General features: G+C 66.5%; 49 protein-coding genes (1 of these 49 cut by a window edge). 32 read left to right on the forward strand and 17 right to left on the reverse strand.

Features of this window, described 5'->3' with window-relative positions; translation table 11 throughout:
* The 12 genes from AACH06_RS18780 to AACH06_RS18835 all read left to right on the forward strand — a co-directional run.
* Positions 1-2,318 carry the 3' portion of a TIM-barrel domain-containing protein gene (locus tag AACH06_RS18780; RefSeq protein WP_341427284.1) on the forward strand. Its footprint begins 910 nt before the window's first position, so 2,318 of the gene's 3,228 nt are visible here — the last part of the coding sequence; the start codon falls outside the window, past its left edge; the stop codon is at positions 2,316-2,318.
* A 247-nt stretch (positions 2,319-2,565) separates the two neighbouring features.
* Complete coding sequence (locus tag AACH06_RS18785) at positions 2,566-3,036, forward strand: DUF6985 domain-containing protein (RefSeq protein WP_341427285.1); 471 nt, start codon at positions 2,566-2,568, stop codon at positions 3,034-3,036.
* A 130-nt stretch (positions 3,037-3,166) separates the two neighbouring features.
* Complete coding sequence (locus AACH06_RS18790; RefSeq protein ID WP_341427286.1) at positions 3,167-3,706, forward strand: hypothetical protein; 540 nt, start codon at positions 3,167-3,169, stop codon at positions 3,704-3,706.
* Between the two features lie 177 nt (positions 3,707-3,883).
* Positions 3,884-4,246, forward strand: a complete 363-nt coding sequence (locus tag AACH06_RS18795) for a hypothetical protein (RefSeq protein ID WP_341427287.1) — start codon at positions 3,884-3,886, stop codon at positions 4,244-4,246.
* Positions 4,247-4,322: 76 nt separating this feature from the next.
* The gene (locus AACH06_RS18800) at positions 4,323-4,694 is read left to right on the forward strand and encodes an HflX-like GTP-binding protein (protein ID WP_341427288.1); all 372 of its coding nucleotides are present in this window, start codon (positions 4,323-4,325) and stop codon (positions 4,692-4,694) included.
* A 37-nt stretch (positions 4,695-4,731) separates the two neighbouring features.
* The gene (locus AACH06_RS18805) at positions 4,732-5,223 is read left to right on the forward strand and encodes a hypothetical protein (protein WP_341427289.1); all 492 of its coding nucleotides are present in this window, start codon (positions 4,732-4,734) and stop codon (positions 5,221-5,223) included.
* A gap of 58 nt (positions 5,224-5,281) precedes the next feature.
* On the forward strand, positions 5,282-5,677 hold the full coding sequence (locus tag AACH06_RS18810) for a hypothetical protein (protein WP_341427290.1): 396 nt from the start codon (positions 5,282-5,284) through the stop codon (positions 5,675-5,677).
* 434 nt (positions 5,678-6,111) lie between these two features.
* Entirely contained in the window at positions 6,112-6,504 is a 393-nt protein-coding gene (locus tag AACH06_RS18815) for a VOC family protein (protein WP_341427291.1), read from the forward strand.
* An 82-nt stretch (positions 6,505-6,586) separates the two neighbouring features.
* The gene (locus AACH06_RS18820) at positions 6,587-7,069 is read left to right on the forward strand and encodes a DUF4188 domain-containing protein (RefSeq protein ID WP_341427292.1); all 483 of its coding nucleotides are present in this window, start codon (positions 6,587-6,589) and stop codon (positions 7,067-7,069) included.
* Positions 7,059-7,640, forward strand: a complete 582-nt coding sequence (locus tag AACH06_RS18825) for a GNAT family N-acetyltransferase (RefSeq protein ID WP_341427293.1) — start codon at positions 7,059-7,061, stop codon at positions 7,638-7,640. Before AACH06_RS18820 ends, AACH06_RS18825 begins: the two co-directional genes overlap by 11 nt.
* A gap of 88 nt (positions 7,641-7,728) precedes the next feature.
* The gene (locus AACH06_RS18830; RefSeq protein ID WP_341427294.1) at positions 7,729-8,097 is read left to right on the forward strand and encodes a VOC family protein; all 369 of its coding nucleotides are present in this window, start codon (positions 7,729-7,731) and stop codon (positions 8,095-8,097) included.
* A gap of 19 nt (positions 8,098-8,116) precedes the next feature.
* Entirely contained in the window at positions 8,117-8,647 is a 531-nt protein-coding gene (locus AACH06_RS18835) for a GNAT family N-acetyltransferase (RefSeq protein WP_341427295.1), read from the forward strand.
* A gap of 122 nt (positions 8,648-8,769) precedes the next feature.
* Here the strand turns inward: AACH06_RS18835 and AACH06_RS18840 are convergent, their stop codons facing one another.
* The gene (locus tag AACH06_RS18840; RefSeq protein ID WP_341427296.1) at positions 8,770-10,785 is read right to left on the reverse strand and encodes a glycoside hydrolase family 76 protein; all 2,016 of its coding nucleotides are present in this window, start codon (positions 10,783-10,785) and stop codon (positions 8,770-8,772) included.
* A gap of 308 nt (positions 10,786-11,093) precedes the next feature.
* On the opposite strand from AACH06_RS18840, the gene AACH06_RS18845 reads away from it, so the two are divergent.
* The 4 genes from AACH06_RS18845 to AACH06_RS18860 all read left to right on the forward strand — a co-directional run bounded on the left by AACH06_RS18845 (position 11,094) and on the right by AACH06_RS18860 (position 15,622).
* Positions 11,094-11,870, forward strand: coding sequence for a hypothetical protein (locus AACH06_RS18845; RefSeq protein ID WP_341427297.1), 777 nt, complete (start codon positions 11,094-11,096; stop codon positions 11,868-11,870).
* Entirely contained in the window at positions 11,834-14,296 is a 2,463-nt protein-coding gene (locus tag AACH06_RS18850) for a hypothetical protein (RefSeq protein ID WP_341427298.1), read from the forward strand. Before AACH06_RS18845 ends, AACH06_RS18850 begins: the two co-directional genes overlap by 37 nt.
* A gap of 142 nt (positions 14,297-14,438) precedes the next feature.
* Positions 14,439-14,999: a hypothetical protein gene (locus AACH06_RS18855; RefSeq protein WP_341427299.1), complete on the forward strand. Its 561-nt coding sequence runs from the start codon at positions 14,439-14,441 to the stop codon at positions 14,997-14,999.
* Positions 15,000-15,202: 203 nt separating this feature from the next.
* Complete coding sequence (locus AACH06_RS18860) at positions 15,203-15,622, forward strand: hypothetical protein (RefSeq protein ID WP_341427300.1); 420 nt, start codon at positions 15,203-15,205, stop codon at positions 15,620-15,622.
* A gap of 32 nt (positions 15,623-15,654) precedes the next feature.
* Here the strand turns inward: AACH06_RS18860 and AACH06_RS18865 are convergent, their stop codons facing one another.
* The 7 genes from AACH06_RS18865 to AACH06_RS18895 form a co-directional block, all read right to left on the reverse strand.
* Positions 15,655-17,304 (reverse strand): ATP-binding protein, encoded by a 1,650-nt coding sequence (locus AACH06_RS18865; protein ID WP_341427301.1) that lies wholly within the window; start codon positions 17,302-17,304, stop codon positions 15,655-15,657.
* On the reverse strand, positions 17,304-18,224 hold the full coding sequence (locus AACH06_RS18870; protein ID WP_341427302.1) for a transporter substrate-binding domain-containing protein: 921 nt from the start codon (positions 18,222-18,224) through the stop codon (positions 17,304-17,306). The genes AACH06_RS18865 and AACH06_RS18870 overlap by 1 nt, the downstream gene beginning before the upstream one ends.
* Positions 18,221-18,610 (reverse strand): response regulator, encoded by a 390-nt coding sequence (locus AACH06_RS18875; RefSeq protein WP_341427303.1) that lies wholly within the window; start codon positions 18,608-18,610, stop codon positions 18,221-18,223. The genes AACH06_RS18870 and AACH06_RS18875 overlap by 4 nt, the downstream gene beginning before the upstream one ends.
* A gap of 160 nt (positions 18,611-18,770) precedes the next feature.
* On the reverse strand, positions 18,771-19,445 hold the full coding sequence (locus AACH06_RS18880; protein ID WP_341427304.1) for a hypothetical protein: 675 nt from the start codon (positions 19,443-19,445) through the stop codon (positions 18,771-18,773).
* Entirely contained in the window at positions 19,442-21,034 is a 1,593-nt protein-coding gene (locus tag AACH06_RS18885; protein WP_341427305.1) for a vWA domain-containing protein, read from the reverse strand. The genes AACH06_RS18880 and AACH06_RS18885 overlap by 4 nt, the downstream gene beginning before the upstream one ends.
* A complete protein-coding gene (locus AACH06_RS18890; RefSeq protein WP_341427306.1) occupies positions 21,031-22,278 on the reverse strand; it encodes a toxic anion resistance protein in 1,248 nt (415 codons plus the stop codon). The genes AACH06_RS18885 and AACH06_RS18890 overlap by 4 nt, the downstream gene beginning before the upstream one ends.
* Before the next feature lie 37 nt (positions 22,279-22,315).
* Complete coding sequence (locus AACH06_RS18895; RefSeq protein ID WP_341427307.1) at positions 22,316-23,440, reverse strand: hypothetical protein; 1,125 nt, start codon at positions 23,438-23,440, stop codon at positions 22,316-22,318.
* A gap of 339 nt (positions 23,441-23,779) precedes the next feature.
* Here AACH06_RS18895 and AACH06_RS18900 point away from each other — a divergent pair, with 339 nt between their 5' ends.
* The 3 genes from AACH06_RS18900 (at position 23,780) to map (ending at position 26,523) form a co-directional block, all read left to right on the forward strand.
* The gene (locus AACH06_RS18900; RefSeq protein ID WP_341427308.1) at positions 23,780-25,327 is read left to right on the forward strand and encodes a methyl-accepting chemotaxis protein; all 1,548 of its coding nucleotides are present in this window, start codon (positions 23,780-23,782) and stop codon (positions 25,325-25,327) included.
* Between the two features lie 95 nt (positions 25,328-25,422).
* Complete coding sequence (locus AACH06_RS18905; protein ID WP_341427309.1) at positions 25,423-25,677, forward strand: ParD-like family protein; 255 nt, start codon at positions 25,423-25,425, stop codon at positions 25,675-25,677.
* 51 nt (positions 25,678-25,728) lie between these two features.
* Positions 25,729-26,523, forward strand: a complete 795-nt coding sequence (gene map, locus AACH06_RS18910) for a type I methionyl aminopeptidase (protein WP_341427310.1) — start codon at positions 25,729-25,731, stop codon at positions 26,521-26,523.
* 8 nt (positions 26,524-26,531) lie between these two features.
* On the opposite strand, the gene mdeB is transcribed toward map, so the two are convergent.
* The gene (gene mdeB, locus AACH06_RS18915) at positions 26,532-29,249 is read right to left on the reverse strand and encodes an alpha-ketoglutarate dehydrogenase (protein ID WP_341427311.1); all 2,718 of its coding nucleotides are present in this window, start codon (positions 29,247-29,249) and stop codon (positions 26,532-26,534) included.
* Between the two features lie 130 nt (positions 29,250-29,379).
* Between mdeB and AACH06_RS18920 the strand changes: the two genes are divergently transcribed.
* Entirely contained in the window at positions 29,380-29,841 is a 462-nt protein-coding gene (locus AACH06_RS18920; protein WP_341427312.1) for an Lrp/AsnC family transcriptional regulator, read from the forward strand.
* A gap of 16 nt (positions 29,842-29,857) precedes the next feature.
* Here the strand turns inward: AACH06_RS18920 and AACH06_RS18925 are convergent, their stop codons facing one another.
* The 3 genes from AACH06_RS18925 to AACH06_RS18935 form a co-directional block, all read right to left on the reverse strand.
* The gene (locus AACH06_RS18925; RefSeq protein WP_341427313.1) at positions 29,858-30,847 is read right to left on the reverse strand and encodes a ribonuclease Z; all 990 of its coding nucleotides are present in this window, start codon (positions 30,845-30,847) and stop codon (positions 29,858-29,860) included.
* Between the two features lie 84 nt (positions 30,848-30,931).
* Positions 30,932-32,455: a Tle-like phospholipase domain-containing protein gene (locus AACH06_RS18930; RefSeq protein WP_341427314.1), complete on the reverse strand. Its 1,524-nt coding sequence runs from the start codon at positions 32,453-32,455 to the stop codon at positions 30,932-30,934.
* A gap of 132 nt (positions 32,456-32,587) precedes the next feature.
* Positions 32,588-33,064, reverse strand: coding sequence for a hypothetical protein (locus AACH06_RS18935; protein WP_341427315.1), 477 nt, complete (start codon positions 33,062-33,064; stop codon positions 32,588-32,590).
* A gap of 139 nt (positions 33,065-33,203) precedes the next feature.
* Between AACH06_RS18935 and AACH06_RS18940 the strand changes: the two genes are divergently transcribed.
* The 8 genes from AACH06_RS18940 to AACH06_RS18975 all read left to right on the forward strand — a co-directional run bounded on the left by AACH06_RS18940 (position 33,204) and on the right by AACH06_RS18975 (position 42,520).
* Positions 33,204-34,001: a DUF3472 domain-containing protein gene (locus tag AACH06_RS18940; RefSeq protein ID WP_341427316.1), complete on the forward strand. Its 798-nt coding sequence runs from the start codon at positions 33,204-33,206 to the stop codon at positions 33,999-34,001.
* A gap of 103 nt (positions 34,002-34,104) precedes the next feature.
* Positions 34,105-35,796: a hypothetical protein gene (locus AACH06_RS18945; RefSeq protein ID WP_341427317.1), complete on the forward strand. Its 1,692-nt coding sequence runs from the start codon at positions 34,105-34,107 to the stop codon at positions 35,794-35,796.
* 16 nt (positions 35,797-35,812) lie between these two features.
* The gene (locus AACH06_RS18950) at positions 35,813-38,272 is read left to right on the forward strand and encodes a serine/threonine protein kinase (protein WP_341427318.1); all 2,460 of its coding nucleotides are present in this window, start codon (positions 35,813-35,815) and stop codon (positions 38,270-38,272) included.
* A 23-nt stretch (positions 38,273-38,295) separates the two neighbouring features.
* On the forward strand, positions 38,296-38,679 hold the full coding sequence (locus AACH06_RS18955) for a DUF2946 domain-containing protein (protein ID WP_341427319.1): 384 nt from the start codon (positions 38,296-38,298) through the stop codon (positions 38,677-38,679).
* An 89-nt stretch (positions 38,680-38,768) separates the two neighbouring features.
* Complete coding sequence (locus AACH06_RS18960) at positions 38,769-38,972, forward strand: hypothetical protein (protein WP_341427320.1); 204 nt, start codon at positions 38,769-38,771, stop codon at positions 38,970-38,972.
* Between the two features lie 122 nt (positions 38,973-39,094).
* A complete protein-coding gene (locus AACH06_RS18965; RefSeq protein WP_341427321.1) occupies positions 39,095-40,075 on the forward strand; it encodes an MbnP family copper-binding protein in 981 nt (326 codons plus the stop codon).
* The gene (locus AACH06_RS18970) at positions 40,072-41,262 is read left to right on the forward strand and encodes an MbnH family di-heme enzyme (protein WP_341427322.1); all 1,191 of its coding nucleotides are present in this window, start codon (positions 40,072-40,074) and stop codon (positions 41,260-41,262) included. The genes AACH06_RS18965 and AACH06_RS18970 overlap by 4 nt, the downstream gene beginning before the upstream one ends.
* 31 nt (positions 41,263-41,293) lie before the next feature.
* On the forward strand, positions 41,294-42,520 hold the full coding sequence (locus AACH06_RS18975) for a hypothetical protein (protein WP_341427323.1): 1,227 nt from the start codon (positions 41,294-41,296) through the stop codon (positions 42,518-42,520).
* 13 nt (positions 42,521-42,533) lie between these two features.
* Here AACH06_RS18975 and AACH06_RS18980 read toward each other — a convergent pair whose 3' ends face one another.
* Together AACH06_RS18980 and AACH06_RS18985 are read right to left on the reverse strand one after the other, a co-directional pair.
* Entirely contained in the window at positions 42,534-42,716 is a 183-nt protein-coding gene (locus AACH06_RS18980) for a hypothetical protein (RefSeq protein ID WP_341427324.1), read from the reverse strand.
* A gap of 328 nt (positions 42,717-43,044) precedes the next feature.
* Positions 43,045-43,938 carry a DMT family transporter gene (locus AACH06_RS18985; protein ID WP_341427325.1) on the reverse strand — a complete coding sequence of 298 codons (894 nt, stop codon included), beginning with the start codon at positions 43,936-43,938 and terminating at the stop codon, positions 43,045-43,047.
* Between the two features lie 153 nt (positions 43,939-44,091).
* Between AACH06_RS18985 and AACH06_RS18990 the strand changes: the two genes are divergently transcribed.
* The 3 genes from AACH06_RS18990 (at position 44,092) to AACH06_RS19000 (ending at position 47,004) form a co-directional block, all read left to right on the forward strand.
* Positions 44,092-44,301 (forward strand): hypothetical protein, encoded by a 210-nt coding sequence (locus tag AACH06_RS18990; RefSeq protein WP_341427326.1) that lies wholly within the window; start codon positions 44,092-44,094, stop codon positions 44,299-44,301.
* A gap of 254 nt (positions 44,302-44,555) precedes the next feature.
* Positions 44,556-45,872, forward strand: a complete 1,317-nt coding sequence (locus AACH06_RS18995) for a D-Ala-D-Ala carboxypeptidase family metallohydrolase (protein ID WP_341427327.1) — start codon at positions 44,556-44,558, stop codon at positions 45,870-45,872.
* Positions 45,873-46,074: 202 nt separating this feature from the next.
* On the forward strand, positions 46,075-47,004 hold the full coding sequence (locus tag AACH06_RS19000) for a polysaccharide lyase family 7 protein (RefSeq protein WP_341427328.1): 930 nt from the start codon (positions 46,075-46,077) through the stop codon (positions 47,002-47,004).
* Between the two features lie 76 nt (positions 47,005-47,080).
* Here AACH06_RS19000 and AACH06_RS19005 read toward each other — a convergent pair whose 3' ends face one another.
* Positions 47,081-47,737 carry a pyridoxamine 5'-phosphate oxidase family protein gene (locus AACH06_RS19005; protein ID WP_341427329.1) on the reverse strand — a complete coding sequence of 219 codons (657 nt, stop codon included), beginning with the start codon at positions 47,735-47,737 and terminating at the stop codon, positions 47,081-47,083.
* 105 nt (positions 47,738-47,842) lie between these two features.
* On the opposite strand from AACH06_RS19005, the gene AACH06_RS19010 reads away from it, so the two are divergent.
* Positions 47,843-48,625, forward strand: a complete 783-nt coding sequence (locus tag AACH06_RS19010) for an AraC family transcriptional regulator (protein ID WP_341427330.1) — start codon at positions 47,843-47,845, stop codon at positions 48,623-48,625.
* Positions 48,626-48,999: 374 nt separating this feature from the next.
* Here the strand turns inward: AACH06_RS19010 and AACH06_RS19015 are convergent, their stop codons facing one another.
* Together AACH06_RS19015 and AACH06_RS19020 are read right to left on the reverse strand one after the other, a co-directional pair.
* Positions 49,000-49,521 (reverse strand): GFA family protein, encoded by a 522-nt coding sequence (locus AACH06_RS19015; protein ID WP_341427331.1) that lies wholly within the window; start codon positions 49,519-49,521, stop codon positions 49,000-49,002.
* Positions 49,522-49,569: 48 nt separating this feature from the next.
* Complete coding sequence (locus tag AACH06_RS19020) at positions 49,570-49,773, reverse strand: hypothetical protein (protein WP_341427332.1); 204 nt, start codon at positions 49,771-49,773, stop codon at positions 49,570-49,572.
* Positions 49,774-50,329 lie beyond the last annotated feature (556 nt).

The raw sequence follows: 50,329 nt of genomic DNA on the forward strand, positions 1-50,329 counted from the left end.
GCACGGCGGTGGTCATGAAAGACCACGCAGGCTATGCGGGTGGCGGCTTCGTGGCCGAGTTGAACCAAGGCTCCAGCATCGCCACGAAAATCATCAGCGTGCCGACCGACGGCACCTATTCGCTGCAACTGCGCTATGCCAACAGCACCGGTAGCGATGGCCAGAACCAGACGCGGTCCATGCGCGTCAGCGTCAATGGCGCTCAAACCAACCTGAGTCTGCCTTCCACCGGCAGTTGGGACACTTGGCGAACCGCCACGGTGGACGTGGTGCTCCGTGCCGGCGACAACGACCTGACGCTGAGTTGCCCGGACGCGTCGAGTTGTCACGTCAACGCCGACACGATGGCGCTGACCACGCCGGGCGCTGCCACGCTGACTCCGCACTTTCCGCTTGGCGGCTACCGCCGCAGCCTGGACGGCATTCGCGGGGGGATTCCCCCAACGACGCCTGGCTTGCTGTACCGCGACGGCTGGTACCTGCTGGATGACACCCAGACGGCGCTCTACGACAGCAAGACCGACGTGCTGTCCGCGCGTCCCACCCATGGGGGCGAGCCCTACCAGGATGGCTACGTCTTTGCCTATGGCAAGAACTACAAGAAGGCACTCGGTGACCTGGCGAAGCTGACGGGGCCGGCGCTGCTGTTGCCGCGTTGGGCCTATGGCGTGTGGTTCTCCGAGTACTACGACCGCACCGCCGCCGACTTTCAGAACAACATCGTGCCGCGCTTCCGTTCCGAGGGGGTGCCTTTGGACGTCCTGGTGGTGGACACCGACTTCAAGGCGCTCGATACCTGGTCTGGCTGGGCGATCGATCCGGTGAAGTTTCCGAATCCCAAAGGCTTTCTTGATTGGGTGCATGGCCAAGGCCTTTTCGCACCCTTCAACATCCACCCGTCGATCGTCGGCAACGACCCTCAATTCGCCCAGGCGCAGGCCACCGCCAAGAACAAGCTGACCCGAACCTACTGTGGCGGCAGTGCCGGCTCCAACCCCTTCGGGTGCTACGGCTTCGATTGGGCCGACCCCGATCAACTGGCCGCGTACTTCAATCTGCACCAGCAGATGGAAGACCAGGGCGTCGACGTCTGGTGGCTGGATTGGTGCTGCGACGGATCGCAGGCCTCGCGCCGCGATGTGACCTCCGACGCCTTCATCAACCAGAAGTACGCCGCACGGGTGAGCAAGAAGGTTGGCCGGGGCTTTGCCTTCTCGCGCGCCTACGGCTCTGGGCCCGCCAACAATCTGCCGAACGAGCCGATGGGGCCGTGGGCTGACAAGCGCAGCACGCTGCACTTCACCGGCGACACCTATTCGACCTGGGAGATGCTGGCCGCCGCAGGCGGCTACACCGCGGCCGAATCGGCAGCCACGGGCATTTCCTCGGTGAGCCACGATATCGGCGGCCACAACAACCCAGGCGATCAGGCGCCTGGTGCCGAGCCCGGCACCACGCGGATGTCCGACGACATGTATGCCCGCTGGGTGCAACTGGGCACCTTCCAGCCCATCTTGCGACTGCACAGCAACCACGGCGACCGGCTGCCCTGGCAATACGGGGCGGCGGGCCAGGCTTCGGCAACGAAGTTCCTCCGCCTGCGCGAGCAACTCGTGCCGACCACCTATTCGCTGGCCTGGAAGGCCAACCAGACGGGCGTGCCGCTGGTTCGTGCGATGTACCTCGAGTACCCGAAGGAGGAGGCGGCCTACACCACCGCCTGGTCGCAGTACTTCTACGGCCCGGATCTTCTCGTGGCCCCCGCGGCCAGCCCGGGCACGTCGACGACCACCTCGGTGTGGTTCCCAGCTGGCGCGTGGACCGACTACTTCTCTGGCGCCACCTACAGCGGAAACACCACGCGCAGCATCACCACTGATCTGAATGCGATGCCGGTCTTCCTGCGGGCCGGTGGCATGGTGGTCACCCGCAGCGACAACGCGCCCAACGACGTGCAGAACCCGATGAAGAGCTTGACAGTGACGCTGGCTACCGGCGACCGTGGGAAGTTCACGCTGTACGAAGACGATGGCCGCAACCCGGATCTGGATCAAAGCGCGACCACGACCCTCACCTACGACGAAGCGGCCGGCGACCACACCTTGACCATCCAGGCGGCCAAGGGCAGCTTTGCGGGGCAGGTGACGAAGCGCTCGTGGTCAGTGGTCTTCATGAACGCGACGCCGCCTACGCAGGTCATGCTGGACGGCGCCCCGGCCTCGCCCTCTGCCTGGAGCTACGACAACGCCAGCCGAAAGTTGACCGTGAACGTGGACAGCCGCTCCGTGTCGAAGAAGACAACGGTGGCATTTCGTTGATTGAGCAGTCAGCGGCACGTACCCTCGGGTGCGTGCCGCTCTGCCTCGCGCACATGCTCAGGTCTTGCCTGATCTCCGCGTTTCGGTGACATTGAGCCGTCTCTGAGCCGGCAACTTGCTCCGTGGTGACAGGTGTAAGGTAGAGGCATTGGCGCCCGCCACGCTTGCGCATCCGTCCCTCTGGATGTCTGGGGCCGCACGCGGCGTGGCGCATTGACGTTTTGGACCACGTGAGGCGCTGAACAACATGCAAGAGCTCGTCAAAGAGGTCACCACGGAAGGTAATTGGCCTCTTCAGGGTCAAGTCTTCCTCTCTCTCTTCGATCGGTACATTCCCTTTGCGGTTGAAGATGAGGCCAGCATCGAGTACGTCATCCAGTGCGCGGAGTACATGAACTCATGGAGCGAAGAGACCATCGAGTCGCTGTGCCAAGCCTGTATCCGGTACTGCAACGACTTTCGGGAGATGATCGGCGAGGACACCATCGAGTTCTCGTCTCCTCGTGAAGTTCTCGAGCTGGTTCATCCCACCTCGCTCATCGTTCCCAACCCGGATTTCCCTGAACCCGTGGCCCATCTGGAGCTGAACTGCGATTGGGAAGAGGAACACGGAATGGAGTGGATCGTCCGCGGAGCGAAAGTCCTCTACGTCGGGGGCTTCAACGGTCAGAGCCCCTGGGAGAGCTTTGTGCCGAAGAAGAGCTGGAACTATGCGTGACCTGTCTGTCAGCGAGTCGTTCTGCGCGCCACAAGGTGCAGTTGGGGCATCCGTTCCTGTCGATTCAGAATCGGTAAACCCTTCACTCCGTCAAGGCGCGCTGCCCGCGGTTCGCCATTCATATTGAACGTTGGGCACTGAGTTCATGCAACGTCGCCTCGCCCTGGCTGCCACGGCCGCCGTTGTATCGGCGCCGGCACGCGCTCTCTACGATCCGAAACCCAGTCCCTTGCTGGCGCTCGCGCCGGGCGGATGGGCGGGAACGCTCACCTATCGCGATTGGAGCAACCCCGAGAAGCTGGTCACCCTTCCATGCCAGCTGAAGGTCGCGCTGTCGTCGCCAGAGGAGTTGACCCTCTTCTACGTTTTCGACGACGGACCGGGCAAGGTGGTCTATTCGTACGAGCGCATGAGCTTCGACTTCTCAGCCAAGACCTTGACGTGGCTCTCCGGCGTCTCAAAGCCCAGCACCGAGCAGTACACCATCACGAGCTCGACTGCGAGTGCCGAGGAGACGCAGCTCGATTTCGAACACACGGCCGACGGCCGCACGGACAAGTACGCCTTCACGCTCACCAGGAAGTCCTGGTCGATGACCAAGGTCGAACACGACACTTCGGGGCGGCAAACCTTCAGGAACAAGTATGAGTTCCAGCGCAGTGAAGGTTGATCTTGACGCGGGGTGTTCCCGTTGATTCAGCGACAAGCTTTGCGGCAAAGCAAGTCGTCTCCGTCATGAATGAATTCAGGCCGTTGGCTCGATCGCTCTCCGCGATATCGGTGAACGGTGTCGGGAGCCGATGACAGGTTCCGCAGGGCAGTGCCTCACTCGGATGTCGATGCAGGGATGTGGTCAATGAAGGCGTGCTCGCGATGGGTGGTCTCCTTATTGACGGCGGCGCCAGTTCTGCTGATTCTCGGAGTTGTGGTGTGGCAAGAATGGCGCGACCACAAGTTGCTGGCGTTCTGTAGGGAAGTACGTCCTGGGATGCGCGTTTCTGTTCTCATTGACCTTGAGCGGCATCACCGGATAGACGGCTCCTACATCGTCCAAGCGACCTTCGTTGAAGAGCTTGATCAATCTTCCATCTACGATCTTGAGTTCAGAAGCCAGTTTCTTGACCCTGACTTTGCGTGCGCCATTAACCACGACGGAGAGACTGTCAAGAGTGTTCAGTTGCTGACACTGGAGGGATACATTCCGGACTAGCTTGTGCGCGAGTTGCCGTCGCGCCGCTTCAGCAGATGGGGCGATTGAGCGGAGTCCACGCGAACTCAGAGTACTGATGAAAAACCGTGAGCACCAGAATGGAAAGCGGGCGATCATCGCCGCCTTGGTGAGTTCCAAGGCGACGGACACCGAATCGCGCATCCAAGAACTGCAAGGCGTTCTCGCCGAGAAGGGCATTGACGTCGTTGCGCACCTTGTTCAGCGCCGCGGTGTGTCTCGATCCAAACAAAACGGAGCGAAGCGACTCGACTCTCCTCTGACCTCGGCAACGATCTTTGGAAGGGGGAAAGTAGAGGAGCTTGCTTGGCTTGTCAAAGAGAAATCAGTGAGCGTGGTTTACGTCTTGAATCTCCTGTCTTCCACTCAAATCCAGCGGCTGTCAGACCTTACTGGCTGCGAAGTTCTTTCGCATGTGGGTGCGAGCTGATCGGTGGCTGGCTGCCGCAGAGCGTAGGGGCATTCACGTGGAAACTGTCAGCGTCACCTTCGATCGCATATTTGACGTGGTTCAGATGAACCGGAATCGGGCTCTCTCCACTCAGTTTGGCTTCGAGGCCGGCCCGTTGAAGAAGTACGCCGTTGCAGTGCCGGGCAAGCCCGAGCTGGAGGTGGGCATGACGGTCACAGTGGTGCTCAAGAGGCCGGGCGACTGGCAGTCAGTGCTGGGGTGGGTCAACCATCGAACCGGTGAGATTGCTTGCTGGCCCACTGCCGCCGCGGGCGGCTACTTCATGGCATCCTTCATGGGCATGCTTTGGGCTGCGGACCTATGGAACGACCATCCCGCATGGAGCGCTCTGATCATCGTCGTTGCAGCCTGTTTTCTGATGAACGGCATCGACGACGTCAGAGATGCGGAAAGGGCGCACCGCGTATTGATGGCCAAGCGCGACGAGTGGACGGTGAAGCAGGTGCCTGATGTCGCTTCGCCGAGTGCTGGCCAGCCTGAACGGTAGGAAACTTATCCCGCTCCCGTTGGCCATCGTCATTTGGCCTCCCCGACATTCGATAGCCGTGCATTCCAACCGCTACACACTGGAGTTCGAAGGCTCCGAGATTGCTTCGGTCGCCGAGTGCGACGGCGACTTGGTCGTGCGCTTCTCGGCCGCCGCAGCGACAGACGATTCATCTCGGACCGAGGGGCACCTTCAGTCCGTCGAGCTGATCGTGCATCAGGCGTCTTGGCGCGGCCACCTGGGCTTGTGCTTTGGCCGGCTGTCGTCGGGCAGCCTAGCCGCGGAGGGCGCCACCAGCACCGGTGCATCGCGCTTGCCCGTTCCGCACCAATCGCACCTGCCGGTTCGGCTGGAACTGCTGTTCAGGAATGGGGAAGCGCTCGCTGTGGGCGGCGCCTCGGTTACGCTGCGCACCAACGGCCCCACTGCCTTCTTCGAATCGTATGCGTGCTAGCCACCCGAGGATGCAGAGCTGACGTTTCAACATGCCGATTCCCAAGCTGAAGTCAGGCCGGTTCTCAGTGCTCTTTGTCGAGAAGGCGACCGGAGTCGTTTTGGCGCTCAATGGCGAACGCCTTCTGAACAGACGGGGCCGGTGTTTCAGGGTTTTCGAATCTGATAGGGCTGAAGAAGCTTTCGCGATCGCCCATGTGCGATCGAACCCCGCCGTCGAGTGCTCGATCTTCGACTGCAATGGCCAGTTCCTGAGATCAGTAGATATGGATTCGTAGGCATTCTCTGTCCATGCCGACCGGGTGCGGCGAATGGGTCTACCTTGTACCGATGATCTGGCTTGTCTCGAGCCACCGTGTGTGCGGGCTGCGATACTGATCCGCTCGGGCATGGGCCGCCGCCGGGCGGCGCGGGCCAACACAAACAGGAGAAACCATGTTCAGTCACGTGATGGTCGGCACCAACGACATCGAGCGCTCGCGCCGCTTCTACAACGCCCTTCTCGGCGTTCTGGGTGTGCCGGAGCCTGTTCAGAACGAAAACAAGACGGGGCAGGTGCGCCTGTTCTATCGGCACGACGGGGGCACGTTTTGCGTGAGCCAGCCGATCAACGGCGAGCCCGCCACGCATGCCAACGGTGCGACCATTGGCTTCAGGTGCCATTCACCAGAGCAGGTGAGCCAGTTTCATGACGTGGCGGTGGCGCATGGCGGCACCTCCATCGAAGAGCCACCGGGTCTTCGCGAAGGGAAACTGGGTTCGATGTACCTGGCCTATGTGCGCGATCCGGACGGCAACAAGCTCTGCGCGCTTTTCCGCCCGAAGTAGTTACGGTTCAGGGGCATCCGCGAGCGCGCATTGATCGAGCGTGTCTGGGCCGACCATCTCGCCAACCAAACGAAGGCTACCCATGCTGCTGAACTCTCGCATGACCGCGCGCCCTGAGGGCAGCTTCGTTGTCTTCCTGATCGGCATGCGGATCAACAAGCCACTCCGCGTTCACAAGTGGTGGCCGGTGGCCTCGGCCATGCCTCGCATGCTCACCGAGTTGTACCGCCAGCCTGAGCTGGGATTGCTCTGCCATGAGATGTGGTTCTCTCGCACCATCATCTTGCTGCAGTACTGGCGCAGCATGGATCAGTTGCTGGCTTACGCCAAAGACAGGAGTGCCGCACACTTGCCCGCTTGGCAGAGCTTCAATCGGGCCATCGGCACCGATGGCACGGTGGGCATCTGGCACGAGACCTATCAGGCGCAACCGGGCAGCTTCGAGAACGTGTACGTGAACATGCCCCCGTTCGGCCTGGGCAAGGTCGGCCCGCTGGTCGAGGCAAGGGGTGGCCTGCAGTCCGCTGCGGGTCGAATGCAGGGGGAGGGGCGCGGTGAGGGTTGAGCCATCGTCTTTCCCCACCCTCCAAACGCCGCGCCTCATCCTGCGCGAGATCGTTGCCGATGACGCGGATGCGCTGTTCTCGATCCACGGCGATGCAGACCGCATGAAGTGGTTCGGCACCGACCCGCTGCCAGACCGAGACACCGCGTTGAGGCTGGTCGACACCTTTGCGGGCTGGAGGCAGATGGCCAACCCTGGCACGCGTTGGGGCATCGAGGTGAAGGGCCGGCCGGGCCTGGGCGGCAGCTGTGGGCTGTTCGCCTGGAACCGCAGCTGGCGCAAGTGCGCGCTGGGCTACGAACTGGCGCGAGAACTGGAGGGGCAGGGCTACATGAGCGAGGCCCTTCGCAGGGTGATTGAGTGGGGCTGGGCAGAGATGGCGCTCAATCGCATTGAAGCCCAGGTCCATCCGGACAACGCGGGCTCGATGGCGGTTCTCGTTCGGCTTGGCTTCGTGCAGGAGGGCCGGCTGCGGCAGGTGGGCTACTGGGGCGGCCGCTTCCACGACATGTACCAGTACGGGCTGCTGAGAGAAGATTGGGCGCCTCCGCCCGCGCAGGGCCTCGCCTGAGCCTGCAACGCGCGGCTCGCGCGGGCCGGTGATGTCTTGCGTCTCGCTACCATCGAACGTCAAAACCTCTTCGTCGCAACCATCAGCCATGGCAAATCTACGCGTCACTGAGATCAAGGCCTTTGTCCCGTCGAGGGACTTCGAGGTTTCGAAGAAGTTCTATCAAGACCTGGGCTTCACCATGGCCTCGGATGGCGACGGCATTGCCTACTTCCACTTCGGCCACGTGAGCTTTCTGCTGCAAGATTTTTGTGCAGAGGGCCTGGCTGAGAACTTCATGATGCACATCCTGGTCGAGGATGTGGAAGCCTGGTGGAACCATGTTCAAGCCAGCGGTGTGGTCGCGCGTTACGGCGTGTCGTGCTCAGACATGCAGGCCCAGCCGTGGCGCATGAAAGACTTCTGCCTGACGGACCCTTCCGGGGTTCTCTGGCGGATCGGCCAGAACACAGATTGATCCGGTCACTTTGAAATCGATGAGTGCAACACGTGAGTTTCTGATCCGCAGCGGCGAAGCGGGCGATGCCCACCGGCTGGCGGTGCTGGCCACCCAGGTCTGGTTGCACACCTATGCGGTCGACGGCATCAGCGATCTCACGGCGCACTACATCCTGAGCGAGATCACGCCAGAGAAGTACGCGCAGGCCCTGGCAGAGCCTTCGGTCCACTTCTTGGTAGCCGAGCGCGAGGGGTGCCTGATCGGGTTTGCCAAGGTCCGCTTGACGACGCCTTGCCCCAGCGACGGTGTGGCTACCTCGGCCGAGTTGCAGACGCTTTATGTGCAAGAGCACTACATCGGCCGCGGGCTCGGCAGGCGCCTGCTTCAGGCGGCAGAGGCGCTCGCCCGCGAGCACTCAGAGCCTCGTCTGTGGCTCACGGTGAACGCCAAGAACCAACGAGCGCTGCGTTTCTACGCTCGTGTCGGCTACGCGAAAGTCGGCACGGCGTATTTCGTGCTGGGAGACGAGCGACACGAGAACCATGTGCTCGTCGGTGGTGCCGCATAGGCGATTCGTGCCGCCGCGGGCACGTGGCCAGGTGCCATGCACGGGCCGGGCGGCGGCAGAGCGCGGCTGATTCATAGGTGTCGGGCGGCCCCTGCGCTGGCGGGGCCGCCTGAATCACTGCGTCACTTGCCCCACAACTCGATCTCGGCCAACTGCAGCAGCGTGCCGCTGTGGTTGGTCAGGGTCAGGCGGTAGTGGGTGTAGGCCTTGGTGTTGTCGATCTTGAACCGGCGGGTCTCGAAGCGGCCGGCGAAATCCTGGCCCTTGCGCTTGTCGAGCGTGGTCCAGGTGGCGCCGTCGTTCGAGGCCTGCAGCTTCCAGCTGGCCGGGTCGCGCTCGGGGAAGTCGTTGGCCGACGTCAACGTATAGCTCTTGAGCACATGCGGCTCGGCCGGCTGGAACTGCACCCAGGCCGAGGCGTGCACCGCCAGGTACTTGGTGTTGACGTCGTTGTCGATCAGCTTCTCGACACCCTCGTTCGGCGGCGAGTCGCTGTACTGCGCGGTGATGCTGCCGCCGGCCAGGTCGGTGAAATCGATCTTGCTGCCGGTCTTGGCGGGCCGCACGATGATGGACGACGCCCAGTTGTCGATGCCGTTGTCGCTGAGGCAGCTGTCGCTGGCGGTGAGCACCTTGCTCGCGCCGGTGAAGTTCCAGTCCTGGAACACTTCAACCTCGTACTTTGGCGAGAGGCGGATCGACGAGATCGTGTCGTTGTCGATGCCGCGCGCCTGCAGGTCGAACATCGTGTACTTGCCCTCGGGCAGGTGGATGCTGCGGTCGCCGTAGTTGCAGTTGCGGAAGACCTCGGCCCCCGGCACCACCGCCTCGACCACCACCGACTGAACCACGTCGTTGAAGCCTTCCGCCACGAGGCAGCTGCTGTCGGCCGTCTTCACGAGCGACGTGCCGGTGAAGTTGTCGCCGGTGTAGAGCGTGGCCTTGTAGCCCGGCTGCACCTTGATCGACGAGATGGCCTTGTTCGGCATGCCGATGAAGTCGAGGTTGGCGGCGGTGTAGCGGCCCAGTGGCAGGCCAGCGGAGTATGAGGCGGCGAAGTTGCATTCCTTGAACACCGCCACCGGGTCAGGGTGCTTCGGGTATCCGCCCTTGGTGTTGCCCAACTCGGCAAAGCCACGCGCCGCCGAGGCCTGGAAGAGCAGCCCGTCGGACGCGGGGCCGTTCACATTCCAGTTCTCGGGGTAGCGGCCGTTGGCGTCTTTCGAGTTGTCGTGCAGGTGCTTCAGGAAGCCCGAGGCGATGTTCAACCAGTTGATGTCCTGGTCCTGGTTGTAGAGCTCGACGTAGGCCGCGCTCATGTCGTGGCCGCCCCATTGGCCGGTCTCGTGCAGGGCGTGGGTGTTCCAGTCAATGTAGACCGTCTCCATGGCCAGGCCCATGTGCTTCGCGTCGTCCCAGTACTTGCTGTCGCCGGTGATCTGGAACAGGCGCAAGGCCGCCTGGGTGACGACGGCGTTTTCGTAGCCGCGGTATCCCGGGCCGAGGCCGAAGCGGTTGGTGCGAACCCAGGTGTACAAGCGCAGGCCGTCAGTGAGGTATTTGGATTCACCCGTGGCCTGGTAGATCTGCAAGTTCACCACCGTGGTCGGCGCGGTGCCGCACAGGCACTGCCCGCTGGTGTCGCCTTCGTGCCAGCGGATGCCGCCATTCGGGTTGCCATTCGGCGGGTTCTCACCGCTCATGCTGAAGGCCAGCACCTCTTTGGCGCGGTTGAGGTACTTGGCGTCGTTGGTCAGCTCATAGAGCTCCATCAGCGCCTTGGCCACCCAGGCGTTGTCGTCGTAGTAGCGATCGCCGCATGCATTGGCGCTGGCGTTGTAGGCCCAGCGGTTGTTGGTGAAGCACCAGTACTTCTGGTGCATCTCGTCGGCGAGCGCACCGGCCTCGGTGAGCTTGCGGGCGGCGATCAGGGCATGCAGTTGCACGCCCTGGGGCCAGTTGAACGCGATCGCGTTCGAGCCCATGGTTTCGCGGTACAGGCTGCTGCCTGAAATGCCGTAGTCGCGGCTGACGGCCTGGAGCGTTTCGTCGCCCCAGGTTTTGAATGGGGCGGGCTGAGCCCACAAAGACGACTGAATGAACAGCCACAAAAGGGCTATGAAGCCGAGCTTGCGCATGGTGTGCCTCTCCTCGATGGACATGGTTCCTCAGGGCACCTGTCGGTGTGTCATCGGTGGGAAGCCTTCGATCCACTGACAGGGCTTGACGGTGCGCCGCTCACGTGCCGGAAATCACTCCGGCCGTGGCGTGTCACGCCGTCCTCCGCGGGCGATTTTGGCCAGAGCGGTCCACGCGGGTGGCCTCCAGTTGTAATGGGTCGTGTCGCCAGCGACGAGGCTCATCGTGACGCCGCGCAAGGCCCGCGCTTGGGGTGACCTGTTGCGCCGGCCCAGGTGACGGCTGTGGCGCCGATATAGTGCCGCGCATGGTTCGCGTCACACCCTTGCGGCTGGGGCTGGCGGCGCTCTTGGTGCCGCTGCTGCTCTGCCTGCCCGGCAGCCGTGCCCAGCGGCAGACGCATCCTGCGCTGGCGGCGCTGCCCCCGCGCATGCTCTGGGCCTGGGAGCGACCTGAAGACTTGCGTGGGCTGCCCCCCGACATCGGCGTGGCCTGGCTCGCGCGCACCATCGAGCTCGATGGTCGCCATGCGCTGGTACGGCGGCGTGCGCCTGCGCTGGAGGTGTCCCCGGGCACGGTGCTGGTGCCGGTGTTGCATGTGGATCTGATCTGGCGCCGGCCACCGCGTTTCAGCGCCGAGCAGCGCGAACGCGTGGTGCAAGAGGGGCTGGACCTGCAGCGCAGCACTGGGGCCCGTGTGCTGCAGCTGGATTTCGAGATCGGGCGATCTCAGCGCCGCTTTCTGGCCGAGGTGGTGGGCGAGCTGCGCCGTCGCCTGCCGCCCGAGGTGGCCTTGTCGATGACGGCGCTGGCCTCTTGGTGCGCTGGCGATGCCTGGCTGGGGCACAGCCCGGCCGACGAGATCGTGCCCATGGCCTTCCGCATGGCCAGCGATGACGCCGAGATCCGCACGCTGCTGGCGCGCACCGGCCAGTTCCCTCGGGCCCGCTGTCAGTCGGCCACTGGCAGTGCCACCGACGAGCCCATGCCCCCGCTGCGCAGCCCGCGCCGCTACTACTTTTCACCCCGTTCCTGGACCGCTGAACAATGGCAACGACTCCCCGCCGCCACCACTTCTCACTGACCTCACTGACCCCTCTGACCCCTCTGACCCCGCTGCGTGCCTGCTGGGCGGCCCGCTGGGTCTGCGCTTGGCTGATGGTCTTTGCCGTCTCGGCCCACGCCAGCGGTGGGGACTACGAGATGAGCGACAGCATCTTCGCGCCCGGCCTTTCGGTGGACAGCCAGGCGCTGCCGCGCTATGGCACGGGCCAGCTCGGCGTGATCCAGCCCAGCTACCGAAGGGTGTATCTCATGCTCGCCTGGCGCGCGGCGCAAGGTCATCCGCTGTCCGCCGCCGAGATGGACCAGTTGGTGGTCCAAGGGTGGCGGGTGCAGGTGGAAGGCACCCGCAATCCCTACTCCAGCGCCACGGCCTGGCGCGAGGCACGCAAGGCCGCTGTGGCGCGCCTGCCAGCCGGCAAGCGGCCCCGATCCAAAGGCTTGCCAGAAGGCAGCGAGGTGTTCGGCGAGTTCGGCGGCGGCATGAACTGCAACGCCTACGCCTTCGTGCGCGCCGAGCAGACCTTGGCCGAGCGCCAGAAGATGCCGGCCGACCAGGGCTGGCCCGCTTGGGGCGGCCTGTGGCTGCAGCAGCAGGACGCGGTGTTCGACGCTTGCACGGCCACGCCCACGGCGGGGGGCGCCCCAGAGGCCGCGCCGCTGTTGCCACCGCTGCCCGCAGGCGCACCGCCATGGCTGCAGTGGGACCGCGACTACCAGATGGCCGCCATCCGCTTCTATCGGCGTGACTATCAGGCAGCACGCGAGGCTTTCCTGGCGATTGCGGCCGACAAGGCCTCGCCCTGGCGCGTCGTCGCGGCCTATCTGGCAGCCCGCAGCTTGATCCGCGCGACGTCCGACGAGTTTGGGGGCGACGCCCCGGCCGGGGGCCGCCAGGTCAACGCCGAGGTTCGCGAGATGCTGGCCACGGCTCGGCGCGAGCTGCTGCAGGTGGCCGATGAGTACCCACCCGCCCACGACCTGGTGGGATGGATCGACATGCGCCTGCGGCCGCAAGAGCGGCTGAAGGGCCTGGGCGCCGAGTTGGCCGAGGGGCGGCTGATTCCGCATCGGGTGGGTGCGGTGAACGACTACCTGGTCTGGTTGTCGCGCCTGCCGCCGCAAACGCTGGTGGACGCGCCCGATGCGATGACACGCTGGATCGGGGTTATGCAGGCCTGCTGCGCACCGCTGGAAATGCCGTGGTGGATCGACACGGGCGCTTCGCAGGCGGCCGAATCGCTGGTTGGTGAGCCATTGCAGCAGCGTGCGCTCGGTGTGGCGAGGGCGCAGTGGCGCGCCACGCATGCGCCGGTATGGCTGGTGCCGCTGCTCTCGCAAGCCTTGCCGCCCGGCCCCAAGGTGCCCGCCGAGCGGCTGCTGGCTGCTGACGAGCGACAGGCAGCCCTGGCCGTGCCCGCCGAATCACCGATCTACCTGCACCTGCGCTATCACCTGCTGCGCCTGCGGATCGCCCAAGGCGACACGGCGTCGGCCGATGCCGACATCGCGGCGCTGCTCGCTGACCGCAAGCAGCCGATGTCGGATGCCACACGCAACCGCTTCCTCGGCCTGAAGGTGCAGTCGGCGCAATCCCTGGCCGACTTCCTGGCCACCGCGCCGCGCCGCATCGTCGAGCCCATGGGGCGGCCGCTCATCGACGCTGATCGGGCGAGCCGCGCCAACCCGCAGGCCGCGGCCCCGGCGGTCGGGTTGGACAGTGATTTCCTCGGCCCGCTCTATCGCCACCTGCCGCTGGCCACCCTGATGGCGATCCGCCAGGCGCCGGAGCTCAGTGCCGAGCGCGTGCGCCTCACCGAGATCATCTGGACCCGCGCGGCCCTGCTCGGCCAATGGGAGGTGGCCGATGCCTTGGCAGACGAACTGGCCCAGCCCCGCACCACCACGCGCGAGCTGTGGCGGCGCTTCAAGGCCGCCCGCACCCCAGCGGAAAAGCGAGACGCGGCCACGGTGATCTGGGTCAACACGCCCGAGCTGAACCCCGGCCTCGCGCTGCCAGACCCGCAAGCCTATGGCCAGTGCAACAGCGTGGGCTGGTCGGTGCCACAGCGCGACGATGGCCGCGAGGGCGCCCGGGACGATGCCCGCGAGGATGGCGGCGAAACCCTCTTGTGGCAGGCACCTGCTTTCCTGTCAGCGGCCGAGCGCGCACAGGCCGCCGAGCAGATGCGCCCGCTGTTGGCATTGAAAGACCGCAACCCGGCCCTGGCGCCGACCTTGATGGCTTGGGCCAAGGCCCATCCTGAAGACCCCGAGGCCCCCAAGGCGCTGCACTTCTTCGTCATGAGCACTCGCAAGGAATGCCGCCGCTACGACGCGGACCGCCCGAATGCGCCACCTCGATCGCACCCCCGCGAGGCCTTCCAGCTGCTGCACAAGCTCTGGCCGCGCAGTGAATGGGCGAAGATCACCAAGTACTATTACTGAGGCGCACGGACGCGTCGGCGGCCCCGCCGTTGGCGGCCGGCGGTGTCCGACCGTGCCGTTTCACCATCGCGCGTAGCGCAACGCGTCCGGGGCTTGAAGCCGTGACGGCGCTGCGTTCATTCCATGAGGATGGCCTGACTCCATGAAGCTTGTTTTCACTCTGCTGGCCCTCGGCCTGGCCGCCTCGGCACAAGCCGACTGCCAAGCCGACCTGGCACGCCATCGGCAAGCCGACATGTCGCTGAGCTATGAGCAGTTCGATCAAACCGAAGACCGGGGTTTCAGGGCCCTGGCCAAAGCCGGGTGCTATGCCGAGGCCGAGCAGTTGATCGTGCAGTACATGCAGGCCAACCCGCGCGGGCAGCAGTCGCTGCGCTGGCATGCCGCGCAGATGGCCGCGTCTGCGGGCCACTACGCCCAGGCAGCCGCCCATGCCCATCGCATGCTGGCCGAGGCGAAAGCGGCAGACGATTCGCCCTTGATGTGGAACGACTATGTGCTGGCGTCGATCGCGTTTTTCGAACGAGACAAGGCAGGGCTGCAACGCCACCGCGACGTGATTGCGCGCAAGGGCCAGGGCTTTTGGGGCAATCGCATGAACCTGAACCTGCTGGACACGATGCTCGAACACTTCGACCTGGGCTACGCCGAGATCGGCGAAAAAGCGGCTGCCGCCTGGGACGCGAAGCCGGCGGCCGAGTGACGGCCCGGCGCCCCCGCCTGCGTGAAGGCATGAACGTGGCCCGATCTGGCCCCGGCCGCATGAGTGGCCGGCCGCGCCTTGCGCTCTTCGCTGTGTTGCTGTCCCTTACGCTGACCCTTTTGCCATCCCTTCTGACAGCCCTTCTGCTGCCTGCGGCGGAGGCGAGGGCGGGTGCACCGGTGACGGAGAGCGACGACTTCCCCATGCTCCATACGCAGGGGGAGGACTACGTCAACACCTGCCACCCGAGCGAGCTGGAAGCCCTTCGCGCTATGGTGATGAACGCGGCGGCCGACCGCAATCCCAGTGACGCGTGGACGCTGATCTCCTTCCTTTTGTGCGGCACGGGCGATCGGGCCGAGGCCGAGGTTCAGCGCCACCTGCCCGCGAAGGTCTTGTTCACCGCCATGGACACCGGACAGACGCAGCCGACGCGAGAGCTGCGCGAGCCCGGCGAATCTCTGTTGGCCGGACGGCGCGCGTGGTCGGCCTCGGCGCAGATCTCTGCTGGCGGCTTGATCATGCTGGGCTACCTGTCGGGTGAGGCCTGCGCGCGCAGCATCAGCATGCGCTTCAATGGGCGCGGCTGGCTCGTTGTCGAGGTGAACGATGGCTGCGATTGAGGCGCGAAGGCCCCGCCATCGCCGGCCTCAGCCTATGGCTGGGCGGGCAGCCGCAAGCTGAAGCAACTGCCTTCACCCAGGCGGGACTGGACACTGATCTGCCCGCCGTGGGCCTGGACGATCTGCTGCACCAGCGCCAGGCCGAGACCGGTGCCTTCGTACTTGCGCCGAGGGTGCAAGCGCTGGAAGGGCTGAAAAAGGCGGGCCATGTCTTCCGCGGCGATGCCGATGCCGTTGTCGGCCACCTGGATGAGCCAGTCGGCGCCGTCGCGTTGCGAGGTCACCTCGATCTTCGGTGCGCGGTCGGCCGGCATGAACTTGAGCGCGTTCTGCAGCAGGTTTTGCAGCACCAGCGAAAGCAGCACGGGGTGGCCCAGCACCGCGCCGTCGAGACGGGCATCCACCTGGGCCCCGGTCGCGGACATCCGCTGCGCGAGCGCCTGCAAGGCCTCGTCGCAAATGGCCTGCAGCTCGACGCGTTCAAACGCGGGCAATTGCTCGTGCTGCAGGCGAACGAACTGCAGCACGTCGTCCAGCACGGTGCGGATGCGGGTGCTGCCTTGTTGCATGTGGCGCAGGAACTGGCGGCCTTGCTCGTCCAGCACCGCGCCGCAGCGCTGTTCGAGCAGCTGCCCGAATGCCGAGATCGTGTTCAACGGCTCGCGAAGATCGTGGGCCGCGATCCGCACGAACTGCTCCAGGCTGTGGTTGGACTTCTCCAAGGCTTCGCTGCTGCGGGCAAGTCGCTCGCGGCTCAGCCGCAGCTCTGAAATGGCCGCGGCCAGCACTTGACCCGGCACCAAGGTGAAGGCGAAGGCCAGATACAGGTAGGACACCGCCCAGTCGGAAGCCTGGGGCGGCGGCACGAACAGGCCACGCCCCAGTGCATAGGCAATGGTCAGCGAGCTGATGGCCGTGAGCAGTGCCACGCTGCGCAGCGGCACCAGCCCGGCGGCGAGCAGCAAGGGCAGGGTGATGCTCACGAAGGGAAACGGCAGGTAGATCAGCGAGGCGAGCGTCACGCCGACGGACATCGGCACCAGTGCGAGCGTGCGCAAGTCGAACACGGTGGCCCGAAGGGCCGCACGGCCCCCTTGCACCATCAGATAGGCCAACGGCATCACCGACAGCGTGCCGATCACCGAGCTCGAGAACCACGGCAGCCAGATACCGGTGAACGTGCCGTCGTGAGGCACGGTGATGGTGAGCGTGCCCAATGTGGCGCCCACCACCTGCGGCAAGACGCCGCCCAGCACCACCAGCCGCATCAGGCCGCCCTGCGACAGGTTCTCGCCGGCAGGCGGGCCGTGGCGCCGCAACAGCAGTGCTCCGAGCACCACCTCGGCGAGGTTGGCGGGCGCGAAGGCCATCGCGTTGCGCCAGTCGTCGCCCCAGATCACGTTCGCCAGTGGGTTCAGCAGTGCCAGCGTCACCACCAGCACGGGCCACCGCGCGCGTGGCTGCCCGTGAAGCATGGCGATGGCCACCGCGTTGGCATACCAGACGCTGGCCACCGAGTTCGCCGTGCGTGACAGCAGCAGCGAGAGCAAGGCCGCTGCCAGGTAGGCGATGGCCAGCGTGCTCAAGGTGACCCACAGCGGGGCCGGGGGCGGTGCCGCGGGCTCTATGGCCTCGGGCGCTGGCGGGCGGTCGCCCGACCTCGCGCGCAAGGCCGGTGTCATCACGACACCTGACGGCGCTCTTGGCGTCGTCGCTGCCAAGCCCAGCTCAGTGCACCTGCCCCTACCACCGCCAGCAACACACCGGCCACGCCGACCATCACCGCACCTTGCTCGCGGCGCAGAAAGTCGTCGTCTTCAATCGGCTTCATCCATTTGGCGATCACGGCCTGCGCATCGGCGCGGGGCACGAGGCGAATCCCGTCGTTGAGCTTTTCCAGCAGGTCGGTGCGCTCGCGAGGAACGGCGAAGCTGAGCGTGTATTCGAAACCCACCGTGCCCCACCGCGCCAGGCCCTTGAGCTGGTGGCGCTGTTTGACGAAGGCGGCGCTCGCGGTGTCGACCACCGCGGCATCGAACCGGCCCTCGGCCACGCCGCGCAAGGCTTGCACATCGTCGGGCACGGCCTGCCAATTGACTTGCGGCATGCGCGATCGCACGAAGGCCTCGACGCCGTAGCCCTCACCCACGGCCACCGTGCGCCCCACCAGAGCCGAGAGCACGGTGCCGCCGTCCGCCGTGTCGCCCGGCGCCTCGGCGGCGCGGCCCACCACGATGGCCGGCACGCTGACGTACGGCACGCTGAAGGCCAGGTAGGCGCCCCGCTCGGGCGTGGGCCGGAGTGACGAAATCAGATCGGCCTCGCCTCGCCGCAGGCGTTGCAGCTGCAGCTTCAGTGGCGCCGCCGGCAGCACCTGGATGTGCAGCCCGGCTTGCTTCAGCACCAACTGCAGCATGTCGACCGACAGCCCGGCCAAGTGCCCTTGCTCGTCGATGAACACGAAGGGCCCGTAGTCGCGTTCGGGCAGGAAGCGCAGCGGCTGGGCGGCGCCCTCTGCCCGCGCTGGCGGGCTGGCGCTCAACAAAGGGACCAGCGCGGTGGCCGCCACGGCCAGCACCGCCCAGGCAGAACGCCGCCTCACGGCCGATGCTCCATGGCCCCGAAGGTCGAGCTCATTTGTGAGGGCGAGATTGGCTTGGTGAGATAGTCGCGCACGCTGTGGTAACTCATGGCTCTGTCACGGTCTGCCGCCAACGGAGACGAACTTACCATCACCAGCCGGGTGGCCGCCCGGCAATCGGCCGGCAGTGTTTCGAAAGCATCGAGAAACTCGAAGCCGGTCATGCGGGGCATGTTGATGTCCAGCAAGATCAGATGTGGCCAGTGCGCGTCGGGCTTGCGTAACTCGTCCAGCGCATCGTGAGCGGATTCAAACGATCGCACCACCGCACCGGGGCTCGTGCCCTCGATGACGATTTGCTCGTACAGGATGTCGGTCTCGCTGTCGTCAATGAGCCAGACGTTCATCGCTCCAGGCCTCCCGATGAGGTCCGGGCGAGGACAGGGATCAGCCATTTCTGATCGGCAGTGCGCAGTCGCCGCAGACCACGTCAAACCTTAGCAGGGTGCGGGGCGCTGTGCAGGCCATCTGCCAGCAGGAAGCAGTGTCTTTGCATCGCTGGGGACGTCAGACCGACAGGAAATCCGGGCGGCTGAATTTGGCTTCGAGGAAGCGGCCGTGCGCCAGCAGCGCGTCAGCGTCCTGGGTGGCCACGTTGGCGGCGATCTGTCGCAGTTGCCGATCGAGCAGGTCGAGTTGCCGCCCGAGGTGCTGGCGCGCGGTGAGGCCATCCTTCAGCACGTGGCTGGCGCGGAAGGCCGGTGGCAGGGCGACGTAGTTGGCCAAGGTCTCCGGCAGGTAGCTCAGCACGGTCTCGCGCACGGTGAAGAGCTCGCCGTGATCCGGCCCGCCGTGTGACAGCCTGGGCAGCACCTGCGCCACCGTCTCGCGCAGGCGGGCCAGCGTGCGCGCCAGCTCGGGGCCTAGGTGCGGCGCGGCCTGGGCGATGAGCCGGTCCAGGTGCTTCATCACTTCGTCGTGGCTCAGGCTGGCGGCGATGCGCCGCTCCAGTTCCGGTGTGCGGGGCGCCAGCAGGTACCCCGCGGCATAGAGGCCGAGGGTGATCGCCCACCACAACGGCCCGATCACGCCGGCGAACAGCAGCAGCGGCCCGGCGAGCGCGAGGCTGCAGCCGGCGATGTTGCCGTGGCTGTAGAGGAAGATCAGTCCGCGTCGCTGCCAGGGCGGGGAGGTCGGCCTGCCTTGGATCGGATGGCCGGGTGTGCTGCGGTTCGGCTTCACTGGTAGCCCCGGATCTCCTTGAACACCTGGGTCAGGGCGGTTTTGCGCGCGTCGAACGTGCGGCCGCCGGTGAGTTGGGCGACGCCGTCCATTTCGCGCACGTTGCCTTCGCCGAACAGGATGGGGAAGACGCGCACCGGCCCCGGGCCGCTCCACCGGCGCTTGAATTCGTCGTAGCGCAGGCCCGAGTTGCTTTCGCCATCAGTGAGAAGCAGGATGCTGATGAACCGGCCCGGCTCCTGCCGCGCCTCGTCGCGGGCCAGGCGCTCGGCCGCGTCGAGGGCCGAGTACACCGCGGTGCGCCCATCGGCCTTCATGGCGCTGGCGAAGCTGCGCACCTCGGCGTGTCCGGCTTCGGCACGGGCGCCTTCGAAGCGCACCCAGCGCGGCGAGGCCACCTTGTCCGAGAACGTGATCAGCGCCACCTTCTCGCGCGCCTGGAAGCGGGCGTATCGGGCGCTCGCGCGGCTGCTGTCGGCGCCTGCCAGCATCAGCAGGGCATCGCGCATGCCTTCGAGGCGCTTGCCGTACATCGAGCTGCTCACGTCCAGCACGAGGATCGAGGTGGTCGGCCGTCGCCACTCGCTTTGGTAGGCCGAGAGCACTTCGTCGATGACCTGCAGGTTGTTCGGAAAGGCCAGTTCCGAGACGGCCTGCGTGGGCAGCGCTGCGTTCGCTGAGGCTTCGGGGTTCGATGGCCGCAGGAAGGCGGCGGCGACCGCTTCGCGTTGGAAGGGGGTGGCCTTGTAGGCCTGCACCAGCTTGTCGTAGTCAGCCCGCCGGGCGGCGTTGAGCAGCATCAGCGGGTAGTCGGCTGAGATGACCCCGTCTCGCGGGTAGATCAGCTGCAGCGCGTCGGCCGGAGCCCGGCGGGCGTTGGCCTGCAGCAGCACCGATTCGTAGTTGACCATGGCGTCGAGCGTGCCGGCGTCCTGCCCGAAAGCCTCGGCCAGCCAGCCAGAGCTGCCGGCCGTGAGGCTCTGGCCCGCCAGGAAGGCCTTGATCGTCGGGGTGTCGACTTCGTCGGCGCGCAGGTCTTCCGTCTTGCCGGCGGCGGCCGAAGCCACGGCGAAGAGGGCGCTCATGCCTGTGTTCGATGCCGTGGGGTTGGCCATGGCGTAGCGCAGCTTCCCGGTGCTGGCCGCCCGGGCGATGTCGGCCCAGGTGGGTGGTTGGCGGTCCCAGCCCAGCTGGCGCGCCTTGTCGGGCTTCACCCCGAGTGCCACCCGCGAGTAGAAGAGCTTGTCGCGGGCCACCGGTGGCTGGGCGAGGGCCAGGGTGGGGTAGGCACCGTTGGGCGGCAGGATGGCATCGAAGCGTTCGCCGCCGTTGATGCGCTCGACGATGTCGAGCGTGCCGGCGTAGCTGAGCTGCAGGCTGACTCCTGCTGCCAAGGCGGCCTGCGTGAGCGCCGGGGCCATCTCCTTCAGCTCGGACCCCGCCAGGATGCTGAAGCTGCCGCCGCCGGCCGTGGGCGTGCTGGGTGCTGTCGGCCCGTTCGCTGCCGCGTCATCACGCCGGCTGCAGGCGGCCAGCAGCACGCAGGCGACGAGGAACAGCGCCGGCAGGCCCTGTCGACCCGCCCTCACAGCCGCACCTCCCGGGCCAGCGCGGCGGGCCTGGCAGGGGCCTCTTGCTGCCTCACACGGCCGAGGTGATGCTGGGCCTGGCTCACTTCGTGGGCCAGCGTATCCACCGTGGTCTGCATCGAGGCGAGCGCCTTGACCTTGTACTCGGCGATCGCGTCCATCGCGGCGTACACATTCTGGAAGGCCTGCTTGAGCTGATCCAGGTCGACGGTGGCCGAGACCGCCTGTTGGTGGATCGCCGTTCCCTGGTCGCGCAGCATCTGGCTGGTGTGGGCGATGAGGTGGCCGGTGGTGCTGTGCAGCGCGCCGATCTGGTCCAGCACCAGCTTCTGGTTCGCCAGCGCCTGGGCCACGATCACCGCGGTGCGCAGGGCCGAGACGGTCGTGGTGGTGGCGCGGTCCACGCCCTTGATCAGTTCCAGGTTGTTCTTGCGCACCACGTCCAGGGCCAGATAGCCCTGGATGTTCACGCTCATCTGGGTGAGCAGGTCCTGCACCTTCTGCCGGGTGTAGAAGAGCATTTCCTCGCGGACCACGCGGGCCTTGTCGGCGTCGGTGGCGTCGAGCGCCATTGCCTGGGCGGCCAGCGCACCGTCCAGCTGGCGCCCGACGTGGATGTACTTCTCCAGCCGCTCCATCAGCGTCCAGAGGTTGGCCTTTTCCTGCTCGATGGCTGCGTTGTCGCGCAGCAGCTCGTCCTTGCCGCGGCGCAGCGACTCGATGATTGCGTTCAAGTGGGCCTGGGAGGACTGGTAGCGGTCGAAGTAATCCACCAGCTTCTGGCCGAAGGGGATCAGTCCGAGCAGCTTGCGCGGGCGAAGCAGATCGCCCTGGCGCGCGGGATCGAGCTCTTCGATCTGCCGTCGCAGCTGGATCAGGCCCTGGCCAATGTCCGAGCCGGGGACGAGCAGCCCGTTGTTCAGGCTGCGCACCGGCCGCTCCAGCAGCCGGTTCGAGACGGCGGCCGAGGCTTCGATCTCCGTCGTGCCCAGGGCGTGGATGCGGGCCACCGCCGCGCGAAAGGCCGGCGAGGGCAGGTCGTGGGTGGTGATCTCTTCGATGAAGCCCTGCACCTGGGCATCGAGTGCTGCCACCTCGTCGGGCTTGAGCTTCACCCGGCCGCTGGCCGATTCGGGCGGGATCGCCGCCACCGCGCGGGGTGGTTCGAGCGTGAAGTCTTGCGGGGCCTCGGTGGCGGCGCTGTCTGACGTGAGCCCCGTATGGTGTGGATTGTTCTTGGTCATGTTCCCTCCTTGTGTGTTGTGAATGAAATCGTTGTCGTCATGGAGACCGTTGTTCGATACCGCGGACCATGCGCTCCAGCCATTCGTTGCTGGGGGGCTCGACCACGTCGACCAGCACGTCGGGCACCTCGATGCCGCGCTGGCGCCAGAGCTCAGGGCCCTTGCGTTCGCCGGCGGTGCGGTAGCCGTACTCGTGCGCCAGGCTGCGCAGCGTGGGGTCGGCCTCCAGCGCCTGGCCCAGGCGGTGGCCCGTGGCGGTGTAGGGCACCACCACGTGCTTGGAGTAGAGGGTGGGCTGCGGGTACAGCATCACCATGTCGCCCCGGGCCTTGTCGGGGTGCTTGAGCCAGAACTCGATCAGCTGCGACTCGTAGGCCACCAGCATGGGTGTCTTGCCCATCCCGAGGGCGAGGTAGTCTTCGAACGGACCGGCCGTCGAGTTCTCTTGGAAACCCTGGCGCGAGAACAGGGGGGCAACCTGGGCCAGGACCCGCTCGACGTCGGCGTTGCTCTGAACCACCTGCTCCCCGTTGGCGAGGTAGCTCGCCAGCGCCAGGTACATCGCGGCGCTGTTCGAGCTGCGCACATCGGTGGAGGCCAGCAGCACCCCCTTGCCTGTGGCGAAGGCCGCGCTGCCCTTCAGCTCTCGCCAGCGGGTGCCCTTGGCGCTCAGGGCCAGCAGGGCCTTCATGTCGAGCGTGTACTGCCCGCCAGGCATTGGCTGGGCGATGCCGTTGGCGACCAGGATCTCAGCGATCGGCCGCCAACTGGCCACCACGATGGGCGTGTAGAAGGGCGTGTAGACGGCGTTTGCCCGGGCTGCCTGCTTCAGCTGCGCGGCTGCAGGCGCCCCCGAGGGGAATCCGAAGTCGAATCGCTTGGGGTCGTAGCTGTTGGCGATGGCGCGCGAGCCGGCCTTTTCCACCGCTACCGTCAAGCCTCGCTGATCCAGTGCCCGCTTCACCCTGTCGTCGGCGAAGAAGGCTTCCTTCTCCGATCCGATCACGCCGCGCAGGTCGGCGCGCTGGCGTTGTTCTTCTTCTATCGCTGCTTGTTGCGATTGCCCCTGGCGAACCTCCCGGTTCGAGTAAAGGGCTGCGGCACCGACTGCCGCCAGAAGGCATGCCGCCAAAACAGGCGCGGCCACCTTTCGTCCATCCATCTGACCTCCATGTACGGCCTCTTACCGGACCGCTGGCACTAAGGTACCAAGCCTTCGTGACGGATCCGTGACGATGAAGGCCGATGGTGTGGCTCGTTCGCTACCTGGAGTTGCTTGCATCCACCTTGCACGGGTGCCTGCGCCTTCCGCCCGCTGGTCGGCGCGACCTTGGGCCAATTGGTGATCTTGTGCACGTTCGCAGCGCTTAAACGAGCCGATGGGCAGACGAACCCATCAATGCAACCGTTGCCAACCATGTGAGCGTGGCATCTGCAGCGGCCACCTTGAAGGCATCACCACCCCTTAAGCGGAGCGTGCCCAATCGGGCATGGATCGAATTTGAGCGTACGCACCCGTCTCACCCTGGCATTCGGGGTGATGTTTCTCCTCCTGCTCGTCAATGGGTTCGTCGGGCTGAGAAGCCTCGGCGAGGTGCAGGGGTTCGGGCAGTCCGTTTACAACGATCGGGTCGTACCGTTGCAGCAGCTCAAGCACATTTCCGATGCCTATGCCGTCAACGTCATCGATGCGGTGAACAAGGCCAACGCCGGGCGCATCGGCGCCGAAGATGCGCTGAGTGAACTGGTGAAGGCGCAGAAGATCGTCGATGAGAATTGGCAGGCCTACTTGGCCACCGAGCTCACGCCCGAGGAAGAGGTTCTCGCCCGGCAGGCCAAGGCGCTGTTCGTGCCTGCCGATGCGGCCATCGCCCATGCGGCGCAGCTTCTTAGAGCAAAGGCGGGCAAGGTGGATGGGCAACTCCAGGACATCGACGGCCCGCTGTACGACAGCATTGATCCCATCAGCAGCAAGCTGGCCGAATTGGTCGATCTTCAGCTTCGCGTGGCTCAGGCCGAGACCCAAGAAGGTGCGCGCGTCTATGCGCAAGCCCGCTGGATGTCGATCGGTCTGATCGTCGGTGCGCTGGTGGCCGCCAGTGTGTCGGGCTACCTGATCACCCGCAATCTGATGTGCGCATTGGGCGCGGAACCCTCGGAGCTCAACGAGGCAGCCAAGCGTGTCGCTGCAGGCGATCTCAGACCAGCAGCGGTGGGAGACCGCGCGCCGACAGGCAGCGTGGTGGAGTCTCTCGGCGTCATGCAGCGAAGCCTGGCGTCACTGGTCGGGCAGGTCAAGCTGGGCAGCGAAAGCGTGGCCGCCGCCTCCGTCCAGATTTCGCAGGGCAATCTCGAGCTCTCTGGCCGAACCGAAGAGCAGGCCAGTGCATTGCAGCAAACGGCGGCGACGATGGAGCAGATCAGCAGCACCGTCCGCCACAACGCCAACAACTCCAAGCAGGCAAGCCAACTGGCTTGCGCGGCGGCCGGTGTCGCCAGCCAGGGCGGCGAGGTGGTGGCCCAGGTGGTGAACACCATGCAGGGCATCAGCGATTCCAGCCGCAAGATTGGCGACATCATTGGCGTCATTGACGGTATCGCCTTCCAGACCAACCTCTTGGCGTTGAACGCTGCGGTGGAAGCGGCCCGCGCTGGCGAGCAAGGTCGAGGGTTCGCCGTCGTTGCCAGCGAGGTGCGGGGTCTGGCTCAGCGAAGTGCCGAGGCTGCCAAGGAGATCAAAAACCTCATCAGCCGCAGCGTTGAGCAAGTAGAGCAGGGAACATCGCTGGTCGGCGAGGCCGGCCAGACGATGGGCGAGATCGTTCGATCGATCACCCAAGTGAGCCAGATCGTCGGCGAAATCAGCACCGCGACCGTGGAGCAAAGCCACGGCATCCAGCAGGTGGGGGCGGCGATCGGCCAGATGGACCAGGTGACGCAGCAAAACGCCGCGTTGGTCGAAGAGGGCGCTGCTGCCGCCGAGAGCCTGAAGAACCAGGCCGAGCAATTGGTGCGTTCGGTCTCGGTGTTCACGCTCGCGCCGGCCTGACCCGACCAAGCGCACTGGCATGTGAACCCGCTCAGCGCAAGCGGGTTTGCTGGTCGGTTTATGCGAAACGTATATGTTTCGCATATCATCGCCCCATGGGCATCGTCAAACTCTCCGATGAAATGCACGAGAACCTGCGCGTGGCCAGCGCAGCGTTGTCGCGGTCGATCAACTCGCAGGCCGAGCACTGGATGCGGGTGGGCATGTTGGCCGAGATGCACCCGAATCTGTCGCACGACGAGATCTGTCAGATGCTCGTGCGTGCCGAGCTCGCCGGCGGGCTGGATCTGGCGCGCTTGGTGTCGGCGCCGCCGCCCGGGGCCGGGAAGGCGGTGCGCCGTGCGGCCTGAGTGGCACACAGGCACCGGCGCGCGCATGCACGCCCAAGGGATGGTGTGGCGATGAGGGGCCCCATCACGCTGCGCACGCCATCCGAGATCGCCAGCCTGAGAGAGTCGGGCCGGCGGGCGGCCCAGGTGCTGCAGATGATCGCCCCGTACGTACAGCCCGGGGTCAGCACGCATGAGTTGGATGAGCGCTGCCACGACTTCATCGTCAACGAGCTGCGTTCCGTGCCGGCCAATGTGGGCTACCGCGGCTACGAGGAAACGCTGTGCACGTCAGTCAACGAAGTGGTGTGCCACGGGGTGCCTTCGCCCAAGGTGGTGTTGAAAGCGGGTGACATTGTCAACATCGATGTCGCGGTGATCCACGAGGGTTGGTATGGCGACACCAGCCGCATGTTCGCGGTGGGCCAGGTGTCGGCGCCCGCGCGCCGCCTGGTGGAGGCCGCCTACCTGGCCATGAGGGCTGGCATTCGGCAGGTGCGCCCTGGGGCCACCATCGGCGATGTCGGGGCGGCGATCGAGCGCGCGGCCCGTCAGGCCAAGTATGAGGTGGTGCGCGAGTATGGCGGCCACGGTATCGGCACCATCTACCACGACGTGCCGGACGTGCTCAACTTCGGTCGACCGGGCCAGGGCGTGCAGTTGGAGCCCGGCATGGTGTTCACCGTCGAGCCCATGCTCAACGCTGGGGGGCGCCGCGTGCGTGAGCTGGACGACGGGTGGACGGTGGTCACCGTCGATGGCTCGCTCTCGGCGCAGTGGGAGCACATGGTCGTCGTCACCGGCCGCGGCTTCGAGGTGCTCACCCCATGGCCGGACGGCCTGGGCGGCTACCCGGCCATCGGCTGAGCCTGCTGTCACACCGCCCACGGCGCAGGCGCTTCGGGCGCCAGACCGTAGCGCTCGATCGCGTCGGCGCAGGCCTTCGCGTCCACACGTCCTTGCGCGCGCAGCGCGGTGAGGGCGGCGAGAACGATGTGGCCGCGGTTCACCTCGAAGAAGCCCCGCAGTTCGGCGCGGGTGTCGCTTCGGCCGAAACCGTCGGTGCCCAAGGCGGTGAAGGGCGCCGCCAGGAAGGCGCCTGCCAGTTGCGGCCACGCGCGCACGTAGTCGCTGGCCGCGACCACGGGATCGGTGCCGGGCAGGCACTGGGCCAGGTGGCTGGTGCGAGGGCTGGACTGCGGGTGCAGCCGGTTCCACCGTTCGACCTCCCGTGCGTCGCGGGCCAGCTCGGAAAAGCTCGTGGCGCTCCACACCTCGGCGTCGATCTGCCATTCTGTGGCCAGGCATTCGGCGGCGGCCAGCACCTCGCGCAAGATGGTGCCGCTGCCCATCAGCCGGACGCGCCCGATGGCATGCCCCGCCGGGGTGTGCCGGGCCAGGCGGTAGAGGCCCCGGATGATGTCGGCCTCCACGCCGCCGGTCAGCGAAGGCTGGGCGTAGTTTTCGTTCATCAACGTCACGTAGTAGAAGACGTCTTCCTGCCGCTCCAACATGGCGCGCATGCCGTGGTCGAGGATCACTGCGAATTCGCTGGCGAAGCAGGGGTCGTAGGCGCGGCAGTTCGGCACCGTCGCGGCCTGCAGCAAGCTGGCGCCGTCCTGATGTTGCAGCCCTTCACCGCCCAGCGTGGTGCGGCCGGCGGTGGCGCCCAGCAGGAAGCCGCGCGAGCGCTGGTCCGCCGCTGCCCAGATCAGGTCGCCGACGCGCTGGAAACCGAACATCGAGTAGTAGATGTAGAACGGCAGCATCGCGAGCCCATGCACCGAATGGCTGGTGGCCGCCGCCGTCCAGCTGCTGATGGCGCCAGCCTCGCTGATGCCTTCTTCCAGGATCTGGCCGTCTGTGGCCTCGCGGTAACTCAGCACCGAGCCGATGTCTTCTGGCTCGTAGGCCTGACCACTGAACGAGTAGATGCCCACCTGTTTGAACAAGTTCGCCATGCCGAAGGTGCGCGCCTCGTCGGCCACGATAGGCACGATGCGGGCGCCGAGTACCGGGTCCTTCAGCAAGCCGGTGAGCATGCGCACGAAGGCCATGGTGGTGCTCATCTCCTTGCCATCGGCCGCCAGCGCGAATTCGGCGTAACGCGCCACCGAGGGCACGGTCACCGGCGCGGCATAAGAGCGACGCACGGGCACCGGGCCACCGAGCGCCGCACGCCGCTCGTGCAGGTAGCGCAGCTCGGCGCTCTCTTCGGCCGGACGCACGAAGTCGAGACGTGCCGCCTGCTCGTCGGTGAGCGGCAGTGCGAAACGGTTGCGGAACGCGATGAGGTCGTCGCGATCGAGCTTTTTCTGCTGGTGCGTCGTCATCCTGCCCTGACCGGCTTCGCCCATGCCGTAACCCTTCTTCGTCTGCGCGAGGATCACGGTGGGCTGGTCCACCGTGCGCACGGCCGCGTGGTAGGCCGCATGGATCTTGACAAGGTCGTGCCCGCCGCGTTTGAGGCGGTCGATCTGCTCATCCGACAGCCCCTGGGCCAGGGCGGCGAGGGCCGGGTCTTGGCCGAAGAAGTGCTCGCGGTTGTAGCGGCCGTCTTTGGCGGCGAAGGTCTGGAACTGCCCGTCCACCGTGTGCGCGAAGGCACGGGCCAGTGCACCTTGCGTATCGCGGGCGAAGAGCCCATCCCAGTCCGAGCCCCAGACGAGTTTGATGACGCGCCAGCCGGCGCCCGCGAACAGCGCCTCGAGCTCGTCGATGATGCGGCCGTTGCCTCGTACCGGGCCATCCAGCCGCTGCAAGTTGCAATTGACGACCCAGATGAGGTGATCCAGCTTCTCGCGGGCGGCCAAGGTGAGGGCGCTCATGCTTTCGGGCTCGTCCATCTCGCCATCGCCGAACACCCCCCAGACCTTCCTCGACGAGGTGTCGAGCAGCCCGCGGTGCTGCAGATACCGCATGAAGCGCGCCTGGTAGATGGAGCTGATGGGCCCGAGGCCCATCGAGCCGGTGGGGAACTGCCAGAAGTCTGGCATCAGCCAGGGGTGCGGATAGCTCGACAGCCCGCGTGCGCCGTGCCGGCGAGCGGCGATCTCCTGCCGGTAGTGGGCCAGGTCGTGTTCGCTCAGGCGGCCTTCGAGAAAGGCGCGCGCGTAGACGCCCGGCGCGGAGTGCGGCTGATAGAACACCAGGTCGCTGGCCGGCGCAGGCCCGCCGCGGAAGAAGTGGTTGAAGCCCACTTCGAACAGATCAGCGGCGCTGGCGTAGCTGGCGATGTGGCCACCCAGCTCGCCATAGGCCTGGTTGGCGCGCACCACCATCGCCAAGGCGTTCCAACGCGTCAGCGACGCCAGCCGCTCTTCCATGGCCAGGTCGCCCGGGAAGGCGGTCTGCGCGTCGGCAGGGATGGTGTTCACGTAAGGCGTGCCGCGTGCAGGCTGCCAGCCCACCGCTGGCCCGCGTGCCTCGGCAGCGAGCATGTCGAGGATGCGGCGCACCCGCGCCGGGCCGGCGGCTTTCAGCAGCGAAGCCAGCGCATCGCGCCACTCGGCGGTTTCTTCGGGGTCGATGTCGGTGTCGATCGATGTTTGGGTCTGATGGGCGATGTGCAGCGGGCTGGCGGGGGCGTTCATCGGCAGAGGCAGGTCCGGTTGACGTGCAGCCACTGTAGGAGGCTCTCCGCGGCAGCATCGGTTTGATTGGCTTGAGAAAATGGCCCGATGCAGCAGAATGTGCTGCCAAACGTCAGATCAGAGGCATGAAGTGGAATTCGACACGCTGGACCTGCGCATCCTGCGAGAGCTGCAGGCCGATGGCAGCTTGAGCAATGTGGAACTGGCCCGCCGCGTGGGCCTGTCGCCATCGCCGTGCCTCGCGCGGGTGAAAGCCTTGACGGCTCACGGCGTCATTCGGCAGTACGTGGCGCTGCTGGATGCGAAGTCACTCGGCCTGCACTTGAACGTGTTCATCTCCATCAGCCTGAAGCAGCAGACCCGCGCCGCACTCGAGAGCTTCGAGGCCAAGGTCTGCGCGCGTGACGAGGTGATGGAGTGCTACCTGATGAGCGGCGATGCCGACTACCTCATCCGCGTGGCGGTTCGCGACATGGAGGCGCTGGAGCGCTTCATCCTCGAACAGCTGTCACCGATGAAAGAGGTGGAGAAGATCCGCTCCAGCTTCGCGCTCAAGCAGGTGCGCTACAAGACAGCGCTGCCGGTGCATTGAAACCGGCCGGCCAGACTCAGGTCGGCGGGCCCGATACCGGGCCGAACTCGCCGGTACGCAGCAGCCGGTAGCGGGCGAAGTCGTCCGCCAGCCAGAGTTGGCCGCGGTAAGCCGCGGCGGCCTCGGCCCGGATGTCGTCGATGGTCGGGCCCGAGCCCATGCCGGAGCTTTCACCCGTGTTGGCCTGGTAGCGCGCGCTGAAGTGCGTGAGCACCAGGTGGGGCAGGCCGACCGATTCGGCGAAAGCCGCCACCGCAGCCGCGTGGCTGTGGCCGACGCCAGGCCCCACCTTGGCGGCCACGTCGGCGGTGTAGGTGGCTTCATGCACGAGCACCTGACAGCCTGCGCAGGCCTCGGCCAGCAAATCAGGCCGGTCGTTGTCGCCGCCCACGATGATCTTGCGCGGCGCGAAAGGGTGCTTCAGGTAGTCGGCGGGGCGCAGCACGCGTCCGGCGTGTTCGACCTCGATGCCCTTCTTCAGTCGGCCCCAGAGCGGGCCTTGGGGCACGCCGTCCTGCGCCAGTTTCTCGGTGTCCAGCATAGGCTCGACCTGGGCCTCGGTGAAGGCATAGGCGAATGACGGAACGCGGTGCGACAACTCCACCGCATCCACCCGCCAGGGGCCGAGGGGCAGATGGCGCACAGGTTCGGCTCGGATGAACTCCATCTCGAACGGCAGGTGCAGTTGGGTGGCGGCCTGCGTGGCGCGCAGCCACTCTTCGATGCCCTCAGGCGCGATGATCTGCAGCGGCGCCTGGCGCCCACTCAGCCCCGCGCTCGCCAGCAAGCCCGGCAGCCCGTAGCAGTGATCGCCGTGCACATGCGTCACCAGGATGGCCCTCAGGTCGCGCAGCGACAGCGGGCTCTTCAGGACCTGGTGCTGGGTGCCTTCGCCCGCATCCACCAGGCACCACCCTGGCCCTTGTTCATCCAGCACGGCCAGCGCCGTCACATTGCGGCTCTTGGTGGGCGTGCCGGACGAGGTGCCCAGAAACAGCAGCTCCATGGATGGTTCTCCCTCTTGTGTGGTGTCGAGGGCGAAGTATCGGTGGAGCGCGTCGGGCTCGATGGCCCGCTTGCGCGCGGGCACTTACATGAACGGCAGGTGCCTCAGCACCGCGTCGCCCGCATCCGCCAGCTTGCTGGAGGCCCAATCGGCTGCGGTGCCGGCGGCGTCGAGCGCGGTGTCGACTTGGTCGCCCGATTGGTCGAGCGCCAGTCGGGTCGCATCTCCGGTGTATTCGACTGCGCGTGCGCTGAACTGCGTCAAGCCGGTCGGCAGCCCGAGGGCCTGGCCTGTGTCGCGAATGCCATCGCCGAGATGGTCGGTCACCACCGTGGCGGTTCGTCCGGAGAAGTCTTGCGCTTGGTCCAACAGGCTGCCGGTGGCGTCGAGTGCACCCTCCTGGACATCACCGGTCACGCGCAGGAACGCGAGTGGGCTGTCTTGCCGAAGATCAGCGCCGACCTCGGCCCGGGTGTCGCCGCCGATCTGCACCAGCTCCGACAACGCGCCGCGAGCGGTCTCCAGCGTGTTGCCCGTCTGCTGCAGCAGTGCGCCGCGCACTTGCGGCACCAGGCCCAGCGGCCCCGCGGGTGCGAAGGCCAGGTGGGTGGCCCCGGTGACGTAGGGGTTCTCGACGATGCCCGGCTTCATCGCACTGCCGCGCATGATCTCGACATACGATTGGTTGTCGCCGGGCAGGCCGTGCAGCGCGATCAGATTGCGCGGGTCTTTCGGGTCACCCTGCGGGCTCTTCCACGCCGTGTGCCAAGGTGTGCCCAACTGCTCTGGCGCGCCCCGGCGCCCGACCGTGCTCAGCCAATCACCGTCGACCGAGTAGCTGCGGATCTGGCCCTTGTTCTGCACCTCCGCACGCACATCGTTGGGGTTGACAAAGCCCAGGCGCCGCAGCGTTTCATTGCTCACCCCCGCCGCGTTGAATGTGACCGCCGGGGCGCCGGTGGCGGCTGAGGCGGTGGCCGCCAGCCCGCCGCCCAGCGAGTGGCCGGTGAAGGCCACGTTGCCAGCGCCCGCGGCCTGTTGAACGGTGCGGGCCAGCCGGGTGGCCTGCTCGTACTGCGTGCCGCTCATGCCGACCGCCTGGGCGCCATCGGTGAGGGCGTCGCTCCAGTTGTCGGTGGTGGTGCCGGCGAACGCGACCACGTAGTGGCCTTGGCCATCGGTGTAGACGGCGGCCCGCAGGCCGGTGTTCTCGTCTTCGAGCAATGAAGGGTCCACCGGCAACTCGCGGCCGTTCTCGGCGCGCAGTGTCGAGCCGCTGGCCTGCATGCGCGTCCAGCCCTGGGCACGCAAATCCTTCTCAGACTGGTTGCCGGTCGACGTGCCAGACGAGGGCCGCGTGTAGCAATCGTTCGCCATCTGCGCGAACTTCAGATCGCCCGCTTGGGGCTGCTGGCCGCGAAGGCTGTCGGCGAACGAGGGCTGGGCCGGCGCGGCCGGTGCGAGCGGTGCGGCGCCGGTACCGGGGGTGGGCGCTGCGCTGGCGCTCGGCTGCGGCGAGGGCGGGGGGCTCGGGGGCGGGATGTCCGGCTGCTGCGGATACTGGGCGTGGTACAGCGAGGCGCGGGATGCATCGATACCAGGCAACATGGAGGCTCCTCGAGGCCGATAGGCCTATCGCCAGCGCGGGCGGGTGGATGGGTGGGCGGGATCAGCCGCCGGATTCTTGGAACCTCACCCAGATCGATGCAACTACGAGTTTTCAGCACTGCGCCGCGAGCGCTACGGCAAAGGGCGGCCTCGCTGCCAGCGCCGCTTGCCCAGCACCCAGGCCGTACCCAGCACGCCCGCCGTCATGCCAGCGCCCTGGTGAACGAGGAACAAGGCACCGGTGCCGCAGACGAAGCCGGCGCTGAGGTAGAGGTTGCTTTGCCCGCGGTGCTCGGCCCAGAGCGACAGGCCGATGGAGCACAACGCCAGGTAGGCCGCGAACGCCACCAAGGCGTTCAGTCCGGTCTCGTCGGTGAAGGCCAGCAGGCCAGGGGCGCGGGCTTCGTCGGTGCCGTAGGGGTGTGGGGGGCGCACCAGGCCCCAACGTTCGGCAGCGTTCAGCAAGGCGCTGCTGTAGGCCCCGCGAAGCGTCTCGAAGTGCTCGGCCACCAGGTCGAGCGCCATGGAGATGGCGCCAAAGACGATCGAGCTGATGGCCGAGGGTGAGTGGCCGGGGGATGGGTTGGCAGAAGGTGTGAGTCGAGGCATCGAATGGAAACCAAATGCCAACATCAGGGGTTGATGGCGATTTTGGCCGGGTCGATCTGTTTCGGGCAGGGCGCACGGCGGGCATAGTCCGCGCACCTCCGATCACCGGGCCCCTCAGGCGGGGCCCGAACCGAACGTCATGACTGACCTCCGTTTTTCAAGTGCTGCCAGCTGGGTCGCTCGCGGCGTGGTGGCTCTGGGCGTGGCCCTGGCCGGCCCGGCCCATGCGCTTTACACCAACTACAGCTTCGCCGACGACGCGCCGGTCTACAGCCTCGACATTTATTCGACCTGGGCCTTCGATCCCAAGCCGCCCAACAACGTGTTTGCGTCTCACCAGTTCTGGTTCGAAGCGGGCCCCGCGGGCTACATCGGCACCCAGATCGACAGCCGCAAGAAGGCGATCTTCGCCGTGTGGGACAGCGACCAGAGCAGCGGCACCGCGCAGCCCGTTTCCGGCGCCGGTTGTGCGCGCTTTGATGGCGAGGGCTCGGGCGCCAGTTGCCTGATCGACTACAAGTGGGTGGCCGGTCACGAGTATCGCCAGCGGGTGTGGGCGGTGGGCTACCAGAACGGTGCAGAGCACTGGCAAGGCTCGATCCTCGACATGACCACCGGCGTCGAAACCGTTCTCGGCGTGATCTCGGTGAAAGACACCGAGGGACACCGGGGCTATGGTTGGCTGCAGGCCAGCAGCGTCACCTGGATCGAGTACTACGGTGGCGGTTCGTGCAACGAGCATGCCCACACCAAGGTGAAGTGGCGCGGGCCCTATGCCAACGGTGGCACCGTGAAGGCCGCCTCCGCCAGCGTGTCCTACGACCCCAATGGCTGCAAGAACAGCAACGCTGAAGGTCTGAAGCGGCCCAAGGTGATCCAGGAAAGCGGCAAGGGCGTGGTGCGCCGGAACCCGGACGGTACCTCGCTCTGGAAGTGAGGTGACCGGGCTGCGCAGCCACGCAGCCCGATCGAACCTTTGGTGATGGGCGAGGGCGGTGCGGGTCGTTAGACTGCGACGCCGCACACAGCTTTGGTTGACCATGCCCTCACTGCCTTTCGCTCGCGCCGCTTCGGCTTCGACGGCACCCTGCCTGGTGATCGCTGGCAAGGTGATCGCTGGCAAGGTGATCGCTGGCAAGGTGATCGCTGGCAAGGTGATCGCTGGCAAGGTGATCGCTGGCAAGGTGATCGCCGGCCTGGTGATCGCCGGCCTGGCGGGGGGGCCGCTGCCCGCAGCCGCCCAGCCCACGCCGGCAGGCCCGATGGGCGACGGCAGCTACACGCTGCCCTCGCTGGTCACCGACACGCGCCTGATGCCCATCCCCGCGCCGGGCGCCTACCCGGTGCAGGGCGACACGGTGATCGACCCGGTCTCGGGCATGCACTTGTCGCGGTTCGCCGACAAGTCGGAGCTGACGGGAGACTACGGGGGCTACCACAGCGCGCTCTCGGCCATCGTCTACTCGCGTTACAGCCCCACCAACACCACCGGCGAGTTCGTGCTGGTGCACGGCGACAACTCCACCAGCGCCTGGGTGTACCGCACCGCCAAACACCGGCCCACGACGATCCTGCGCTTCAAGCCCAGCCTCGGCGCGGCATCGCGTGCGCTGGGTGAACTCAATGAACTGCGTTGGGACTACAGCGGGAAGTTTCCGTACCGCCTGTACTTCGTCGGTCGCTCGCTGCCCGCCTCGCAGAGCGTGCAGGGCGAGCGGCCGGGCATGAGCTTCTACCGGGTCGACATCGACCCCGCCACCGGCCAGCAGGGCACGCCCGTGCTCATTCGCGATTTCAGCGCTGACTTCCCCGGCTTCACTGGCGGCGAGATCATGAACGACGTGGAAGGCGATTCGTCGCACGATTCGCGTCGCTGGGCCTGGATGGTGATGGACACGCAGCGCGGCAATGGCTACCTGCCGTGGGCCATCTTCAGCTACGACAAGGCGCAAGACACCATCACGGGGCGTTTGCAGCGGTCTTGCAAGGGCTCGCCGGCACCGTGCCGGGCGCTCGACACACCGGCCACGCCAGCGCCGTACCTGACACGCCCGAACATGGTCGAGATGTCGCCCACCGGCAACCGCGTGGTGGTGCATTTCGAGCGGGCCTACGCCGGCCACAACGAGGCCGACATCGGCACCGTGGCCGATGGCCCCAAGGCCTTCCGGCGTGATTTTTCCAAGCCGGTTCGCATCGGCGCCGACGCCACGCACTCTGGCTGGGCCTGGAGCCTGGACGGCAACGAGCTTTTCATCTCGCAGAACAACCGCAACGATTGGATCGAGGCGGTGGACATTCGCAGCGATGCCAGTGCCAAGTGTCAGAAGATCTCGGACAACTCCTATGGCTGCGGCACCAAGGTCATCCCCTACAGCCGGCTCGATGGCGGCAGCTGGACGCTCGGCATGCACTTCGGGCGCCTGTACGACCGAAACAAGCGCGGCTGGCTGGTGATGAACACCTACGACAGCAAGGGCTACACCACCTGGGGCAAAAACCAGAACCTGCTGGTGCAGATCAACGACGGCACCCAGAAACCCTCGGTGGTGGCGCGCCTGGGCTCCACCGCCAACCAATACTTCGACTATCGCAGCGAGGGCTCCGGCGCGCTCGATTTCCAGGGCAACAGCATTTGGACGACGGGCAACTGGGGCTTCACCGACGGCCGCGGCGATGTGTTCCGCATCCGCCTGCCGGACAACTGGTTCGAACTCCTGCCCCAACCCTGATCGGCTGGCTTCGATCATGAACGCAGCATCGGGTGCCGGTCACCGTGATGTGCCCGCGCCGGAAGAGGCGGCTGCCTCTGCGTGGCTGGGCCGGCGCGTGGGGGCTTACCGGCTGGTGCGGCTGATCGGCCGAGGCGGCATGGGCCGCGTCTTCATGGCCGAAAGGGCCGACGGCCAGTTCGAGCAGCGGGTGGCCGTGAAGCTGGTGCGAGAAGGCATCGGCGTGCCGGGGCTGCACGGGCGCTTTCGGGCCGAGCAGCAGATCCTGGCGAGCCTGGATCACCCCAACCTGGCCAAGATCATCGATGGCGGCATCACCGACGACGGTGTGCCGTACTTCGTGATGGAGCTGGTGGAGGGCGAGCCCATCGACGCCTATTGCGAGCAGCGGGAATTGCCGCTGGCCGAACGCCTGCGGCTGTTTCGAAGCGTCTGCCAGGTGGTGCACTACGCGCACACCCGCGGCGTGGTGCACCGTGATCTGAAGCCGGCCAACATCCTGGTGGGTGCCGAAGGCGCCGTGAAGCTGGTGGACTTCGGCATTGCCCGCCGGCTGGACACCGACAACACCGCATCGCCCGAAACGGGCCTGTTGCGGCAAGCCATGACGCTCGAATACGCCAGCCCTGAGCAGGTGCGCGGCGAGGCCGCCACGCCAGCGAGCGATGTGTTCTCGCTGGGCGCCGTGCTGCATCGGCTGCTGACAGGCGCGGGGCCGTATCCTGCGCTCGGCGCCCGCAGTGCCTACGAGCTGGCCCGTGCCATCTGTGAAGACCAGCCCGTGCCGCCCAGCCGCGCGGCCTCGACACGTGCCTGGCGGCGCCAGTTGCGCGGTGATCTCGACGCGGTCGTGCTGATGGCCCTGCGCAAAGAGCCCTCGCACCGCTATGGCTCCGCCGAGCTGCTGGCCGACGACGTGTTCCGCTGCATCGAGGGCCTGCCCGTGCGCGCCCGTGGCGGGGCCTGGAGCTACCGCGCCGCCCGATTCGTGATGCGCCACCGGGTGGCGGTGGCCGGCGCGCTGGCGGTGAGCCTGGCGATGGTGGCAGGCCTGGGCCTGGCCACCTACCGCGGCTTGCAGGCCCGGGCCGAGCGCGAGCGGGCGCAGCAGAACTTCGACAGCGTGCGCAAGCTGTCCAATGTGTTCATGTTCGATGTCTACAAGCAGATCGAGTTCGTGCCCGGCTCGCTGCAGGCGCGAACCATGCTGCTGGACACGGCGCTCGCCTACCTGAAGAAGCTGAATGCCGAGTCGCAAGGCGATGCCTCGCTGCAACTCGAGATCGCCGAGGGCTACGCCAACATTGGCGACATCCAGGGCGGCCTCGCCGCCAACCTGGGAGACAACCGTGGTGCCTTGGCGAGCTTTGACCAAGCCATGGCGCTGGTGCGGCCGTTGATGGAAGCGGCCAGTCCGTGGCAGGCGCAGGCGAGGGCCCAGTTCGTGTCCATCACCGCCAAGAAAGGAGGCCTGCTGATGGCCTCGGGCGCCTGGAAAGAGGCCGAGGCCATCGAACGCGAAGGCCTGCGGGTGGCCCAGGACATGGCCGCGGCGGCCCCATCCGATGTGGAGGTGCAGCGCCGTTTGGTGACCCAGATGTCGGTGCTGGCGCGCCTGTACCTGCGCTCGGGCCGCGTGGCCGATTTCGACGCGATGCATGCCGAGTACCTGCGCAGCGCCCAGAGCCTGTTCGACAGCCGGCCCAACGACCCCGATCTCGCAGCCGACCTGGGGGCGGCCCTGATCATGCGCGCCGTGAACCTGATGCAGAACGTGGCCACGCCGGAATCCCGGCGCGCCGCGCTGGGCGAGTACCAGAAGGCCGTCCAACTGCTGGAACCGCTCTACCAGAAGAACCCGTTGCACACCAAGGTGGCTGCCACCTTCGGCCGTGCGCATGGCTACATGGGGCACCTCTATGTGCTGCTGCTCGAACCGAAGCTGGGGCTGGAGCACCTGGGCCGCGCGGTGGAGGTGGCGGAGGCCGTGGCCGCCATCGACCCCAAGGACGTTCACAACCGCAAAGAGCTCGCCGAAGCCCACGGCCGGCTGGCGCAGGCCCACTTCGAGTTGCTCGACCCCGAGGCGGCGGTCAAAGGGCTGCGTCGCTCGCTGGAGGTGTTCGATGGCCTGCCCGAGGTCACGCAGGATGAGGTGACCATCCAGTACAACCGTGGCATGACGCACCACCTGATCGGGCAGGCGATGGAGGCCGCCGCCACGCCTTTGTCGATGCGGTCCCGCTTTCCGGCTCGCTCGCCGGCGCCGGTGACCCTGCTGCCACCCAGCGCCGAAGCCTGCGAGCACTACCGCACCGCCAACGCGATGATCGAGGCCAACCTGCAACGGCGCCCGAACAACGCGATGGTCAAGGAAATGGCCAGCCGTGCGGGGCGCTCTTTAGAGCGTTGCTCTGCCGCGAGCAGCCCGCCGAAGGCAGTGCGAAGCGCCGCGTCATCATCGCCTGGCGCGTGAGGGTGCCACTACAATCGCGCGTCATGCAAAGCGCTCGTGCTCACCGCCGGCTTGTCAGCTGGATGGCCATCTTGGCCATCCTGATGGCCTCGGTGATGCCCGCGTTGGCGCATGCGCTGAGTTCGGCCGATGCGCCGCCGTGGTCCGAGGTGTGTTCGGCGCAGAGATCGACCACCTCGCAAGACGACGAGGCCGCATCTGGCAGCCAGGCACAGGTGGTTCACCTGTTCGCGCATTGCCCATGTTGCGTGGGCCACGCGCCGGTGCTGGGCCTGCCGCCTGCGGCCGATTTCTCCGTTTTGCGGCTGGACCTGAAGGACGAGTTCCCCACGGCGTTCCTGGCCGCCCCACGCACGCTGCATGCGTGGGTCAGTGCGCAGCCTCGCGCACCCCCACTGCGTTCCTGATCGAGTGAAGACGCTCCAGGAGGTCGCATGACCTTCTGGCAACGCACGCACCGCGCGCCAGGCTTCGCCCTGGCCATCAGGAGTTGACTTTGAATTTGAATGAACGCGTCATGCGCGCCATGGCGCATGGGGTCATGGGCTGCGCCATGGGCATGGTCATCTGGATCGCATGGGAGGGCCTGCAGGTCATTTCGGGCGAGCGAAAGATCGCCGCGCCGCCTCGATCCTCCACGGCGTCCGTGCCGACCGGACCACTCGTGCATCGCCTGGGCTTGCTCGACAAGAGCGCCTGACGAGCCCCGTTTCCCTTTTCCCCTTTTCGTTTCCGATCCCGCTACAGGCCCCAGCGCTGCGGCATGGGCTCAGGCCCACGCCGCAGGCGCGGCCGTGTCTATTCATCTCTCAAGGAGTTTCCATGCACACGATCCATTCCACGCTCCGTCGCCGAGTGGCGCACAGTGGCAGCCCGCTGGCGGTCTGCTTGTTGCTGGCCGCGTGCGGCGGCGGTGGCTCTGACGGCGCGTCCGAGCCCGCCGGCTTTGCAGGCGGCAATGTTGCCCTCGACTTCACCGCCGTGGCCGGCGGTACGGCCATCGATTGCGGCACGCCGTCGATTCCCGATCTGGGCACCACCCGGGCGAGTGCGCGGCTGCAAGACCTGCGCCTTTACGTGTCCAACGTGCGCTTTGTGCGCGCCGATGGCTCCGAGCAGCCGATGACGTTGACGGTGGCCGCGAGCAACGACGCCTGGAACGCGACCAAGGGCAGCGACAGCGTCACGCTGATCGACCTTGAAAACGCCACCGGTGCCTGCGACACCGGCAGCGGCACGGCGGCCACCAATGCACGCGTTGCGGGCAGCGTGCCTTCGGGTGACTACGTCGCCATGCGGTTCACGCTGGGCGTGCCGCAGGCGTTGAACCACCTTGATCCGATGGACGCGGCCACGCCGCTGGCGCTGACATCGATGGCCCTGGGCTGGAACTGGACCACCGGGCGCATCTTCTCCAAGATCGAGGTGGCCGACCCCCAGCGTGACACCACGCCGACGTGGAGCGCGCCGGTCTTCACCGCGCACCTCGGCGCGGGCGGCTGCTCAGGCGATCCGGGTGCGGGCACGCCCGCCGTCTGCAGCCGACCCAACCTCGCCACGGTCACGTTGGGCAGCGCCACCTCGCCCTTCGACCCCACGAAGCAGAAGGTCGCCATCGACGTGGCCGCGCTGGTGGCGGGCAACAACGTGACGGCGAACGCCGGCGGCGCATCGGGCTGCATGTCGGCGCCAACCGATCCGGAGTGCGCCGCGATGTTCCAGGCGCTGCAATTGGGGCTGAACGACGGACTGCCGGTCAACGGTGGCGTCGGCCAGACCGTCTTCTCCGCCATCGCGCGATGAGCTGGCACCGCTTCCTTCGCGGGCTGGGCGCCGGAGCCTGCCTGGCGTGGCTGCTGACTGCCTGTGGTGGGGGCGGTACCACCGTCACCGATACGTCGGGGGCGGATGGCGATGTCACGCTGGACTTGCCTGGCCATTTCCCACAGCCCCAGGCGGCGGCTGACAACCGTCTCACCGCGGCCAAGGTCGAATTAGGGCGCTTTCTCTTCTACGAGCGCCGCCTGTCCGGCAACGGCCAACAGTCCTGCAGCAGCTGCCATCAACAGGACAAGGCCTTCACCGATGGCCTGGCGAGCTCGGTGGGCTCCACCGGCATGACGCACCCACGCAATGCGCAGTCGCTGGGCAACGTGGTCTACAACGCCACGCTGACCTGGGCAGGACCGGCGCTGGTGGCCCTCGAATCGCAGATGCTCGTGCCGATCTTCGGCACTGATCCAGTCGAGATGGGTGTCAACGATGGCAACAGTGAGGAGGTGCTGGGCCGTCTTCGGGCCGACAGCGGCTACGTGGCTCGCTTCAGCCAGGCGTTCCCCGAGGCCGTGGGGGGCAGCGAGCCGCTGATCAATTGGCAACGGGTCGTTCAGTCCATCGCCAGCTTTCAGCGAACACTGATCACCGGTCGCAGCAAGTTCGATGAATACCGGGCGGGACGCGTGCAGCTCACGGCCCAGGAAGAGCGCGGCCGGGTGCTCTTCTTCGGTGAGAAGGCCGAGTGCTTTCATTGCCACGGCAGCTTCAACTTCAACGACCAGGTGGTGCACGCGGGCAGCCGGCCCGGCTTCATCGAAACGCCGTTTCACAACACCGGCCTCTACAACATCGACGGTCGCGGCGCATTTCCGGAGCCCAACCGCGGCCTGTTCGAGACGACGTTTGCGCCGGGCGACATGGGGCGCTTTCGCGCGCCGAGCCTGCGCAACGTGGAAGTGACCGGGCCGTACATGCACGACGGCAGCATCCGCACCCTGGAGGACGTCCTGGACTTCTACGCCGCCGGAGGCCGGCTCATCGCCAGTGGCCCCTACGCCGGTGACGGCCGCCTGAACCCCTTCAAGAGCGAGCTGGTCAGCCGCATCAACCTCAATTCACAGGAGAAGGCGGACATCGTCGCCTTCCTCCGCACTCTCACCGATCATGCTTTCCTCACCGATCCTCGGTTCTCTGATCCCGCGGCCGGGCGATAGACCCCGCGTAGTGTCGGCGCGCGCACGGCCCATGATGGTGGCGCACGTGGCCGCGGTCGCCGCCGGTTTGATCGTCGCCCTCTGCGGCTCGGGCCGAGCCCGGGCCCACGAGGTCGAGCCCGACGCCATTCCGGATGCAGGTGTGCGCGTGGCCCTCGCGGCCGCAGCCACGCTGGCCGATGCGCGCCAGCCTTGGCCCTCGTCCCGACTGCCTGGCGTGCTGGACACCGGCCAGGGCTGGCGTGACAGCCGGGGCTTGGCCCTTGAATACGCGGTGGCAGACCTTGCAGGCCGTGTGGCCCCGGCCCTCGCGTGGCAATGGGCCATGGGGCTGCACGACCGCGACGATCCGCATGTGGAAGCAGCCTGGTTGGATTGGCGTGTTTCCGACGCCGTCTACCTGGGCGCCGGGCGCAACACGGTGCCGACCACGCCAGCGTTGAGCCAGGCCGGCCACCTCGACCGCTTTGCCGCCGTGCCGCTGGCCAAACGCGCCTTGTTCGATGGCAATTGGACGGACGACGGCATCGTGTTGGCGTGGCGGCCAGCTGAGCCTGCGGCAGGATGGCGGCCCTCGCGCGCCAGCGTGGGCCTTTGGCGCGGCCAAGCCTTCCCCGCGGGTGGCCGGGAGCCCGAGTCGATCGGTGACTTGCCCATCACGGCCAGCGCCGGATGGGTGCTGGCCGAGGCGTGGTCGCTCGACGCCTTCGTGGCCCGCATGACGCCCATCGCACGCGGGCGCCTGGTGCAAGCCGATGGTGCAGGGCACACACACGGGTCGCCGACCTGCGAAGACACGCTGACGGGCCGTGCATGCTTCGATGGCCGGGTGAACCTGTGGGGCGGCACGTTGGCCTGGAGGCCGAACGCTGATTGGGCGTTGAGCGCAACGGCGTTGGTGCGACATGAATCCGGTGCGCTGTACTCGTCAGGCGGCGACGCGAACTACCGGGGGCGGCTGCAGGGCTGGTGGGCTGACGCCGTCTGGCGCCTCGATACCGATTGGGAGCTGGCGGCCCGCGCCGAGCGGTTGGCGGCCCGCCACGACCTGCGAGGGCCGGGTGCGAGCTTGGTCGCGGCCGATGCAGGCCTGCAGGGCAACCGCCCGAGCAGCCGCATGTCTCTGGCCGCCACTTGGCTGGGCATCGAGGGCGTTCGCTGGAGCCTGGAGGCCGGCGACGATCACGTCGGGGCTGACGAGAATCCCTATGTGATGCTGCGCGCCGTGTGGCGCTTCAGCACCGAGTGGGGCTGGTGAGACGGGGCGTTTGTCATGGGCCGGGACAGACGAGGCCAGGGTTCGACACGAGATAACGTTCGCGCAGCGCAGTGGCCTGCGCGTCTTCCTCGGGTGTCAGCGCCTGGTACGGCGGGCGCTGACGCCAGCCGTAGCCCCAACGATAGGGCGTCTGCCAGTACGGGCCGCCACCCACGCGCACCCCGGCGAACATCACCTCGGCCAGTTCGGCGCTGCCTGTGCGCGCCTGTACGCATTGGCGAAGGGCCTCGTCGGCGGCCAGCCGTTCTTCGGCGGTGCCGCCACGCCAATAGGCCAGATCGTGGGCCAGGCAACAGCCGCACCAATCGGCAGAGCCGATGGGCGCGCGATCGGGGAACGAGCTGCAGCCATCGGTGCTGAAGGGCTCGATGGTGGTCGATGCCGATGCCGATGCCGATGCCGATGCAGGGGCGGCCGCGCAGCCGCCGAGCTAGGCTGCGATCAACAGCCCCATCGTGCAGCCGGCACCCAGGCGCTGGAGCCTGTTCAAGCGCGACACCATGTCAGCGGCGTGCCAGCCACACGCCAAACACGGCGACCACCATGCCGACGAGTGACAAGCCGGTCAGCGTCTCGTGGAAGAGCGCCCAGGCGATCAGGGCGGTGGCCGGCGGTGTGAGATAGAACAGGCTGGCCACGTTCACCGCGCTGCCTCGCCGGATCAGCAGGTTCAGCAGGCTCACCGCGCCGAGCGACAACACGAGCACCAGCCAGGCCAGTGCGAATATGAACGAGCCGCTCCAATGGATCTGCATCGTCTCGCTGGCGTAGGCGGCCAGGGCCGTGACGGCGAGTGTCGGCAAGAACTGGATGACTGAGCCGGTGCGCAGATCGAAGCTGGGGCAGAAGCGCTTCTGGTACAGGGTGCCCGCGGTGATCCCGAGCAGGGCCACCACCGCCGGCACCAGCATGGGCAGCAAGTGCGCAGCATCTGCACTGGCCGCTGCCTTGTGGGCCACCACCATGCCCACGCCGAGAAAACCGAGCGCCAGGCCAGCCCACTGGCGCGGCTCGACCCGCTCGCCCAGCCACGTGCCGGCTCCGAGCGCGGTGAGCACCGGCTGCAAGCCGACCACCAGCGCGGTGACGCCCGCGGGCAGCCCGTGGGCAATGGCCGTGAACACGCCGCCCAGGTACACCGCATGCACCAGCAGGCCGGACACACCGATGTGCAGCCAGGCCCGCGGCTGTGAGGGCCACGGCGCCCGGGTGAGCGTGGCGATGCCCGTCATCAGCACCAGCACGATCAAGTAGCGAACGCTGAGAAAGGTGAGCGGTTCGGCGTCCGGCAGGCCGAACTTCGCACCGATGAAGCCGGTGCTCCACAGCAGCACGAAGAGCAGGGGATAGAACGATGCCGGCAGGGTGGGCTGGGCGCGCGCCGCAGAGGCTGTCATGTCGGTGGGAGAAGGCTCGAAGCCCGCAAGTGTCGCCCGTCAGGCATGGGCGTGGGGCCCGCGGGGCATCTCGCCGCCATTCGAATCCCGCGTGTTGGGGTACGCTGCGGCGGGGCTGAATGGGCTGCAAGCCATGGCGAGGCTTGGCGCCAGGTGCTGGGCCAATGGCGTGGCGAGCCGGCCTGGCTGCAGGCTGAAGAGGTGCCTGATGGCGACGAATGCCAGCAGCCCATGGCCTTGGCGGCGCAGCTTGAACAAGGCCGTGATTCGACGACCGAGATGAACTTCGGTGGCGGTGGCAGCGCCTATGTGTTTCGCTGCACCTGCGCCTCGGGTCGCGCCAAGATGCTGTGGCAGTGCTGAGGGCCCGCGGTCATGGCCTGCACGGGAGTGCACACCGCCTTGCCGCTTGACGCGCCGGGATAGCCGTCCGTTCGCGTGCGCGCCATCGAATCGAACCCTGATCCGAAAAATCGTCGACGACGATTTGTGATCGCGTGCCTACGATGAGGGCGCGGGTGAAGGACAGACCTGTCCACATCAGCCCGCAGCGCGCGGCCGCGCTACCGATGCGCCGCGCGGCAAATCCTTCCAATCCAGAAAAGGAGTGTCCCGACATGAAGCATCTGAAAGTAGCGTTCCTGGGCACGCTGTGTGCGTTGGGTGCGGCGCCGGCGTGGTCTGCCTGCGGAGACTCTCGCGATTCCATCATCCGCGAGTACGACACCTACAACGTCAGCCTGAACCCCACCTGCTCGAACTTCACCAACCGGCGTCGCACCGAGTACTTCGCGTTCTCTGAGCTGGAAACGGGTGACTACTCGTGGGCGCTGCTGCGCACACCCTTCATGGCCGCGAAGTCGACCGGCTACGGCGTCGACAAATGGCGCTACGAGTATGGTGGCCCGCGCTACACCAACAGTGTGTACCGCAACCCTGCGCGCAACAGCCGGGTCGGGGGCGCTTCGCAGAGCCGCCACATGTACGGCGATGCGGCCGATCTGGACAACCGCAGCAACACCTCCTCGGAGTGGAACAACATGTACTACGCCGCCGGCCGGGCGCACGCCGATTGGCGCGAGCCGAGCAACGGGCCTTGCGGCTATGCCTGCAACCACGCCGATTGGCGCTCTCACTCTGGCGGCTATGCCACTCTCGTGGCCCAGCGCTCGCCGATGTGGCCGGCGGCCGTGGCCGCCGCGCAGGCCAAGCTGGCCTCGGTCGACCTGAGCCTGGCGAATTCAGTGGATTGGTCGCAGCGGGCCGCGGCGCTGAACCAACTGCTCGATGTGGTGGGCGGCCCGGAGACCCTGGGCTTTCGAGCGGGTGACGTGGGCGACCTGTTGTCGGGCATGACCTCGCCCGAGGCCCTGCAGGTGCGGGCGATCCTGATCGACATGCTCGCCCAGGAAAACCGTGAGGTGCTGGAAGAGCAGCAGCCCATCAGCGAAGAACGCAGCGAGTACCACGCCGCACTGACGGGCCTGGTGGCCAACCTGCGAGATGGGCGGGCGCTGGGGGCTCTGGTCGCCGCCTTGCCCACGGGCTACATGGCACAGCGTGGTGTGGCCCTGCTGGGCAACGTGGCCGTGCCCGCACTCGCACAGGCTTTCGGCACCGGTGTTGAGCCGATGCAAGCGGGGGCGCTGCACGCGCTGGAGGCGTTGCTGGGTGGTGCCGACGTCACGCTCTCGGGCCCGAACCGGCGCGCCGCGGTGGCGATGGTGCTGGCGGCGTTGAGCAGCGACAGCTTCAACCTGCGCCTGGCGGCGGTGCCGGCAGCGGCCAGCCTGGCGCGGGTGGAAGCGCGCGTGGCCGCCACGATGCGCGAATTGGCTGAAACCGACCCGCATCACAACCTCGATCCCGAAGGCGTGTCACCCGTCTTCCCGGTGCGTGCGGCCATTCACCAAGCCCTGGCAGCGGTGAACTGATACCAGGCGCGACAGGCTCGTCGGCAGGTGCCACCTCGAATGGGGTGGCACGTGTCGCAGCCCTTGATGGTTTCTACGCGGTGATGCCACCCACACCGCGTTGGTAGGATGGCCGCCGCTTCATGGCGACGACCGGGTGGCACCACGCCACAGGTGGTGATCCGGCGCCGAGAGGATTCGATCAACTTCAGAAGTAGCGAAGATGATGCTCGACACTCGAAAGATCGCCGTGGCCACGGCACTGATGCTGCCGTTGTGCTGGGTGGTTCCGGCGGCGGCTCAAACCTACCCGGCAGACAAGCCCGAGCTCGAGTACCTGGACTACTGGCGCCTGGACACGAACTACCCCACGGCCGGCCGCTATACCGACGCCAAGTCCAAGAGCCCCAAACAGCTCGACACCTACACCGACCCGCTCTTCCGCGTGATCACGGGCGGCGGCGTGCAGATGGATGCCCGCTTCGGCGGTGCCGTCACCAGCACGGGCACAGCGTACCCGCGCACCGAGCTGCGCGAAATGGCCAGCGCCAAGACCGAGGCCGATTGGGATTGCAAGAGCAAGGCTAAGACGATGTCTTTGCAGCTGCGCATCAAGCAGACACCTCGGTACAAACCTGAAATGTCGGTCGCTCAGATTCACGATGCCGACAGCGACAACCTTGAAGTGCTCTACGTGTACGACAAGGCGCAGAACGGCAACGCGTTTCCGGCGCCCGGCACGCTGGGCGACAAGGGCAAGATCATCGTCAAGTTCAACGGCGGCCGCAGCCCCGACGAGGTGCTGGACACGGCGCACGTGGTGGGAGACAAGTTCCAGCTCACTGTGCACGCCAACGACACCTTCGCCGGCAAGGGCAAGATGGCGGTGGAATACACCAACGTGTCTCAGGGCAAGTCCAAGGCGAGCACGAAGGTCTCATTCGACAGCAGCACGCAACCGGGCTGCTACTTCAAGGCCGGCAACTACGCCCAGGCTTGCACCCGCAAGTTCATCGACGGCAGCACCAACCCGACCTGCAACGACAAGGACTTCCCGCTGTCCAATGGCTACACCTGGGAGCCCGATGCCAGTCGATCTGCCGTGAGCACGATGGTGCTGTACAACCTGACGGTGAATCCGAAGGGCAACTGATTCAGGGCGCGTGGCCGATGGACTGCGCGACGGGCGCTGGTCCCCTCGGCCCGCCCCAGAGCGTGGCGGTTCCGCATCAATACAGATCGGTGCGCACCACCTGTTGATAGTGGTTGTCGACCTGCACGATGTCGTCGTCGCTCATCGCTTCGGCGCCGCTCAAGCGATTCAGTTCTGACACCATCTGGCCCACCGAGGGCAGCGCATGGCGGGCCACACGCGAATCGTCGTTCCACAGCTTGGCCCGGTTGATGGCTTTGCCGCAATGAAACAGCACCTGATCGATGGTCACCACGGTCGCCGTCTTGGGATGGCGCTCGCCTTCCTTCAGCGTCGCCAGCAGTGCGGGCTCGGTCGAAATGCGACCACGCCCATTGATGCGCATGAAGATTTCAAGGCCTGGGAACAGAAACAGCATCCCCAGGCGATCGTCGCGCGCCAGATTGCGAAGTGATTCGATCCGGTTGTTGCCAGGCCAGTCGGCGTAGGCGATTGTTCGGCTGTCCAGCACGTGAACGAATCCCGGCGGACCACCGCGTGGCGATGCATCGAGACCGCCCTCGCTTCCCGTTGCCAGGCAGAAGAATGTCGCCACCTTCAGGTATTCCATGTGGAACGGCACAAGGTGATCCAGCACGGCCTTCTGAATTCTCTCGGCCGGCGGATCGTAGAGCGCATCCAAGTCCGGCGTCGGGAATTGGCGGCCTGGCTGGGAAGTTCCACTCATCGTCATCGTTCAATCTCCTCGGGGGCGCCTCACGGGCGATGAACGAGAGGATAGGCATCAGGTTTCTGGCGGCTGTACAACGATCCGGACAAGAAGTATCAAAATGCCGCCATGAGCCATTGGAACTTGGAGCTGGATGCGCGAGACAGCGCGGACGAACCCGTCTTGTTCGTCATGGCGGGAAGCGGCGTTGAAGAACGGGCCACCGAGCCCCACCAGCACGCGCGCGGCCAGTTGTTCGGCTCGCTTCGAGGCTTGCTCACAGTGGGTCTCGAAAACGGCGTGTGGGTCGTCCCAGCCATTCACGCCGTTTGGATCCCGCCACACCACCAGCACTCTGGCAGAACGCACGGCCCCTTCCATGGCTGGAGCGCCTATGTGGCGGAGTCGGCATGCGACAGCTTGCCCAGCCAGCCTTGCGCCCTGCGCATCTCGGGCCTGCTTCGCGAGGCGGTACTGCGCGCCAGCCAATGGCCGATCGCACCGCTCGATGGGCCGAAATCGCGCGTGGCCGACGTGATCCTGGACGAGATCCGGACCCTCCCGGTCGAGCAGTTGGGCCTACCGCTGCCCCGCGAGGCTCGCCTGCAGCGCATAGCGAGGGCCTTGATCGCCAACCCGGCCGACGACCGTGATCTGGAAAGCTGGGCCGCCTGGGCCTCGGTCAGCTCACGCACCTTGAGCCGGCGCTTCGTTGCGGAGACCGGTTTCCATTTCACCGCGTGGCGCCAACGGGCGCGGCTGATGCGGTCGCTCGAGATGCTCGCGTCGGGCATGCCGGTCACCGCGATCGCGCTCGATCTGGGCTATTCGACGGCCAGCGCCTACATCGCGCTGTTCCGCCGCACGTTCGCAGAGACCCCGGCAGCTTTTCGGCTTCGACTTCAGCACTGAGCTCGTGCGTCAGACTTGGGCGTGTTCACACTACGGAGCCCCGATGCGTTGCCACCAGAACCGGTCGAGCGCAAGGCGCAAAACGAAGCCGGGGTGCGGCCCCTGGCGAGGCTTTGCAACGCCGCGGGCGGCTGGGTTTGGTGGCAACCCTTCGGGAACGGGCCGTCCAGGGCGCATGGCGGCGTTGCCCACCTTGCCCAGGCACCAGCCTGGGCGGCGTCGGGCGCCTTGCCCTGCCTCCCTGGACAAACCGTTCGCACGGGGCTGCGTAGTGTGAACACGCCCTGGCCCCCTGAGGCTGGCATGCAGCAGCACCCGCTGTGGCGAAAGATCAAACCCTGGGCCTGCTACAGCCGGTCTGTCTGACGCAGGGATTAGGCGTTCCCTTTGAGCGACGCCAGATACGCTTCGATGGCCGGGAGCAGTTTCTGCCGACGCGCCAGGCTCTCGGGCGGCCAGCAAGCCTCTCGCTCGTAGTACTCAGGCACGGCCGGGGTTCCCGCGGGCAGTTGAACCCACGGCTGTTTGGTCTCGGTGAAGATGTGGATGTCCGGAGGCAGCAGATCGGGATCGTCAAGCGTGCCAACGCGGACGAACTTCAACACCGGCCCCGCGCCCGCATAGTGGCTCCACACGGCCACCCGGCACCTCGGGCAGCGCGCGATCTTCTGGCCCGCACCGCTGTGGGAAGGCGTCTCCACGATCTCGGGCTCGACACCGAGGTTGGCCACACGATCTGCCTCGATCATGGCGTTGAGTGCGAACGATGCCCCTGACTCGCGCTGACACCAGCGACAGTGGCAGCAATGCACGAAGAGGGGGCGGCTCTCCATCCGGTAGCGTACGGCTCGGCAGTCGCAACCGCCTTCGGCGGGAAAAGTGTCTGGTGTGGCCATGGCAAAGAGCTTCGTTCGTGAAGGCCGACCTGTCTGCTCACCCCGCAGTCAACCCGCGGACAGCAGGGGGGGCTGGGTCAGGTCGGCGTCGATGTTCATCAAGGCGCTCGCCAGCGTCAGCTTGCGCCAGAGATGATCGGGCATCTCCATGATGGCCTCGGGCGTCTTCGCCCTCGCGATCCAGGCGCTGATCTCGGCGTGCTGACCCGCAGTCAGCAGGCTGCGGCTCAACATTTCGTCCAGTGTGTACACGAGGTCCCCCTCTTGATCGAAGTCTTTGGGCAGCGGTGCGCTGGCGTCGATGGTATTCGAGCGAAGGTCTCGTCGGCGGGGGCCGCCGGAAAGCCCTGGGACTCTCCACTTGTGCATTGGGCCATCGAACGGCCGATCCGGAACGCCTGCCAGCGGCGCTCACCGGGCTTCGTCCTCGTCGAGGTCAACGCCCTTCATGTGGATGGAGAAGAGCGCTGCGCGGTGGGCGTGACGGGTGGCGAAGGGTTATGGGTTTCACGCGGGGCTTTGCGCAGAGGTTCAGCCGGATGCGCGGGCGTCGCCGGATCGTGCAGCTGTCGTGAACATCCAAGCTTTGGTGCGCCCCAGACACAGATCGCCCACGGCGCCTTGCCGGTGAGCGGCCTGCTGCGTGAAGGCGTCGTCCTAGGGAAGGTCTGCAGAAATCGCCCGGCCTGGTGCTTGGCGGGAAGCTGAAGTGCTGAGACGATACGGCGCATGAAACAACACAGCCTGGGCCTGGGGACGACGGCCAAGCGCACGAGGCGACGAGAGTTTCTCGAGGAGATGGAGCGCG

Source organism: Ideonella lacteola, from assembly GCF_038066555.1.
Taxonomy (GTDB): Bacteria; Pseudomonadota; Gammaproteobacteria; order Burkholderiales; family Burkholderiaceae_C; genus Ideonella; species Ideonella lacteola.

Coding starts and splice junctions, on each gene's coding strand:
- AACH06_RS18985 (WP_341427325.1), bottom strand. CDS start 43,938: ATGACAGCCTCTGCGGCGCGCGCCCAGCCCACCCTGCCGGCATCGTTC.
- AACH06_RS18850 (WP_341427298.1), top strand. CDS start 11,834: ATGGCAACGACTCCCCGCCGCCACCACTTCTCACTGACCTCACTGACC.
- AACH06_RS18945 (WP_341427317.1), top strand. CDS start 34,105: ATGCCCTCACTGCCTTTCGCTCGCGCCGCTTCGGCTTCGACGGCACCC.
- AACH06_RS19000 (WP_341427328.1), top strand. CDS start 46,075: ATGATGCTCGACACTCGAAAGATCGCCGTGGCCACGGCACTGATGCTG.
- AACH06_RS18930 (WP_341427314.1), bottom strand. CDS start 32,455: ATGTTGCCTGGTATCGATGCATCCCGCGCCTCGCTGTACCACGCCCAG.
- AACH06_RS18840 (WP_341427296.1), bottom strand. CDS start 10,785: ATGCGCAAGCTCGGCTTCATAGCCCTTTTGTGGCTGTTCATTCAGTCG.
- AACH06_RS18855 (WP_341427299.1), top strand. CDS start 14,439: ATGAAGCTTGTTTTCACTCTGCTGGCCCTCGGCCTGGCCGCCTCGGCA.
- map (WP_341427310.1), top strand. CDS start 25,729: ATGAGGGGCCCCATCACGCTGCGCACGCCATCCGAGATCGCCAGCCTG.
- AACH06_RS18925 (WP_341427313.1), bottom strand. CDS start 30,847: ATGGAGCTGCTGTTTCTGGGCACCTCGTCCGGCACGCCCACCAAGAGC.
- AACH06_RS18890 (WP_341427306.1), bottom strand. CDS start 22,278: ATGACCAAGAACAATCCACACCATACGGGGCTCACGTCAGACAGCGCC.
- AACH06_RS18865 (WP_341427301.1), bottom strand. CDS start 17,304: ATGACACCGGCCTTGCGCGCGAGGTCGGGCGACCGCCCGCCAGCGCCC.
- AACH06_RS18950 (WP_341427318.1), top strand. CDS start 35,813: ATGAACGCAGCATCGGGTGCCGGTCACCGTGATGTGCCCGCGCCGGAA.
- AACH06_RS18820 (WP_341427292.1), top strand. CDS start 6,587: ATGCTGCTGAACTCTCGCATGACCGCGCGCCCTGAGGGCAGCTTCGTT.
- AACH06_RS18995 (WP_341427327.1), top strand. CDS start 44,556: ATGAAGCATCTGAAAGTAGCGTTCCTGGGCACGCTGTGTGCGTTGGGT.
- AACH06_RS18940 (WP_341427316.1), top strand. CDS start 33,204: ATGACTGACCTCCGTTTTTCAAGTGCTGCCAGCTGGGTCGCTCGCGGC.
- AACH06_RS18830 (WP_341427294.1), top strand. CDS start 7,729: ATGGCAAATCTACGCGTCACTGAGATCAAGGCCTTTGTCCCGTCGAGG.
- AACH06_RS18875 (WP_341427303.1), bottom strand. CDS start 18,610: ATGAACGTCTGGCTCATTGACGACAGCGAGACCGACATCCTGTACGAG.
- AACH06_RS18860 (WP_341427300.1), top strand. CDS start 15,203: ATGCTCCATACGCAGGGGGAGGACTACGTCAACACCTGCCACCCGAGC.
- mdeB (WP_341427311.1), bottom strand. CDS start 29,249: ATGAACGCCCCCGCCAGCCCGCTGCACATCGCCCATCAGACCCAAACA.
- AACH06_RS18965 (WP_341427321.1), top strand. CDS start 39,095: ATGCACACGATCCATTCCACGCTCCGTCGCCGAGTGGCGCACAGTGGC.
- AACH06_RS18795 (WP_341427287.1), top strand. CDS start 3,884: ATGTGGTCAATGAAGGCGTGCTCGCGATGGGTGGTCTCCTTATTGACG.
- AACH06_RS18935 (WP_341427315.1), bottom strand. CDS start 33,064: ATGCCTCGACTCACACCTTCTGCCAACCCATCCCCCGGCCACTCACCC.
- AACH06_RS19010 (WP_341427330.1), top strand. CDS start 47,843: ATGAGCCATTGGAACTTGGAGCTGGATGCGCGAGACAGCGCGGACGAA.
- AACH06_RS18895 (WP_341427307.1), bottom strand. CDS start 23,440: ATGGATGGACGAAAGGTGGCCGCGCCTGTTTTGGCGGCATGCCTTCTG.
- AACH06_RS19005 (WP_341427329.1), bottom strand. CDS start 47,737: ATGACGATGAGTGGAACTTCCCAGCCAGGCCGCCAATTCCCGACGCCG.
- AACH06_RS18975 (WP_341427323.1), top strand. CDS start 41,294: ATGATGGTGGCGCACGTGGCCGCGGTCGCCGCCGGTTTGATCGTCGCC.
- AACH06_RS18970 (WP_341427322.1), top strand. CDS start 40,072: ATGAGCTGGCACCGCTTCCTTCGCGGGCTGGGCGCCGGAGCCTGCCTG.
- AACH06_RS19015 (WP_341427331.1), bottom strand. CDS start 49,521: ATGGCCACACCAGACACTTTTCCCGCCGAAGGCGGTTGCGACTGCCGA.
- AACH06_RS18800 (WP_341427288.1), top strand. CDS start 4,323: ATGAAAAACCGTGAGCACCAGAATGGAAAGCGGGCGATCATCGCCGCC.
- AACH06_RS18815 (WP_341427291.1), top strand. CDS start 6,112: ATGTTCAGTCACGTGATGGTCGGCACCAACGACATCGAGCGCTCGCGC.
- AACH06_RS18955 (WP_341427319.1), top strand. CDS start 38,296: ATGCAAAGCGCTCGTGCTCACCGCCGGCTTGTCAGCTGGATGGCCATC.
- AACH06_RS18845 (WP_341427297.1), top strand. CDS start 11,094: ATGGTTCGCGTCACACCCTTGCGGCTGGGGCTGGCGGCGCTCTTGGTG.
- AACH06_RS18785 (WP_341427285.1), top strand. CDS start 2,566: ATGCAAGAGCTCGTCAAAGAGGTCACCACGGAAGGTAATTGGCCTCTT.
- AACH06_RS18905 (WP_341427309.1), top strand. CDS start 25,423: ATGGGCATCGTCAAACTCTCCGATGAAATGCACGAGAACCTGCGCGTG.
- AACH06_RS18835 (WP_341427295.1), top strand. CDS start 8,117: ATGAGTGCAACACGTGAGTTTCTGATCCGCAGCGGCGAAGCGGGCGAT.